51 protein-coding genes, 2 tRNA genes and 1 riboswitch (2 of these 54 cut by a window edge) are annotated in these 57,514 nt (G+C 64.7%); of the genes, 22 read left to right on the forward strand and 31 right to left on the reverse strand.

Annotation, left to right across the window (positions count from 1 at the left end):
* The 5 genes from E1N52_RS07335 to E1N52_RS07355 form a co-directional block, all read left to right on the forward strand.
* Positions 1–433 carry the 3' portion of an ABC transporter permease gene (locus E1N52_RS07335; protein ID WP_133181524.1) on the forward strand. Its footprint begins 392 nt before the window's first position, so only the last 433 of its 825 coding nucleotides appear in the window; its start codon lies beyond the left edge, outside the window; its stop codon occupies positions 431–433.
* A 70-nt stretch (positions 434–503) separates the two neighbouring features.
* Positions 504–1,406: an ABC transporter permease gene (locus E1N52_RS07340; protein ID WP_246088985.1), complete on the forward strand. Its 903-nt coding sequence runs from the start codon at positions 504–506 to the stop codon at positions 1,404–1,406.
* Positions 1,403–2,443, forward strand: coding sequence for an ABC transporter ATP-binding protein (locus E1N52_RS07345; protein ID WP_133181528.1), 1,041 nt, complete (start codon positions 1,403–1,405; stop codon positions 2,441–2,443). The genes E1N52_RS07340 and E1N52_RS07345 overlap by 4 nt, the downstream gene beginning before the upstream one ends.
* Before the next feature lie 22 nt (positions 2,444–2,465).
* Positions 2,466–3,293: a phosphodiesterase gene (locus E1N52_RS07350; RefSeq protein WP_133181529.1), complete on the forward strand. Its 828-nt coding sequence runs from the start codon at positions 2,466–2,468 to the stop codon at positions 3,291–3,293.
* Between the two features lie 113 nt (positions 3,294–3,406).
* Entirely contained in the window at positions 3,407–4,621 is a 1,215-nt protein-coding gene (locus tag E1N52_RS07355) for an MFS transporter (protein WP_133181531.1), read from the forward strand.
* 17 nt (positions 4,622–4,638) lie between these two features.
* Here the strand turns inward: E1N52_RS07355 and E1N52_RS07360 are convergent, their stop codons facing one another.
* Entirely contained in the window at positions 4,639–5,178 is a 540-nt protein-coding gene (locus tag E1N52_RS07360; RefSeq protein ID WP_133181533.1) for a ferritin-like domain-containing protein, read from the reverse strand.
* Between the two features lie 56 nt (positions 5,179–5,234).
* Complete coding sequence (locus tag E1N52_RS07365; RefSeq protein WP_133181534.1) at positions 5,235–5,396, reverse strand: DUF1328 family protein; 162 nt, start codon at positions 5,394–5,396, stop codon at positions 5,235–5,237.
* A gap of 170 nt (positions 5,397–5,566) precedes the next feature.
* Between E1N52_RS07365 and E1N52_RS07370 the strand changes: the two genes are divergently transcribed.
* Positions 5,567–5,704, forward strand: a complete 138-nt coding sequence (locus tag E1N52_RS07370) for an entericidin A/B family lipoprotein (RefSeq protein ID WP_133181536.1) — start codon at positions 5,567–5,569, stop codon at positions 5,702–5,704.
* A 177-nt stretch (positions 5,705–5,881) separates the two neighbouring features.
* Here the strand turns inward: E1N52_RS07370 and E1N52_RS07375 are convergent, their stop codons facing one another.
* Positions 5,882–6,835: an EamA family transporter gene (locus tag E1N52_RS07375; RefSeq protein ID WP_425468025.1), complete on the reverse strand. Its 954-nt coding sequence runs from the start codon at positions 6,833–6,835 to the stop codon at positions 5,882–5,884.
* A gap of 716 nt (positions 6,836–7,551) precedes the next feature.
* Here E1N52_RS07375 and E1N52_RS07380 point away from each other — a divergent pair.
* From E1N52_RS07380 to E1N52_RS07400, 5 genes are all read left to right on the forward strand, one after another.
* Complete coding sequence (locus E1N52_RS07380; protein WP_133181539.1) at positions 7,552–7,959, forward strand: GreA/GreB family elongation factor; 408 nt, start codon at positions 7,552–7,554, stop codon at positions 7,957–7,959.
* Positions 7,960–8,056: 97 nt separating this feature from the next.
* Positions 8,057–8,186: riboswitch (TPP riboswitch) on the forward strand.
* 104 nt (positions 8,187–8,290) lie between these two features.
* Entirely contained in the window at positions 8,291–10,222 is a 1,932-nt protein-coding gene (thiC, locus tag E1N52_RS07385; RefSeq protein WP_133181541.1) for a phosphomethylpyrimidine synthase ThiC, read from the forward strand.
* Positions 10,223–10,434: 212 nt separating this feature from the next.
* Positions 10,435–10,656, forward strand: a complete 222-nt coding sequence (locus E1N52_RS07390) for a glycine zipper 2TM domain-containing protein (protein WP_133181542.1) — start codon at positions 10,435–10,437, stop codon at positions 10,654–10,656.
* Positions 10,657–10,994: 338 nt separating this feature from the next.
* On the forward strand, positions 10,995–11,384 hold the full coding sequence (locus tag E1N52_RS07395) for a hypothetical protein (RefSeq protein ID WP_133181544.1): 390 nt from the start codon (positions 10,995–10,997) through the stop codon (positions 11,382–11,384).
* Positions 11,385–11,615: 231 nt separating this feature from the next.
* The gene (locus E1N52_RS07400) at positions 11,616–13,214 is read left to right on the forward strand and encodes an L-lactate permease (protein ID WP_133181546.1); all 1,599 of its coding nucleotides are present in this window, start codon (positions 11,616–11,618) and stop codon (positions 13,212–13,214) included.
* A 117-nt stretch (positions 13,215–13,331) separates the two neighbouring features.
* Here the strand turns inward: E1N52_RS07400 and bamC are convergent, their stop codons facing one another.
* Entirely contained in the window at positions 13,332–14,570 is a 1,239-nt protein-coding gene (gene bamC, locus E1N52_RS07405; protein WP_133181548.1) for an outer membrane protein assembly factor BamC, read from the reverse strand.
* A gap of 387 nt (positions 14,571–14,957) precedes the next feature.
* Between bamC and E1N52_RS07410 the strand changes: the two genes are divergently transcribed.
* Together E1N52_RS07410 and E1N52_RS07415 are read left to right on the forward strand one after the other, a co-directional pair.
* Positions 14,958–15,431 carry a DUF2844 domain-containing protein gene (locus E1N52_RS07410; RefSeq protein WP_133181550.1) on the forward strand — a complete coding sequence of 158 codons (474 nt, stop codon included), beginning with the start codon at positions 14,958–14,960 and terminating at the stop codon, positions 15,429–15,431.
* On the forward strand, positions 15,428–16,711 hold the full coding sequence (locus E1N52_RS07415; RefSeq protein ID WP_133181552.1) for a DUF3443 domain-containing protein: 1,284 nt from the start codon (positions 15,428–15,430) through the stop codon (positions 16,709–16,711). Before E1N52_RS07410 ends, E1N52_RS07415 begins: the two co-directional genes overlap by 4 nt.
* 116 nt (positions 16,712–16,827) lie before the next feature.
* Here the strand turns inward: E1N52_RS07415 and E1N52_RS44565 are convergent, their stop codons facing one another.
* Positions 16,828–17,403 (reverse strand): hypothetical protein, encoded by a 576-nt coding sequence (locus tag E1N52_RS44565; protein WP_205965590.1) that lies wholly within the window; start codon positions 17,401–17,403, stop codon positions 16,828–16,830.
* A gap of 120 nt (positions 17,404–17,523) precedes the next feature.
* Between E1N52_RS44565 and E1N52_RS07425 the strand changes: the two genes are divergently transcribed.
* Both E1N52_RS07425 and E1N52_RS07430 read left to right on the forward strand, forming a co-directional pair.
* Positions 17,524–19,275, forward strand: a complete 1,752-nt coding sequence (locus E1N52_RS07425; RefSeq protein WP_205965586.1) for a VRR-NUC domain-containing protein — start codon at positions 17,524–17,526, stop codon at positions 19,273–19,275.
* Entirely contained in the window at positions 19,272–21,563 is a 2,292-nt protein-coding gene (locus E1N52_RS07430) for an ATP-dependent DNA helicase (protein ID WP_133181557.1), read from the forward strand. The genes E1N52_RS07425 and E1N52_RS07430 overlap by 4 nt, the downstream gene beginning before the upstream one ends.
* Positions 21,564–21,636: 73 nt before the next feature.
* On the opposite strand, the gene E1N52_RS07435 is transcribed toward E1N52_RS07430, so the two are convergent.
* On the reverse strand, positions 21,637–24,489 hold the full coding sequence (locus E1N52_RS07435; RefSeq protein ID WP_133181559.1) for an ATP-dependent Clp protease ATP-binding subunit: 2,853 nt from the start codon (positions 24,487–24,489) through the stop codon (positions 21,637–21,639).
* Between E1N52_RS07435 and E1N52_RS07440 the strand changes: the two genes are divergently transcribed.
* Entirely contained in the window at positions 24,488–24,685 is a 198-nt protein-coding gene (locus E1N52_RS07440) for a hypothetical protein (protein WP_133181561.1), read from the forward strand. The genes E1N52_RS07435 and E1N52_RS07440 overlap by 2 nt on opposite strands.
* 295 nt (positions 24,686–24,980) lie before the next feature.
* Here the strand turns inward: E1N52_RS07440 and E1N52_RS07445 are convergent, their stop codons facing one another.
* The 5 genes from E1N52_RS07445 to xylA all read right to left on the reverse strand — a co-directional run bounded on the left by E1N52_RS07445 (position 24,981) and on the right by xylA (position 31,951).
* Positions 24,981–26,180 carry a sugar ABC transporter permease gene (locus E1N52_RS07445; RefSeq protein WP_133181563.1) on the reverse strand — a complete coding sequence of 400 codons (1,200 nt, stop codon included), beginning with the start codon at positions 26,178–26,180 and terminating at the stop codon, positions 24,981–24,983.
* Positions 26,177–27,778, reverse strand: a complete 1,602-nt coding sequence (gene xylG / locus E1N52_RS07450; protein ID WP_425468026.1) for a D-xylose ABC transporter ATP-binding protein — start codon at positions 27,776–27,778, stop codon at positions 26,177–26,179. Before xylG ends, E1N52_RS07445 begins: the two co-directional genes overlap by 4 nt.
* Positions 27,779–27,811: 33 nt before the next feature.
* Positions 27,812–28,840, reverse strand: a complete 1,029-nt coding sequence (gene xylF, locus E1N52_RS07455) for a D-xylose ABC transporter substrate-binding protein (protein ID WP_133181567.1) — start codon at positions 28,838–28,840, stop codon at positions 27,812–27,814.
* A gap of 195 nt (positions 28,841–29,035) precedes the next feature.
* Positions 29,036–30,526, reverse strand: a complete 1,491-nt coding sequence (gene xylB / locus E1N52_RS07460; RefSeq protein WP_133181569.1) for a xylulokinase — start codon at positions 30,524–30,526, stop codon at positions 29,036–29,038.
* Between the two features lie 102 nt (positions 30,527–30,628).
* Entirely contained in the window at positions 30,629–31,951 is a 1,323-nt protein-coding gene (xylA, locus tag E1N52_RS07465; RefSeq protein ID WP_133181570.1) for a xylose isomerase, read from the reverse strand.
* 310 nt (positions 31,952–32,261) lie between these two features.
* Here xylA and E1N52_RS07470 point away from each other — a divergent pair, with 310 nt between their 5' ends.
* Positions 32,262–33,473, forward strand: coding sequence for a XylR family transcriptional regulator (locus tag E1N52_RS07470; protein WP_133181572.1), 1,212 nt, complete (start codon positions 32,262–32,264; stop codon positions 33,471–33,473).
* A 58-nt stretch (positions 33,474–33,531) separates the two neighbouring features.
* Complete coding sequence (locus E1N52_RS07475) at positions 33,532–34,632, forward strand: aldose epimerase family protein (protein WP_133181574.1); 1,101 nt, start codon at positions 33,532–33,534, stop codon at positions 34,630–34,632.
* Between the two features lie 9 nt (positions 34,633–34,641).
* Here the strand turns inward: E1N52_RS07475 and E1N52_RS07480 are convergent, their stop codons facing one another.
* Complete coding sequence (locus E1N52_RS07480; RefSeq protein WP_133181576.1) at positions 34,642–35,502, reverse strand: 3-hydroxybutyryl-CoA dehydrogenase; 861 nt, start codon at positions 35,500–35,502, stop codon at positions 34,642–34,644.
* Positions 35,503–35,632: 130 nt separating this feature from the next.
* Here E1N52_RS07480 and E1N52_RS45265 point away from each other — a divergent pair, with 130 nt between their 5' ends.
* Positions 35,633–35,755, forward strand: a complete 123-nt coding sequence (locus tag E1N52_RS45265; protein WP_281282615.1) for a hypothetical protein — start codon at positions 35,633–35,635, stop codon at positions 35,753–35,755.
* Here E1N52_RS45265 and E1N52_RS07485 read toward each other — a convergent pair.
* The gene (locus E1N52_RS07485) at positions 35,752–36,321 is read right to left on the reverse strand and encodes an acyloxyacyl hydrolase (protein WP_133181578.1); all 570 of its coding nucleotides are present in this window, start codon (positions 36,319–36,321) and stop codon (positions 35,752–35,754) included. The two genes, E1N52_RS45265 and E1N52_RS07485, sit on opposite strands and share 4 nt — an antisense overlap.
* A gap of 639 nt (positions 36,322–36,960) precedes the next feature.
* Here E1N52_RS07485 and E1N52_RS07490 point away from each other — a divergent pair.
* A complete protein-coding gene (locus E1N52_RS07490) occupies positions 36,961–38,364 on the forward strand; it encodes an MFS transporter (RefSeq protein WP_133181580.1) in 1,404 nt (467 codons plus the stop codon).
* A gap of 91 nt (positions 38,365–38,455) precedes the next feature.
* Here the strand turns inward: E1N52_RS07490 and E1N52_RS07495 are convergent, their stop codons facing one another.
* From E1N52_RS07495 to E1N52_RS07570, 16 genes are all read right to left on the reverse strand, one after another.
* Complete coding sequence (locus E1N52_RS07495) at positions 38,456–39,394, reverse strand: DMT family transporter (RefSeq protein WP_133181582.1); 939 nt, start codon at positions 39,392–39,394, stop codon at positions 38,456–38,458.
* 261 nt (positions 39,395–39,655) lie between these two features.
* Positions 39,656–39,732: transfer RNA gene (locus E1N52_RS07500), tRNA-Pro, on the reverse strand.
* A gap of 93 nt (positions 39,733–39,825) precedes the next feature.
* Positions 39,826–40,224, reverse strand: a complete 399-nt coding sequence (locus E1N52_RS07505; RefSeq protein ID WP_133181584.1) for a MerR family transcriptional regulator — start codon at positions 40,222–40,224, stop codon at positions 39,826–39,828.
* Positions 40,225–40,379: 155 nt separating this feature from the next.
* Positions 40,380–40,790, reverse strand: coding sequence for an integration host factor subunit alpha (locus tag E1N52_RS07510; protein ID WP_028204248.1), 411 nt, complete (start codon positions 40,788–40,790; stop codon positions 40,380–40,382).
* 91 nt (positions 40,791–40,881) lie between these two features.
* Positions 40,882–43,338: a phenylalanine--tRNA ligase subunit beta gene (pheT, locus tag E1N52_RS07515; protein WP_133181586.1), complete on the reverse strand. Its 2,457-nt coding sequence runs from the start codon at positions 43,336–43,338 to the stop codon at positions 40,882–40,884.
* Between the two features lie 109 nt (positions 43,339–43,447).
* Complete coding sequence (gene pheS, locus E1N52_RS07520; protein WP_165979345.1) at positions 43,448–44,461, reverse strand: phenylalanine--tRNA ligase subunit alpha; 1,014 nt, start codon at positions 44,459–44,461, stop codon at positions 43,448–43,450.
* Between the two features lie 223 nt (positions 44,462–44,684).
* Positions 44,685–45,044 (reverse strand): 50S ribosomal protein L20, encoded by a 360-nt coding sequence (gene rplT / locus E1N52_RS07525; RefSeq protein WP_004192938.1) that lies wholly within the window; start codon positions 45,042–45,044, stop codon positions 44,685–44,687.
* A gap of 30 nt (positions 45,045–45,074) precedes the next feature.
* A complete protein-coding gene (gene rpmI / locus E1N52_RS07530; protein ID WP_004191477.1) occupies positions 45,075–45,272 on the reverse strand; it encodes a 50S ribosomal protein L35 in 198 nt (65 codons plus the stop codon).
* A gap of 292 nt (positions 45,273–45,564) precedes the next feature.
* The gene (gene infC / locus E1N52_RS07535) at positions 45,565–46,086 is read right to left on the reverse strand and encodes a translation initiation factor IF-3 (RefSeq protein WP_133181590.1); all 522 of its coding nucleotides are present in this window, start codon (positions 46,084–46,086) and stop codon (positions 45,565–45,567) included.
* Between the two features lie 50 nt (positions 46,087–46,136).
* Positions 46,137–48,044, reverse strand: coding sequence for a threonine--tRNA ligase (gene thrS, locus E1N52_RS07540; protein WP_133181592.1), 1,908 nt, complete (start codon positions 48,042–48,044; stop codon positions 46,137–46,139).
* Positions 48,045–48,334: 290 nt separating this feature from the next.
* Positions 48,335–48,411: transfer RNA gene (locus E1N52_RS07545), tRNA-Val, on the reverse strand.
* Positions 48,412–48,497: 86 nt separating this feature from the next.
* On the reverse strand, positions 48,498–50,747 hold the full coding sequence (locus E1N52_RS07550) for a RelA/SpoT family protein (protein ID WP_133181593.1): 2,250 nt from the start codon (positions 50,745–50,747) through the stop codon (positions 48,498–48,500).
* 77 nt (positions 50,748–50,824) lie between these two features.
* Positions 50,825–51,178, reverse strand: a complete 354-nt coding sequence (locus tag E1N52_RS07555) for a RidA family protein (RefSeq protein WP_133181595.1) — start codon at positions 51,176–51,178, stop codon at positions 50,825–50,827.
* 96 nt (positions 51,179–51,274) lie between these two features.
* Positions 51,275–52,168 (reverse strand): alpha/beta fold hydrolase, encoded by an 894-nt coding sequence (locus E1N52_RS07560; protein ID WP_133181597.1) that lies wholly within the window; start codon positions 52,166–52,168, stop codon positions 51,275–51,277.
* A gap of 159 nt (positions 52,169–52,327) precedes the next feature.
* The gene (locus E1N52_RS07565) at positions 52,328–52,969 is read right to left on the reverse strand and encodes a CoA transferase subunit B (protein ID WP_042264618.1); all 642 of its coding nucleotides are present in this window, start codon (positions 52,967–52,969) and stop codon (positions 52,328–52,330) included.
* A 15-nt stretch (positions 52,970–52,984) separates the two neighbouring features.
* A complete protein-coding gene (locus E1N52_RS07570; RefSeq protein WP_133181599.1) occupies positions 52,985–53,704 on the reverse strand; it encodes a CoA transferase subunit A in 720 nt (239 codons plus the stop codon).
* 257 nt (positions 53,705–53,961) lie between these two features.
* Here E1N52_RS07570 and E1N52_RS07575 point away from each other — a divergent pair, with 257 nt between their 5' ends.
* Positions 53,962–54,534, forward strand: a complete 573-nt coding sequence (locus E1N52_RS07575) for a LuxR C-terminal-related transcriptional regulator (RefSeq protein WP_133181601.1) — start codon at positions 53,962–53,964, stop codon at positions 54,532–54,534.
* 37 nt (positions 54,535–54,571) lie between these two features.
* Here E1N52_RS07575 and E1N52_RS07580 read toward each other — a convergent pair whose 3' ends face one another.
* Together E1N52_RS07580 and E1N52_RS07585 are read right to left on the reverse strand one after the other, a co-directional pair.
* Positions 54,572–55,012, reverse strand: a complete 441-nt coding sequence (locus tag E1N52_RS07580) for an acyl-CoA thioesterase (RefSeq protein ID WP_028204259.1) — start codon at positions 55,010–55,012, stop codon at positions 54,572–54,574.
* Positions 55,013–55,076: 64 nt separating this feature from the next.
* Positions 55,077–55,856, reverse strand: coding sequence for an SDR family oxidoreductase (locus E1N52_RS07585; RefSeq protein ID WP_133181603.1), 780 nt, complete (start codon positions 55,854–55,856; stop codon positions 55,077–55,079).
* Between the two features lie 176 nt (positions 55,857–56,032).
* Between E1N52_RS07585 and E1N52_RS07590 the strand changes: the two genes are divergently transcribed.
* Positions 56,033–57,514 carry the 5' portion of an electron transfer flavoprotein-ubiquinone oxidoreductase gene (locus E1N52_RS07590; RefSeq protein ID WP_133181604.1) on the forward strand. It continues 192 nt past the right edge of the window, so 1,482 of the gene's 1,674 nt are visible here — the first part of the coding sequence; its start codon is at positions 56,033–56,035; its stop codon lies beyond the right edge, outside the window.

Genomic DNA, 57,514 nt, shown 5'->3' on the forward strand with positions numbered 1-57,514 from the left:
CACCGGCGAGCGCTGGGTGTTCGCGTACTCGATGGCGGGACTCTTCGCGGGCTATCTGTACTTTTCGATCCCGCGCGTGATCGTGACCGTGATGGCCTGCGCAAGCCAGCTCGACGGCTCGCTCGAAGAGGCCGCGCGATCGCTTGGCGCGTCGTCGTGGCGCGTGCTCTGCGACGTGATCCTGCCCGCGCTCGCGCCCGGTCTCGTCGCCGCAGGCGCGATCTGCTTCGCGACCGCGATGGGCGCGTTCGGCACGGCCTTCACGCTCGCCACCGACATCGACGTCCTGCCGATGACGATCTATACCGAGTTCACGCTCAACGCGAACATGGTGACGGCCGCCGGCCTCTCGATCGTGCTCGGTCTCGTTACGTGGGCGGTGCTCACGCTCGCGCGCAGCGTGACGGGCGCGGCCGTCGCGGCCACGGCATGAGCACGCTGTGGTTTTCGAGGACTCCAGAATGAATTCGGTCGTCAATCCCGACGCAACGGCTGCGCAAGACATGCACGACGCGCCCGGCCAGCCGCCAGCCGCGCGGCGGCGCTTCGCCTGGCCCTCGGCGCGCGCATGGATTGCGTGCGCGCAATGGCTCGTCACGCTCGCCACCTGCGCATTTCTCATCGTGCCCGTGGTGATGTCGATCCTCGCGGGGCTTACCGTCAACTATTTTCGCGGCGTGGCGAGCGGCCTCACGCTGCGCTGGCTCGACCAAGTCTGGACGCAGTATCACTCGAGCGTCTTCCTCTCGCTCGAAGTGGCGGCCGCGACGCTCGTCATCACGCTCGCGACCGGCGTGCCCGCGGGTTACGCGCTCGCGCGCAGCCGCACGCGCCTTTCGCGTTTGATCGAGGAATTGCTCGTGCTGCCCGTGGCCCTGCCCGGCCTCGCTTCGGCGCTCGCCCTGCTCGTGGTGTATGGCGGCTTCAGCGCCTTTCGCATGAGCGCGGCGTTCATCGTGGTCGGGCACGTGGTGTTCACGCTGCCGTTCATGGTGCGGCCCGTCGCTGCCGTGTGTGCGTCGGCGGACCTGCGCACGCTCGAAGAAGGCGCGGCGAGTCTCGGCGCGAGCTTCTGGCAGCGCTTCACGACCATCGTGCTGCCCAACGCGCGGCCCGGCATCGTGGCGGGCGCGCTCGCGGTGCTCACGCTTTCGATCGGCGAATTCAACCTCACGTGGATGCTGCACACGCCCGATACCAAAACGCTGCCAGTCGGCCTCGCGGACACCTACGCGTCGCTGCGCATCGAAGTGGGCAGCGCGTACACGATCCTATTCTTCGTCATGACGATGCCGCTGCTCGTGGCGATGCAATGGCTCGGCGTGGACGTGCCCGGCTCCTCAGGCAAGCCAACTGGCAAACAGCGCCTCGCAGGCCAGCAAAAGAACAACCAGGATTCCGAATGAAACTCGAACCGATCCCGATTACGCTCACGCGCTGCGCGAAGACGTTTCGCGGCACACGCGTGCTCGAACCGCTCGACCTCGCGATCGGCGCCGGCGAAACGCTCGTGCTGCTCGGCCCTTCGGGCTGCGGCAAGACCACGACGCTGCGCATGATCGCGGGTCTGGAAACGCCCGACGCCGGCGGCCGTGTGGCCTTTGGCGACGAGGACGTGACCGCGCTGCCCATCGAGCAGCGCAAGGTCGGGATGGTGTTCCAGAACTACGCCCTCTTTCCGAACCTCGACGTGCGCGGCAACATTGGCTATGGCCTGAAGATCCAGCGCGTTCCCGCCGCCGACGCGCGCGCACGCGTAGACGAACTGCTCGCGATGATGCGTCTCGAAGCGCACGCGGCCAAGCCCATCAACCAGCTTTCGGGCGGCCAGCGCCAGCGCGTGGCGCTCGCACGCGCGCTCGCACCGCGCCCGCGCGTCTTGCTACTCGACGAGCCGCTCACCGCGCTCGACGCGCGCCTGCGCGACACCCTGCGTAGCGAGATGAACACGCTGTTGCGCGAGCTGGGCGTGACGACGGTGTACGTCACGCACGATCAGGCCGAGGCGATGGAACTGGGCGACCGCATCGTCGTAATGAGCGCGGGCCGCATCGAGCAGATCGGCACGCCGCGCGAGATCTATTTCCAGCCTGCGAGCCGTGCGGTCGCGCAGTTCGTCGGCACGCTCAACCGGATCGCCGGAGAATGGCAAGGCGGCATGCTGCACACGAGCGGCGGCGCAGTGCCGGCCAGCGCACCCCAGACCATCGGCGCCGCCGAACTGTATTTCCGTCCCGAAGACGCCACGCTCGCCGACCCCGTGGGCGCGCAGCTGCGCGGCGTGATCGAGCAGGCGACCTTTCTCGGCGAGCGCACGCGTCTCACGATCGGCGGCGCAGCGCCGGATGCTCTACTCGTCGACGTGGCGGGCCGCGTCGAGCTGGCACGCGGCACGCCGGTCGGCATTTCGATTGCCCCTGAAGCGCTTATCGCGCTCGCGTAATTCTTACTCAATGAGGACTACCATGCTGCTCGCCCAGATCAGCGACCTGCACATCAAGCCACCGGGCGCGCTCGCCTATCGCCGCGTCGATACGGCCGCGAGCCTCGCACGCACCATCGCGCGGTTGAACGCGCTCACGCCGCGCCCCGACGCGGTGCTCATGACCGGCGACCTCGTCGACCAGGGCTCGGTCGAAGAATACCGGCACCTCAAATCGCTGCTCGACACGCTCGAGATTCCGTACTGGCTCCTGATCGGCAACCACGATGCGCGCGAGCCGCTGCGCGAAGTGTTCGCCGATCGTCCCGAGCTGCGTGAAGGCGGCGAATTCATCCAGTACGCCGTGGATCTCGGAGCGCTGCGCGTGATCGCGCTCGACTCCATGCAGCCGGGGCAAAGCGCGGGTACGCTTTGCGAGAAGCGCCTCGCGTGGCTCGCAAAGCAGCTCGATGCGGCGCGCGGCAAGCCCGTGATCGTCGCGCTCCATCACCCGCCGTTCGATTGCGGCATCGGCCATATGGATGCGATCCGGCTCGACGACAGCGCCGCGCGCGCGCTCGAAGCGCTCGTGGCGCAGCATCCGAACGTCGAGCGCGTGCTGTGCGGTCACGTGCACCGGCCCATGTTCGTGCGCTTCGGCGGCACGATTGCTGCGGCCGTGCCCGCGCCTGCCCACCAGGTCACGCTCGACCTCGCGCCCGATGCGCCCTCCACCTTCACGCTGGAGCCGCCCGCCTTCGCGCTGCATCGCTACGATCCGCAGGGCGGGATCGTCACGCATCATGAATACGTGGACACATTCGACGGCCCGTATCCGTTCTACGAGCCCTCTGGCGAGCTGATTGCCTGAATGCGCGACTGGCGGCACACTCCCGCGCCGCCAGCGCGATTGCGCGCGCTCCGGTATGATCGGCACGCTCGAAGCCTGCCTTCCGTATCACCGGGCGCCGCCCGCATTCGCACATGTCCACACCTGATTCCGCAACCGCTGACGAAAGCCAGTCGCTGCCCGGCCTGTTGCTCCTGCTCGCGACCATCGCGGGCGTCACGGTCGCGAACATCTATTTCAACCAGCCGCTGCTCGACGATTTCCGCAGGAGCTTCCCGGCGGGCGCCGCGTGGATCGGGGCCGTGCCGGCCGGCACCCAGCTCGGCTACGCAGCCGGCATGCTGCTGCTTGCGCCGCTCGGCGACCGCTACGACCGCCGCCGCATCATCCTGCTGCAAACCGCCGGCCTGTGCGTCGCGCTGCTGATCGCGGCCACCGCGCCATCGCTTGCCGTGCTGGTCGGCGCGAGCCTCGCGATCGGCATCCTCTCCACCATCGCGCAACAGGCCGTGCCGTTTTCCGCGGAACTCGCGCCGCCCGAGACGCGTGGCCGCGCGGTGGGCACGGTCATGAGCGGCCTCTTGCTCGGCATCCTGCTCGCGCGTACGGCGGCCGGTTTCGTCGGACAGTACTTCGGCTGGCGCGCAGTGTTCGGAGCGTCGATCGTCGCGCTGCTCGTGCTCGCGCTCGTGATCGTGAAGAAGCTGCCGAAGAGCCAGCCGACCTCGACGCTCGGCTACGGCAAGCTGCTCGGCTCGATGTGGCATCTCGTGCTGGAATTGCCGGGACTGCGTGAAGCATCGGCGACGGGCGCTTGCCTCTTCGCAGCGTTCAGCCTCTTCTGGCCCGTGCTCACGCTGCTGCTCGCGGGCGAGCCGTTCCATCTCGGGCCGCAGGCGGCGGGCCTGTTCGGCATCGTCGGCGCGGCGGGCGCGCTGGCCGCGCCGATGGCGGGCCGCTCCGCCGACAAGCGCGGGCCGCGCGCTGTCATCACGATGTCGATCGTGCTGATGGCGCTCGCGTTCGTCATCTTCGCGTTCTCCGGCACGAGCCTCATCGGCCTCGTGATCGGCGTGATCGTGCTCGATGTGGGCGTGCAGGCCGCGCAGATCTCGAATCAGTCGCGCATCTACGCGCTGCGCCCCGAGGCGCGCAGCCGCGTGAATACGGTGTTCATGGTCTGCTACTTCATTGGCGGCGCAACCGGTTCCGCCGTCGGCGTGACGGCCTGGCACGCATTCGGCTGGATCGGCGTGTGCGCGGCGGGCATCGCGTTCACGGCGCTCGCCGGCTGGATTCACCATGCAACGCGCCCGCGCATGGGCGCGGGCGCGCAGACGTCTTCCTGAGGTATTAACGGCAAGCGCTATTTACGGAACAGCAAGTCCGTCATATCGTCGGCATGCTCTTCCTCCGTCGCGAGGATCTGCTCGAAGATGCGCCGCGTGGTGGTGTCGTCGTGGCCGAGATAGTTGATGATCGCGCGATAGCTCTCGATGGCGATGCGCTCCGCAACCAGATTCTCGCGGATCATGTCCTTCAGGTCGGACCCTTCCTTGTATTCCGAGTGCGAGCGCTCGACCAGCGTCGCCGGCGAGAAGTCGGGCTCGCCGCCTAGCTGCACGATGCGGGCCGCGAGCATGTCGGCGTGCTGCTGTTCCTCGGTCGCGTGCTGGAGAAACTCGGCCGCCACCGACTCGGACTCGATGCCCTTCGCCATGAAATGGTGCCGCTTGTAGCGCAGCACGCACACGAGTTCCGTGGCGAGGGAATCGTTGAGCAGCTTGAGCACGGTCTGGCGATTCGCGGGGTAGTCCGGCGTGACCGGCCCCTGGTCGAGATTGCGGCGCGCCTCATCGCGCACGCGCTTGAGATCGAACTCAAACGAAGCGTGTGTCTTCGACATCTAACTCTCCTTCGAACATGGCATGCATGAGTGGGATGGGCTTTGCATTGCGCGCGTCATCGGTGCATCACGCCTAGCAGCACCGTGACCACGAAGACCACGAGGAAGATGTAGAACAGAATCTTGGCGATTTCGGCCGCGCCGGCAGCGATTCCCGTAAAGCCGAACACGGCGGCGATGATCGCGATGATGAAAAACACAATGGCGTAGTGAAGCATGGCGTAGTCCTCCTTGTGGGCGGATGTGCTGCGCTATGTCGCGCCTGCATCGGCGCTAGCGCAAGCAGCGGACCCGACGCGTGCACACACGCAGGCACATCGCGGCACAAATGACCGGGCACGCGACATGCTGGAGAGTGATCTCCTTTGACACCGTGGAGGACTTCCTCATGAAACGCCTGATTGCCCTCTTTCTCGTTTCCGCTTCGCTGGCAGCGCTCTCGGCCTGCAACACGATGGCGGGTGCCGGCGAGGACGTTTCCGCAGGCGGCCACGCCCTCACGAACTCGGCGGAAAAGGCGAAGTAGTGTCTGGCAGACGGTAAAGGCGCCGGGATGACGGCTAACGCGTGCGTGGATCGTAAGCGGCTGCCGGGCATCACCGGTGAGCGATGAAGTCGCGGCCGCTGCGCGCGTAACATGCGCAGCGGCCGCGCGCGCAACGCGGCGCGACGACGCGAGGCGCGTCGCGAAGTCAGGAAGAACTCAGGAAGTGCGGCGGCGGTCGTCGAACAGGAACGACAAACCCACGCTGCCGAGAATCAGCACGGTCGCGGCAACGGTTGCGCTCGTGACCGGCTCGCCGAGCAGCAATGCGCCGAGCGCGACGGCAACAACGGGATTCACGTACATGCAGCTACTGGCGACGAGCGGGCTGGTATGGCGGATCAGGTAGCCATACGCGACATAGGCCGCCATCGTGCCGATAAAAAGCAGGTAGAGGAATGCCACGAGCGGCAGGAAATGCAGCTCGCCCATGCGTTCGCCGCTGATCCACGCGACCGTCGTCGAAATGGCGCCGCCAAGGCCGATCTGCAGCGCCGTCGCGACGAAGAGATCGGTCGGCAACGTGAGCTTGCCCGCCAGATGCGCGCCGATTGCCCAGAAGAGCGCGCCGCACAGAATCGCGAGGCTGCCGCCCGCCGATCCGGACGCGGCGCCACCATGGCTCAGGATGGCAATGCCGACGAGGCCGAGCGCGACCGCGGCCCATTCGGCCTTCGCCACGCGCCGACCGGTGACCGCCGAAATCACGGTCGCGAAGAGCGGCACCGTGGCGACCATCACCGCCGCCTTGCCGGTGCCCACGGTACGCATGCCGTAGGCGAGCATGCCGCTCGACAGGCCCACGAGCAGCGTGCCCACCACACCCGCGTTGCGCACTTCGAGCAGCGTAGGCATGACGGGCCGCCGGCGCATGGCGAAGATGAACAGGCCGATCCCGGCGAGCAGATTGCGCAAGCCGGAGAGCAGGAGTGGCGGAAACGAATCGAGCGCAACCTTCACGCCGAGATACGTTGAGCCCCAGACGAAGTAGACGACGGCGAGCGAGAGCGCAACGCGTCCGGTGCGCGATTGCGGCAGCCGTACGGCACGCACGAAACGCCATAGCGCGGCTGCGACCTGCTGGGCCCCGGCGAAAAAAGATCGAGTGTTCACGTGGAAAGGCAAACGGGGAGGCATCGTCAATTCACCGCGGCAGGTGAAAGGCAGGACCGCGGGCGCCCCGGCAGCAAGGTGGCGGGACGTGTGAAGCTCGACGGCATGGTGCAGATGCGCAAAAACGCGAAAAAAAGACGGAGTACGAAGGACACCCGGGACGGGCGAAGCGCATTATGCAACAACGCCGGGTGTTGCGGATGCTTTCAGGATGCTTTATGCGCGGCGATTCGTTGCGTGCGCGTCACAGTGCGCGAGACGCAAGCCCGGACGGCCGATCGCGCACCATATCGACGTTCGCCGACCCCGTCGCGCCGCCTGTGTTAGATCGTGCTAGCATGACATAACCTTTCGTTTAACTTTCATCAACTGGGTTTCATACACGCCGCTCGCCATGCCTTCGCTCGTTTCGCGCCCCGAATTCGCCTTGCCGCCACGCCATTCGCGCGGCGCGCCGGCGCGCGCACGCGCAGAGCGCGAGCGAACGGCGGTGTGGCCTCTCGACACCCGAGCGCGCACCCTGCCTCCCCTGTCCGCCCCGCTTTACGCCGCCCGGCGCCCGCACTGAACCCGCCTCCCCCAACCCATCGGAGCCGTTCGGTCGGGCTCCGGGCCGATCCGTTGCGCCCCGCTGGGGCCCGCGCCCCATTGCGCGGTTTCGCCCGCCAGCTCCCGCCGTTACTTCGAATCTTTTCTGGATCGCAAGGAAAACTGCCATGTCGAAGAAAATCCGTTACTTCACCGAACTCGATGTCGCACGCCTCGAAAAATGCGCCGCAGAACCCGGCGCCGCGCCCGCGCGCCAGGCCATGCTCGACGAGCTCCTCGAACACGCCGTGATCGTGGAATCGCGCGACATGGCCGCCAATGTCGTGACGATGAACTCGCAGGTCACGCTCGTGGATGAGCGCGACGGCGCATCCCTCACGTACACGGTCGTCTATCCGCACGAGGCGAACGTCGACGCCGGGCGCCTGAACGTATTCTCGCCCGCGGGTCTCGCGCTCCTCGGCGCGAAGCGCGGCAACGCCGTGCGATTCACGACGCCGGGCGGCGCGGTCGAAACGCTGAAGATTGAACGCATCCTGTTTCAGCCCGAAGCGTCTAAGGATTTCACGCTGTAAGTTCCGCGCATACGAAAGATCGCGCCACCCCGCGACTGCCACATCGCACGCGAGATGGCACTTGCCAGATCGTCGCAGCGCGGTGTATCGTTTGGCCTTGCTTACGCGGGGGTCCTGCGTCATGCGCCGCATCGAACGAAAGTCGTGCAGCGTATTTCGCGGGTGAGAAATACCCTTTGAACCTGATCTGGATAATGCCAGCGCAGGGAAGCGTCCGGACTTCGCAACATCGCTCAGTGCCTCATCTCAACACAGCGAAGTCCGTCCACGTTCCGTCTCGTCTCCTGCTAAGCCGCTGTTCCCACTTTGCTTTGCATGGAGAGAGAGACGCATGAACGCGAATCCGAAGTTCATTTCCGCCAACGCGCACGTCGACGAAGCCGCGATCGCGCCGCTGCCCAATTCCCGCAAGATCTACGTGACCGGTTCGCAGCCCGATATCCGCGTGCCGATGCGCGAAATCACGCAGGCGGATACGCCCACGGGCTTCGGCGGCGAAAAGAATCCGCCGATCTACGTCTACGACACCTCGGGCCCTTACACGGACCCTGAAGCGAAGATCGACATTCGCGAGGGCCTGCCTGCGCTGCGTCAGGGCTGGATCGAAAAGCGCGGCGACACCGAAGCGCTGCCGGGCCTCTCGTCCGAATACGGCCGCGAGCGCGCCGCCGACCCCGCGACGGCCGAACTGCGCTTCCCCGGCCTGCACCGCACGCCGCGCCGCGCGAAGGCCGGCAAGAACGTCACGCAGATGCACTACGCGCGCCAGGGCATCATCACGCCCGAGATGGAATACATCGCGATTCGCGAGAACCAGCGCCGCGCCGAGTATCTGGAAAGTCTCAAGGCGAGCGGCCCGAACGGCGCGAAGCTCGCCGCGATGATGGGCCGCCAGCATCCGGGCCAGGCGTTCGGCGCAGCCGCCTTCGGCGAGAACGCGCTCAAGGAAATCACGCCCGAGTTCGTGCGCGACGAAATCGCGCGCGGCCGCGCGATCATTCCCGCGAACATCAACCACCCGGAAAGCGAGCCGATGATCATCGGCCGCAACTTCCTCGTGAAGATCAACGCGAACATCGGCAATTCGGCGGTCACCTCGTCGATCGGCGAAGAAGTCGACAAGATGACGTGGGCGATCCGCTGGGGCGGCGACACCGTCATGGACCTCTCGACCGGCAAGCACATTCACGAAACGCGCGAGTGGATCATCCGCAACTCGCCGGTGCCGATCGGCACGGTGCCGATCTACCAGGCGCTCGAAAAGGTCAACGGCAAGGCCGAAGACCTCACGTGGGAAATGTTCCGCGACACGCTCATCGAGCAGGCTGAGCAGGGCGTGGATTACTTCACGATTCACGCGGGCGTGCGTCTGCAGTACGTGCCGCTCACCGCGAACCGCATGACGGGCATCGTCTCGCGCGGCGGGTCGATCATGGCCAAGTGGTGTCTCGCGCATCACAAGGAGTCCTTCATTTATGAGCATTTCGAAGAGATCTGCGAAATCATGAAGGCATACGACGTGAGCTTCTCGCTCGGCGACGGCCTGCGTCCCGGCTCGATCTACGACGCCAATGACGAAGCCCAGCTCGGCGAGCTGAAGACGCTTGGCGAACTCACGCAGATCGCGTGGAAGCACGACGTGCAGGTGATGATCGAAGGTCCGGGCCACGTGCCGATGCAGCTCATCAAGGAGAACATGGATCTCCAGCTCGACTGGTGCAAGGAAGCGCCCTTCTACACGCTCGGGCCGCTCACCACCGACATCGCGCCGGGCTACGACCACATCACCTCGGGCATTGGCGCCGCGATGATCGGCTGGTTCGGCACGGCCATGCTCTGCTATGTGACGCCGAAGGAACACCTGGGCCTGCCGAACAAGGACGACGTGAAGGAAGGCATCATCACGTACAAGCTCGCGGCGCATGCGGCCGATCTCGCGAAGGGTCATCCGGGCGCGCAGGTGCGCGACAACGCATTGTCGAAGGCGCGCTTCGAGTTCCGCTGGGAAGACCAGTTCAATCTCGGCCTCGATCCGGACAAGGCACGCGAGTTCCACGACGAAACGCTGCCGAAGGACTCGGCCAAGGTCGCGCACTTCTGCTCGATGTGCGGCCCGCACTTCTGCTCGATGAAGATCACCCAGGACGTGCGCGACTTCGCGGCCAAGCAAGGCGTGAGCGACGACGAGGCCCTGAAGAAGGGCATGGAAGTGAAGGCGGTCGAGTTCATCAAGCAGGGCGCCGAAATCTATCAGCGGCAGTAAGCGCTAACTTCGGGCTCACCCAGGGCTTCCTACGCCCCGGCGGACGCGCGCCGTCCGCCGAAACATTTTCTAACGACTCCCACAGCTCTCTGACAAGCGCACACACCCGGATACGGGTCGCGTGGCTAGGATGAGGGTATCGAAGGCGCGGCGTGCGCCCCAGCGCACGCCGCACCGCACACTCGAACGCATCATGCGTGGGGAGTCGAAAAATGAATACGCTCAAACATGCACGCACGCTGCTCACGGTGACGACACTCGTCGCCGTGCTGGGCAGTCTTGGCGCTTGCGACGACATGTCGAGACGCGACCGCGATACGGTGATAGGCGCGGGCGTGGGTGGCGCGGCCGGCGCGGCAATTGGCGGCAATGCGCTCTCCACGGTGGGCGGCGCGGCGGTGGGTGGTGTGATCGGCAATCAGGTCGGCAAGTAAGCGGCAAATAAGCGTCATATAAGCATTAGCGCCAGTACGAATCGACGATGCGGCAGCACGAAACGCTGCACGATCGAAGCGACGGCACAGAACAGAAACGACGCGACAGGCAACACGCCATTCATGGCGTGCATCAGGGAAGGATGCGCGGCGCAGACCCTCACGGGCTGCGCCGCGTTTGCTTGGGTCGTGCCATCGAAGTGGGAGTACCACGCGAAATATTCGGTTAACGACGCGCAACGCAAAGCGCGTTCGTCCGGCGTAAGCTCAATCGATCAGACGGCCCGGGCCTGAAGGCGATAATCCCGCGCGGCCGTTGGCCACTCGCGGAGCCCGCCATGAAACGTCCGTCTGTGTTTGTGATCGCCGCCGCGAGCGCGCTCCCTGCGCTTTCCGGCTGCTACTACTACGCCCCATACGGCTACCCGCCCTACTACTACGGCACCGTGCCGGTTGCGGCCACCCAGCAGGACACCGCAGTCGTTCAAACAGCGCCGAACCCGGCTCCAGCCGCCGTGCCCGACGCGCAGTATCCGGGACCGCTTTATCCCTCGCCGCCCGTTGCGATCGCCGTACCTGCATGGCCGGCGTATCCTGCCTATCCCGCTTACCCCGCGGCTTACCCGGCGTACTACCCTTACCCCGCTTATGGCTGGGGCTGGGGCGCGCCCGCCGTCTCGTTCGGCTTTGGCTACTGGGGCGGCGGAGGCGGACACTGGCATCACTGACGCTCACGCACCCAGCCGCGCCGCAAAATGCACCGCAAAACGGTGCCGGACCGTACTTTCCCTCCTTGACGCTCCCGTGTCGTTATCTATCCTCCAAGTGGGCTAGCGGGGATTGAAGCACCGCCTTAACTCGGCCACCTGGCCGCGCACTGAACTCCACAGCCGACGACGCGCCCCGGCGCACGCTGCCGCACTGCTGCGCCGATAACGAACCAGCATAAAGGAGACGTGATGTTCCACCAGCTGTTGACCCCCATCGGCAATTCACTGCTGTTTTCGTTTCTAATCGCCGTGCTGCCGATTCTCACCGTGCTCGCCCTGCTCGGCTGGGCGCGGCGGCCCGCATGGCAAGCCTCGCTAGCGGGGCTCGTGGTCGGTCTGATCGTCGCGATCGGCGGCTGGCAGTTTCCGGTCAATCTCGCGATCAGCTCGGTGCTCGCGGGCGTGGTGTTCGCGCTCTGGCCGGTGATGTGGATCGTCGTCACGGCGATCCTGCTCTACAACATCGCGCTGCGCTCAGGCCGCTTCGCGGCCTTTCGCATGTGGCTGCTCGACAATCTGCCCAACGACCGGCGCATCGTGCTGGTCGTAGTCGGCTTCTCGTTCGGCGCCCTGTTCGAAGGGATTTCCGGCTTCGGCACGCCGATCGCCATTACGAGCTCGCTGCTCATCATGCTCGGCTTTCCGACCCTCGAGGCCCTGACCTTCACGCTCATCTTCAACACGGCGCCGGTAGCGTTCGGCGCGCTCGGCGTGCCGATCACCGTGCTCGGCGCCGTTACGCACCTGCCGGCCGATCTGCTCGGCCAGATGGTCGGCCGCCAGTTGCCGTTTTTCGCGTTGCTGCTGCCGTTCTATGTCATCGCAATCTACGCGGGCGTGGGCGGCATGCTGCGCATCTGGCCGGTGCTGCTCGTCTCGGGCGGCAGCTTCGCCCTCACGCAGTTCGTCACGGCCAACTTCATCAACTACAGCCTCACCGACGTGCTCTCGTCGCTCGTCTCGCTGATCCTCACGATCCTGTTCCTGCGCATGTGGAAGCCCGCGGCCGATCCGCGCTTCACCATCAAGGTCGATCGTGCGAAAGAAACGCGCGGCGCTGTGACGGGCGCGCAGGGCTGGTATCCGTGGATCATCGTCGCGGCCGTCGTGATCATCTGGACCGTCGCGAAGGTCTTCACGATCGGCGAGGTGAAAGTGCCGTGGCCGGGCCTCGACAAGGCCGTCTACATCACGCTCTACAACACGCCCTATGGCGCGATCTGGGACTTCCAGCCGCTCGCCACCGGCACGGCGATCCTCGTCGCGGCGATCATCACCGCATTCGTCGTGCGCCTGAAGCCCGCCGATTTCGGCGTCGCGATCGTCGATACCTGGGTGCAGACGCGCATCGCCATCCTCACGGTCGCGACGATCGTCGGGCTCGCGTTCCTCATGAACTACTCGGGGCTCACCTATACGCTGGGTCTCGCGGTGTCGTCGGTCGGCGCGTTCTTCCCGCTCGTTTCGGCCTTCCTCGGCTGGGTCGCGGTGTTCCTCTCGGGCAGCGACACCTCGGGCAATGCGCTGTTCGGCAACCTGCAGGTGGTGGCCGCGAAACAGCTCAACCTCAATCCCATCCTGATGGCGGCGACCAACTCGTCTGGCGGCGTCATGGGCAAGATGATCTCGCCGCAAAACATCGCGACGGGCGTCGCTACGACGGACCTCAAGGGGCAGGAAGGCATTGTGTTCGCGAAGACGTTCAAGCACTCGATCCTGTTGACGGTGTTGCTCGGCATCCTCGTGTGGCTGCAACAGAACGTGCTCACCTGGATGATTCCGCACTGAGTGCGGCCAGCGCGTGCATGAAAAAAACCGCCTGCGCGGCAAAGCGCAGGCGGGTTTTCTTTTGCGGCATTTATTCGGCTAGCTTAACGCCGGCTTAAGCAAAATGCAGCGCGATGCTTAGTGCAGTTCGTCGACCACGAGGCTCATGATCTCCTGCGCCGGGCGCGACGAGTCGATCTGGCCGTTGTCGTCGACGATCGCGACGCGCGTCTGGTTATCGGTCACGGCGCGCACGTTGAGCTTGTACTGCTTCGCAACCTTTTCCTTGCGACCGTGGAAGATCTGGTTCCAGAAGCCCTGCTCGTCCGAGCTCAGGTCCTTCGGATCGACGTAGCGCACGTAGTAGATGCCCTTCGTGCGGTCGCGATCGTCCACGGTGAAGTTGGCGCGGTCGAGCGCGATGCCCACACGCACCCATGCGCGGTCGTACGGCTCGCCTAGCGTGAGTTCCGACGAGGTGTACTGGCCCGACGTGCCCTGCGCGTTCGACGAACCGCTGCCCGACTGCTGGCCCACGGCTGCGACGTTCTGCGCGGCCATGGCGGCCGCAGCGGCGTCCGGAGCGCTCTTCTTCGCGTCGGTGCCCTTGCTGTTGGCCTTGGCGTCGGCTTCAGCCGCGATCTGCGCGTCGGGTACGCCCGGCTTCGCATTCGCGAGCGTCATCATGAGGCGCTTGAGGTACTCGGCTTCGAGCGCGGGGTCGTTAGGCTTCGGGACCCACTTGCTGGTGTCGTTGTTGGTGCCCGAGAGCTGTTCGCTCAGACCCTTCTGGCTGATGAACACATAGGTGCCGCCGTTGGGCGACGTTTCGAGGCGCGTGCGGTACTTGTTGCGCTCGGCGGTCACGTACGAGTTGCCCGTGGCCCACGAGAGCGTGTTGCGGATGAGGCCGTCGCTGATCTTCGGATGGGTTTCGTTCCAGTCCGTTTCCATCACGCCCTTGTCGCGCTGGTCGACCACGAGCAGGAAGCCTTGTTCCTGCCAGAAGCGGCGCACTTGCGCCCAGACCTGGTCGGGCGTGCGGCTGTCGATCACGAGCCAGCTTTCCGTGCCGTCACGCTGGATACGCATGCCCGGCACCTGCGGAACCACCTGGGCCTCATCGGACTGCGGCGCGGCGGCCTGGGTCTGCTTGAGGGAGGAGAGCGAAGTTTCGCCGCCCTGCGGTGCGAGCGAGCGCTGGTCGGACGCTTCGTCGAGCATGTTCGGCGGCACAGCGAGCGAGGACTGCTTCGCCTTGGCGTCACTACGGTAATCGATCTTGCCTGGCGTCGGCGAGCTGCAGCCGGCGACCAGCCCGCCCGCCATCAGAAGCGCAAGCGCGCGTGCGGCAAGACGTTGATGAAAATCACTCATGTTCGGGTAATCCCTTCGGCTACGCCACGGCCAGTTTCCGTGGATCAACCAAACATTTTACCGGTCCAGCGGCCCGCTGTGCAAAAACAAGGGGTGGCAAGCAATCCTGACCCGCTATCGGTCGCGGCGACGCGCGCCGGACCGTCGACGTGACTCGCCAAACCGACCTCGCCGTAACATTCCTCGACATTCGATCCGACACTGCAAGCCTGCTGGATCGCCGCCAATTTCCTTTTGGATCAATGCATTAACTCCGATCCACGCCAACACCACCCATTGCGCTCTACCGCCCTGTCAGCCTGGGACGCTTGCGAGTGCGACCCCGGTGCTAATTTCATTTCGAAATCTCAAAAAAGGGATTCATAAAAAGTAGGACCGGAGAGCGTCATGAAAACTTGCAGCCTTACCCAGGCGGGCCGCGCCGCGGCCTTCGCCTGCGCGCTCAGTTGCCTGGGCTTTTCCGCCGTGCCTGCCCGCGCCGCGCTCGGCGACACCGCAGCGGTGCCGGCCGGCGCATCCTTGCGCGCCGTCGGTGGCGGCGCGGGGCGCGTCGTGAGCTACGTCGACGACGGCGGCACGACCATCAACGAATATGTGGGGAGCGCGAGCGGCACGGTCTTCGCGTACACATGGCAAGGGCCGGCTCAGCCCAACGTGGAGGCGCTGCTGGGCCATTACGCAGCCGACTGGCGCAGTGCCGCCGCGGCGCTTCACGCCACAGGCCACGACGGCCTGCACGCCGCGCGCGTGGAAGGCGCTCAGGTCGTGGTCGAGACGGCAGGCCGCATGCGCGCCTACGTGGGACGCGCGTGGCTGCCGACCGCGCTGCCCGCGGGCGTGAGCGTCGGGGACCTGCAATGAAGGCACGCTCTCAACGCGTCGCCCTCCTCGCGCTTTGCGCCTGGCTTTGCGCCTCACTCGCTGCTTGCGGTGGCGGTGGCAGCGGGACCGCGTCCGCGAGCACAGGCGCCACGGCGCCCGCCAGCGCCCCGGGTGCCGCAAGCCCCTCGAGCGCACCGTCGACCACCGGCACGAGCGGCACGGTGCCGCAATCGACCACACCCAATGTCGTGGCCGTCACGGTCGGCCCGACGCCCACCTCGACGCGCAATATGCTGATGGCGAGCGTCACGGTCTGCGTGCCGGGCACCGCGAACTGCGCGACCGTCGACAACGTACAGGTCGATACCGGCTCGCAAGGCCTGCGTCTGCTGGCTTCTGCACTGCCGTCGGGCTTCGCGCTGCCCGCCGTGCCAGCCGGCGCGGGAGCCGACATCGCCGGAGAATGCGCCGTGTTCGGCACCGGTTACGCTTGGGGCGCAGTGCGCAGCGCTGATGTGAAGCTCGCGGGCGAAATCGCCGCCGCGCTGCCGATCCAGGTGATCGCCGACCCAGCCGTGCCCGCCTCCGCACCGGCCGGGTGCGCTGGCAGCGGCCTCGCGATGAACAGCGCCGCCACGCTGCGCTCGAATGGCATCCTCGGCGTGGGGCCGTTCAGCGCCGATTGCGGCGTGTCCTGCGTCAGGGCGGCAATCACGCCGTGGTACTACGCGTGCCCGGCGAGCGGCTGCACGGCGAGCGCACAACCGCTTGCGCAACAGGTCAGCAACCCGGTGGCGGGCTTTGCCACCGACAACAACGGCGTCGTCATCGATTTGCCGGCCTTGGCCGACAGCGGCGCGTCCGGGGTGAGCGGGTCGATGATCTTCGGCATCGGCTCGCAGGCGAACAACGCGCTCGGCAGCGCAACCGTGCTGCGCGCGAAATCGGGCACCGGCTATGTGAAGACGACGACATCGGACGGCACCGTCTACTCGCTGAGCTACCTCGACACGGGCTCAAACGCGCTGTACTTCAACAGCTCGACGATGACGCGCTGCGGATTCTGGTATTGCCCGAGTTCGCCTGTCAGCCTCGGCGCGACGATTGCCGGCATCGACGGCGTGGGGGCTTCCCTGACCTTCGCGGTCACGAGTTCGACGACGCTTTTCGCGAGCGGCAACTGGGCCTTCAGCAATCTGGCCGGCTACAACGCCAGCGCGTTCGGCTGGGGGCTGCCGTTCTTCTTCGGGCGGCGCGTGTTCACGGCGATCGCCGGGCAAGCCACGCCCGCAGGCAGCGGACCATTCTTCGCGTTCTGAGCGCGCCCGCCCCCGCCAAAGTTTCGTCAGTCACAAACGACGAAGGCCTCTAGCGAGGCCTTCATGCGCGCAGCTTGCGCGAGCGTGGAAACGCAACGGCGAACAGTGAGATCGCCTTAGTCGTTCGCGGCGTTCGGGTCGGGCGTGGTCTTCGCGAGCTTCGGCGGCGCGAGCCAGCGGAACGTTGCGAGGCCCGACTCGCTGAAGGTGCACTCCGCAGCGGCCGGCGTGACCACGGCCTTCTTGATGCCGAGCTTCGCGACCAGCGCCGCGACCGGCGTGGTCGGCTTGCCTTCTGGCGCGCCGCCCTGGTCGACGGGAGCGGTGGGAACCGAAATCGTGCCGGGCAACGCCGCCGCCTGCACCGACGGCGCCGTGACCGTGGGAGCCTCGTTGGCGCTCTGCGCCGTGGCGGTCGCTGCCGAAGCCGCCGAAGCCGCCGAGGCAGACGGCGCCGATGCAGCCGCGGCTGCCGACGCCGCGCCATGCTCGAGTTGCCCTTCGATCACCACGCGCGCGCCACGATACGTCGTCGCGCTATGCGTGACTTTGAGGTCGCCGAGCGTCGTATCGGCAAGGCGCGTACGCATCTCCTCTTCGCAGGTGCTGGTATTGCGGTACTGCGCCGCGCATCCCGCGAGCAGGGTGACGGCGGCCGCGAGGCCGGCGAGGCATGCGTTACGTTTGTTCATCGCTCATCCGATTTTCAGGCTGCGGCAATTGTAGCGTACGGGGCGGGGAATCCCTTACGGCGCTCGCGTCCGCCTGCGACCCTGCTATCATCGCTGCTGTATATCCGTACAGTGCCGCGCGTGCTTCCCGACTCTCCCGATCCGTTCTACTACCTCGCGAACTTCGAGCGTGCGCTAGCGTGGCTCGATGCGCGCTGCGCCGACCTCTTCGACGACGCCGAGCGCCGCTTCGCCGACGATTTCGCCCGGATGCCGCAAGCGGCGCGCGCGCTCTTCGTGCGCATGCTGATGCGCAAGGGACCCCATTTCCGCGCGAGCCGTCTCGCGTACGACGAGATCGGCTGCCCGCGCGCGGCGGCGGCCCCGCTCGTCGCGGCGGGTTGGCTCGACGACGCGCCCGTGCTCGATCTCGAAGCGCTCGCCGCGCTAGTCACGAAAGCCGAACTGCAGGTGCTGGCCGAGCACCTTGGCATCGCGCTCGAACCGCGCGCCACGCGCGCGGCATCGCTCGAGGCGCTGCATGCGCACTATGCCGCCTCGCCCGAGCCGCGCGACTGGCATGCGTGGTTTCCGGCCTCGGCCGACACCGTGCTGCTGTTCGCGAGCGCCCCGCTCTGCGAGCGCCTGCGCCTCATGTTCTTCGGCAACCTGCATCAAGACTGGTCGGAGTTCGTGCTCGCCGACCTCGGTGTCTATCGCTACGAAAGCGTGCCCTTCGATCGTGCTTCGCGCGCGTTCCAGCGACGCGAAGACATCGACGCGTATCTGGCGCTGCGCGATTGCCGCGACGGACTGGAGAGCGCCGCGCAGGCCGAGGACTTCGACGCTGCCGCCGCCATCGCCGGAACCCTCGAAGCACTCGACGCGCTGGCCCCGCGCACGCAAACCAACGCATGGCTGCGCGCCCGCCACGACAAGCTGCGTCACGCTGCGGGGCTCACCGCCGAGCGCGCGGGCGAACCCGAACTTGCGTGGCGCGCTTATCTCGACTGCGGTCATCCTGAATCGCGCTACCGCCGCGTGCGCGTGCTCGAACAACTGAACCGCCGCGAGGAAGCGCTGGCACTCGCGCAGACCATTGCCGATGCGCCCGAAAACGAGGAGGAAGCGCAGCGCGCGGCGCGCACACTCGGGCGTCTCGCACGCGCGCGAGCGAAGTCGAAGACGAGCGCCGAGCCGGGGTTCGCGCAGTTAGAACTCGCGCTGCCGGCGGCACCTGGGGCGCTACGCGTCGAGGAAGCCGCGCGCATCGCGCTCGCCACGCCGCGAGCGCCCGTGTTCTATGTCGAGAACACGCTGATTAACGCGCTCTTCGGCCTGCTGTGCTGGCCCGCACTGTTCGCGCCGCTGCCAGGCGCGTTCTTCCACCCGTTCCAGCGCGGCCCCGCCGACCTGCACGCCGCCGACTTCGTCGCACGCCGTGCTTCGCAGTTCGAAACATGCCTCGCCGAACTCGAGACTCACGCCTACCGCGACTCGATTCTGCGGCGCTATGCGGAAAAATCCGGCACACAGTCGCCGTTCGTCGCGTGGCCCGCTTTGAGCGACGAACTGCTCACGCTCGCCCTCGACTGCTTCCCCGCCGCGCATCTGCGCCTGTGGTTCGAGCGGCTGCTGCGCGAACCCGTTGCCAACCGTTCGGGCCTGCCCGATCTCGTGCGGTTCTGGCCGCACGAGCGGCGCTACGAACTGATCGAGGTGAAAGGCCCCGGCGACCGTTTGCAGGACAACCAGCGCCGTTGGCTCGCCTATTGCGTGCAGCACGGCATGCCGGTTTCCGTGTTGCAGGTGCGTTGGCCCAGCCTGCCCGACACAGCCGAAGAAGCCGACGAAACAGACGACGCCGCCGCTCGCGCGCCGCGCGCGCCATGAGCTACACCGTGGCCGTGCGCACGCTGTGCGAGTTCACCGCGAAGCGCGGCGACCTCGATTTGCGCTTCACGCCCTCGCCCGACGCAAGCGATGGCCGCGCCGGCCACACGGCCATCGCGGCGCGGCGCCCGCCCGGCTACGAGACCGAGATCGCACTCTCCGGCAGGTTCGAATCGCTCACCGTGCGCGGCCGCGCCGACGGCTACGATCCGGCGCGCCGAAGGCTCGAAGAATTCAAGACCTATCGCGGCGACCTCGATGCGATGCGCGAGAATCAGCGCGCGCTGCACTGGGCGCAGTTGCGCGTCTACGGCGCGCTCCTGTGCGACAAACTCGGTCTCGACGCGCTCGAACTCGCTTTGGTGTACTACGACATCGGTTCGGGCCGCGAGACGGCGCTCGTCGAGCATGCGAGCGCATCGGAATTGCGCGCCGCGTTCGAAACGCAATGCCGTCGCTTCGTCGCATGGGCCGAGCAGGAAAGCGCACACCGCGCCGCGCGCGACGCCGCGCTTGCCACACTGCGCCTGCCGCATCCGCAGTTTCGGCACGGCCAGCGCGATCTTGCCGAAGCCGTCTGGCGCGCGGCGACACAGGGGCGCTGTCTGCTCGCGCAGGCCCCCACAGGTATCGGCAAGACCATCGGCACGCTCTTTCCGCAGTTGAAGGCGTGCCCGCGCGCGGCGATCGACAAGGTCGTGTTTCTGAGCGCGAAAAGCTCAGGGCGTCAACTGGCGCTCGATGCGCTGGCTACGCTGACAAGCACACAAGACGAAGCGAGCGCCGATGCGCAACGAGCGAAGGTGCCCGTGCGCGTGCTCGAACTCGTTGCGCGCGAAAAGTCTTGCGAGCATCCCGAAGCGGCCTGTCATGGCGAATCATGCCCGCTCGCGCGCGGCTTCTACGACCGCCTGCCCGCCGCCCGCGCCGCGGCGCTCGAACGCGTGCGCCTCGATCGGGCGGCACTGCGCGAGGTGGCAAGCGAACATGCCGTGTGCCCCTACTACCTTGGTCAGGAACTGGCGCGCTGGTGCGACGTGATCGTCGGCGACTACAACTACTGGTTCGACGCGAGCGCCATGCTGTTCATGCTCGCCGCGCACAACCAGTGGCGCGCGAGCGTGCTCGTGGACGAAGCGCACAACCTCCCTGAGCGCGCCCGCGCGATGTATTCGGCGGAACTCGTGCAAACGCGCATCGACACTGTGCGCCGCGTCGCGAGCGCACCACTGAAGCGTGCGCTCGCGCGCCTGCAGAAGCACTGGAACGCGCAGAACGCCGTGCTGCCCGGCGCCTGGCGCGCGAGCGACACCTTGCCCGAAGGCCTCGTCGCCGCACTTGGCGACGTGATCGGCGCGATCGGCGACCAGCTCGCCGAACCCGCGCTCGTGCGCGACCCCGAACTCGAGCGCTTCTATTTCGACGCCCTGCACTTCACGCGCATTGCCGAACGCTTCGATACGCACTCACTCTTCGACGTCACGCCATTGGCGCATCAGAACGCGCGTCGCCCGCGTTCCACGATCGCCATCCGCAACATCGTGCCGGCGGATGCATTGCGCCCGCGCATCGCCACGGCACACAGCATTACGCTTTTTTCAGCGACGCTCTCGCCCACGCATTACTACAGCGACATGCTCGGCCTGCCCGCCAACACGGTGAACATCGACATCGACACGCCATTTCGCGCCGAGCAGCTCGACGTCCACATCGCCCGCCATATCTCGACACGTTATAAGGACCGCGAACGGTCGCTCGAAGCGCTGGTTGAGCGCGTGGCCGCGCAATTTGCCGAACGCCCCGGCAACTATCTGTGCTTTTTCAGCAGCTACGACTATCTGCAGCAAGCCGCCGATGCGTTTGCGGCGCGCCATCCGGAGGTGGACGTCTGGCTCCAGTCGCGCACCATGGACGAGGCAGGCCAGCAGGCCTTCGTCGCGCGCTTCGTCGAAGGCGGCTGCGGCATTGGTTTCGCGGTGCTGGGCGGCGCGTTCGGCGAAGGTATCGATCTGCCGGGCACGCGGCTCATCGGCACGTTCATCGCGACGCTCGGCATGCCGCAGGTGAACGCCGTGAACGAGACGATGCGCGCACGCATGGATACGCTCTACGGAGATGGCTTCGACTACACGTACCTGATTCCGGGCCTGCGCAAAGTCGTGCAGGCCGCGGGCCGCGTGATCCGCACCGAGCACGATCGCGGCGTCGTGCACCTGCTGGACGACCGCTTCGCGCAGCCCGGCGTGCGCGCACTGCTGCCCACGTGGTGGCGCATCGCCGCCAGTTGATCCGGATGACGAACTATTCATGATGTAAAAAAGCTGGCGCACTTTTGGGTGCGCCAGCCGTTTCTCCACTCGATCAAGCAGGCTTCGCCTTGCCCCCGCTCTTGCTGCTCTTCTTCGGCGGTGGCGGCGGCGGATCGCCTTCCATATCATCGGCGGCCATTTCGTTCGCGACTTCGTCGACAGACGGCGCCGCCGTTTTCTTCGCCTTCTTCGCCGGCTTGTCCTCCTTCACATCGGGCGGCACGGCGACCTTGCTGATCGTGACTTCCTCGTTCGTCTTGTCGTAGCCGATCTCGACGGTATCGCCCGACTGCAGTGCGTCGCCGAGTATCTCTTTGGCAAGACGCGTTTCCACTTCCTGGCGAATCTGCCGCTTGAGTTCGCGCGCGCCGAACTCCGGCTGATAGCCGGCCTCCACGAGATGATCGACGAGCGTCTGGCCCATATAGAGCGTGATGCCCTGCGCGGCCGCCGTGCGCGTGACGCGTTCGAGCTGAATCTGCACGATCGAACGGATGTTGTCGCGCGAAAGCGCATGAAACACGATGATTTCATCGATGCGATTGAGGAACTCGGGCCGGAAATGGCCCTTGAGCACCTTCATGAGTTCGGCACGGATCGTCTTGTCGTCGAGCCGCGACTTCTCGGGGCGCTCGAGGTTGTCCATAATGATCGACGCACCCAGGTTGCTCGTGGCGATCAGAATCGTGTTGCTGAAGTCGACCACGCGACCTTTGCCGTCAGTGAGCCGCCCGTCGTCGAACACTTGCAGCAGGACGTTGTAGACATCGGCGTGCGCCTTCTCGATCTCGTCGAGCAGAATCACGCTGTACGGGCGGCGCCGCACGCGCTCGGTAAGCTGGCCGCCCTCGTCGTAGCCCACGTAGCCCGGCGGCGCGCCGATGAGCCGCGCCACCGCATGACGCTCCATGTACTCGCTCATGTCGATGCGGATGATGGCCTGCTCGTCGCCGAACACGGTTTCCGCAAGCGCCTTCGCGAGTTCGGTCTTGCCTACACCGGTCGGCCCGAGGAACAGAAAGGTCGCGATCGGCCGGTTAGACTGACCGAGACCCGCGCGCGAAAGACGCACGGCGTCGCTCACGGCGACCACGGCATCTTCCTGGCCTACCACGCGCTCACGCAGCGTCTCTTCCATCTTGAGCAGCTTCTGGCGCTCCTCCTGTGTGAGATCCGCGACCGGAATGCCCGTGAGTCGCGACACGACCTCGGCAATCGACGCCACCGTGACTTCGAGTGTTTCCGAGCCTGTCTTGCGCTGCCACGCCTCGGTCAGCTCTTCGAGCTTTTCCTGCTTCTCGTTGATACGCTCCTCGAAACCCTTGGCCTCGTCGAAGCGCTTGCGCGACGCCGCGTAGTCCTGCTCGCGCTTGAGCTGCGCGATTTCCGCTTCGAGTTCCTGCATCTCGGCGGGACGCGAAGTCGAGCCGATACGCACGCGCGCGGCCGCCTGATCGATGAGATCGATCGCCTTGTCCGGCAAAAAGCGCGACGTGATGTAGCGATCCGACAATTCGGCTGCGGCCACGAAGGCGTCGTCGGCGAAGGTCACCTGATGGTGCGCTTCGAGCTTGTCGCGCAGGCCGCGCAGGATCACGATGGTTTGCTCGACCGTGGGCTCCGGCACGAGCACGGGCTGAAAGCGACGTTCGAGCGCCGCGTCTTTCTCGATGTACTTTTGATACTCGTTCAGCGTCGTCGCGCCAATGAGACTCAGCTCACCGCGCGCCAGAGCGGGCTTCAGCACGTTGGCAATATCGAGTCCGCCTTCACCGCCGCCCTGCCCCGCACCGACGATCGTGTGCAATTCGTCGATGAAGAGAATCAACTCGTCGTGTTTCGCGGTCACTTCGTCGATCAGTTGCTTCGCGCGCTCCTCGAACTCACCGCGGTATTTCGCGCCCGCGACCATCGAATTGATGTTCACCTCCACGAGCCGCTTGCCGCGCAGCACCTCCGGCACGTCGCCATTGACGATGCGCTGTGCGAGCCCCTCCACGATAGCGGTCTTGCCGACGCCCGGCTCGCCGATCAGCACCGGGTTGTTCTTCTTGCGCCGCGCGAGCACTTCGATCGTGCTCTCGATTTCCTGCGCGCGACCCAGCACCGGATCGAGCTTGCCTTGCCGCGCCATGGCCGTCAGGTCACGGCCGAACTTGTCGAGCGTGGGCGTACCCGTAGGCGCATCCACGCGGCCGTCTTCCGCGCCCTTGCCCACCACCTTCACGACCTTCTGACGCAGCGCCTCGGGCGTCACGCCGTACTTCTTGAGCAGCGCGCCCGCAATGCTGTCGGGCACCGCGGCGAGACCGATCAGCAGATGCTCTGGGCCAACGTATGAGTGACCGAGATCGCGCGAGGCCTGAAACGCGAACTGAAACGCTTTTTTCAGGCGCGGCGAAATCGTCATCTTGTCGATGGGCGCATCGGGCGAAGCCGTGCCCTTTTGCGCGTGCTGATCGATATAGCCTTTGATGTCCTGCGGCGAGAGCTTCAACTCCTTCAGGAGTGCAGCGCAAACGTCGGTGTCCGCCAGCACGTACAGCAGGTGTTCCGTGTCGAGTTCATTGCGCTGCAATTCATGCGCTTTTTCCGCGGCGCGCTGCAGGATTTCGAGCGTCTGCTCGCTGAACGCATCGGTCGCATCCACGGATTCGCGCGGCACCTCGGCGGCGAGATCGTGCCCCGCGTCGTCATGCTCGTCCTCGCCGCCCTGGCCGCCGAAAAAGCGCGACAGGCCGCTGCCGCCCAGCAGCGAATCGAACGGGTTGAGCATGCTTTGGTGACGCATCAGTTGGCGGTAGTCGTAGTCGCAGATCGACATCGACTTGCGCTGCCCGTTTTGCACGACAGTCACGCGCGCGACTGCAGGCCGGGCATTACAGATTTCGCAAAGAGTGGGCATGGTCGGCTTGTCTCCGGAGGATCGGAATCGCGCCGACGAAGTTGGCAAAACCGCTGGCACAACCTCGCGCGCGATTCAGTGCAACGCGGCAGTTCATGCGGCGGTTGCACCAGCAAAGCGACAAATCGGCGAGCACGCGCTGGAACAGCATTGCGGCGCGGTGCTGTGGCTGACGATGACCTTGCGGACGGAATGAATCGCACGCATCGCGTGCGTATACCGCCCTGCACAGGTGCGAACGATTGTGGCAGGAAACGATCGCCGGCGCGTCGAACCTGCGCCGCGCAATGCGAGGTGCTTGAGCGGCCACAGCAAAGAAAAAGGGCGGGACATGAGTCCCGCCCTGAGAGCGCGCTCGGGGCGCGCGAGGAGAGCAACGGCGCGTGACAGTCATCCGCAAGAAACGCGTCGCGGTGTCACGCGCGATGCAAGAACACGGTCATCTTTTTCACAGCGACAGCAGGTTTGCAATCGTGTCTGCTGCGCGATTATCAACGGCGGTTCGAGCCCGACACCACGTCGATCCACACGGCAAGCACGAGAATGCCGCCCTTCACAATCATCTGCCAATACGCGTCCACGTCTAGCATCGACATGCCGTTGTCGAGGCTCGCCATCACGAGTGCGCCGATCAGCGCGCCATACACGGTGCCGGAACCGCCACGCATCGACGTGCCGCCGATAAAGCAGGCCGCGATCGCATCGAGCTCGCCCATCGTGCCTGCCGAGGGCGAACCCGCCGCGAGACGCGCTGTATTGACGATGCCCGCGAACGCACACATGAGACCCATGAGCGCGAAGATGACGAGCTTCACGCGGTTCGTGTTGACGCCCGAAAGACGCGTGGCTTCGAGGTTCGAGCCCACCGCATAGATACGCCGGCCAAACACGGTTTGCGTGGCGATCCATGTGAAGATACCGAGCAGCGCGAGCAGCAGCAGCACAGGCACCGGAATGCCGCCATAGCTGTCGAGCATCAGCACGAATGCGAGCAGGATCGCGCCCGCGCCGACGATCTTCACGCCGTCTTGCCAGAGCGGCACGACGCTCAGCTGATAGCGCCTGCGGTTCGCACGCTGGCGCACCGTGAGCACGGCGAGCAGCACGAAGAGCGCGAGCGCCAGCACATCGCCCGCTACACGCGGCAAATAGCCCTGGCCGAGAAACACGAAGTGATCCGACACCGGCGCAATGGTCGAGCCGCCCGTGATGCCGAGCAGCACGCCGCGAAACGCGAGCATGCCGCCGAGACCCACGATGAACGACGGCACTCGGCGATACGTCGACCACCAGCCGTTGAAGAGCCCGACGAGCACGCCAAGCACGAGCACCACCGGCACGGTCACGCCGATAGGCCAGCCGCGATTCACGTCGAGAATCGCAGCGACGCCGCCGAGCAGGCCGAGCAGCGAGCCGACCGAAAGATCGATCTCCCCCGCGATGATGACGAACACCATGCCGCATGCGAGCATCCCGGTGATCGACATCTGCCGCAGCAGGTTCGACACGTTGCGCGGCGTGACGAACGCGCCATGCGTGAGCAGCGAAAAGAACAGCCAGATCACCGCCACTGCGAGCAGCAGCGCGAGGATCTTGTAGCGCGCGAAGAGTTGCTGGAAACGCATGGCAAAGCCATTACCGCCTTGCGGTAGTTCTTCGCGTGCGCCTTGGGTCGTGACGTCGGGGGTCATACTGCACTCGCTGTATCGGGTTGGGCGCGCACGCTCTGGATCGCCGCGCCAAGAATGTCTTCCTGCGTGAGGTCTTCGTTGACGAAGTCGCCGCGCAACTCGCCTTCGCCGATCACGAGCACGCGGTCGCTGATGCCCAGCACTTCGGGCAATTCGGACGACACCATCACGATCGCCACGCCGCGTTTGGCCAACTGGAAGATCAGTTTGTAGATCTCGTACTTCGCGCCGACGTCCACGCCACGCGTCGGCTCGTCGAGGATCAGCACCTTCGGGTCGGTGAGCAGCATCTTGGTGAGCACCGCCTTCTGCTGATTGCCGCCCGAGAGGCTCGCAATCGACAGCATGGGGTTCGCCGCGCGCACCGAAAGGCGCTGCATCTCCGTGCGGATCGTATCGAGTTCGGCGGCCGTGTCGATGCGGCCATGCTTCGAAAAGCGTTGCAGTACCGAGAGCGTGATGTTGTGGCCCACGCCCAGTTGCGGCACGATGCCGTGACGCTTGCGGTCCTCGGGTACCATCGCAATGCCCGCGTTGATCGCGTCGAGCGGCGAGCGAATTTTCAGCGGCTTGCCTTCGAGCAGGACCGTTGCCGTGCAGGTGCCCGCATACGCACCGAAGATCGCCTGCATCGTTTCCGTCCGGCCCGCGCCAACGAGTCCGGCCACACCCACGATCTCGCCGCGGCGCACCGAGAACGAGACGTCGTCCACGCGCTTGCGGCGCGGGTTCGTCACGTCGTAGCAGGTCACGTTGCGGGCCTCGAACACGACCTCGCCAATGTCATGCGGCTCGCGCGGAAAGAGGTTGCGGATCTCACGCCCTACCATCTGCGCGATGATGCGGTCGGTCGTGAGCGCCGCCATCGGCTCGGTGGCTACGTGACGGCCATCGCGTATCACGCTAACCGTGTCGCACACGGCTTCGACCTCGTCGAGCTTGTGCGAGATGTAGACGCACGCCACGCCGCGGCGCTTCAGGTCGCGCACGATGTCGAGCAGGATCTTCGTTTCCGCCGCCGTGAGCGAGGACGACGGCTCGTCGAGAATGAGCAGCTTCGCGCGCTTGTTCAACGCCTTCGCGATCTCGATGAGCTGTTGATGGCCGCCGCCATAGTTCATCACCGGCTGCGCCACGTTGATGGCGTCGATGTTCAGCTCGCGCAGCAATTCGTCGGCGCGCTGATACATCGCCGCGTAATTCATGCGTCCGCCCGGGAGCGTGATTTCGTTGCCGAGAAAGATGTTCTCGGCAACCGACAGCTCGGGCACGAGCATCAGCTCCTGGTGGATGATGACGATGCCCGCGCGTTCGGTGTCGCGCACGCTCTGCGCTTCGAGCGGCGCGCCTTCCCAACGGATCTCGCCGCTCCACGTGCCGTGCGGGTACACGCCCGAGAGCACCTTCATGAGCGTGGATTTGCCGGCGCCGTTCTCGCCGCACAGGCCCACGCATTCGCCGGGCCGCACGGTGAGGTCGATGCCGTCGAGCGCTTTCACGCCCGCAAAAGACTTGACGATGCCGCGCATCGTCAGCAAGGGTTCGGTCATACGCTGGTTACTCGCTGCGATGGCCCGCCCGCGCCGCGGTTGCAACACTCGTGGCGCGCACGGGCCGTCAGGCCATAAGCGTTACTGGCTTGCCAGTTGCGCCTGCGTATAGAAGCCGTCCTTCACGACGACGTCCACGTTGCTCTTCGTGAGCAGCGTCGGCTGCAGCAGCACCGTATCGACCTTCTTCTTGCCGTTGTCGTACTGCGCGTTGTACGCGGGCTTCTGGCCCTTCGCGAGATCGACAGCGAGCTTCGCGGCTTCGCTCGCGATGAGCTTGAGCGGCTTGTAGACCGTCATGGTCTGCGTGCCCGCCACCACGCGCTTGACCGCTGCGAGGTCCGCGTCCTGGCCCGACACCGGTACCTTGCCCGCGAGATGCTGCGCAGCGAGCGCCTGGATCGCGCCGCCCGCCGTGCCGTCATTCGAGGCGACGACTGCGTCGATCTTGTTGTTGTTCGCGGTGAGCGCGTCTTCCATGATGCGCAGCGCCGTCGAAGCGCTCCACTCCGGCACCCACTGCTGGCCGACCACCTTGATGTCGCCACGGTCGATGGCAGGCTTGAGGACCTTCAGTTGTCCTTCACGCAGCATCTTCGCGTTGTTGTCGGTCGGCGCGCCGCCCAGCAGGAAGTAGTTACCCTTCGGCTGCGCGTCGTAGACACCCTTCGCCTGAAGCTCGCCCACCTTCTCGTTGTCGAACGAGATGTACGCGTCGATATCGGCGTCGAGGATCAGGCGGTCATACGAAACGACCTTGATGCCGGCCTTCTTCGCTTCGGCTACGACATTGGTGAGCGCCTTCGAGTTGAACGGCACGATCACGATCACATCCACGCCGCGCGAGATGAGGTTTTCGATCTGCGAGACCTGACGCTCTTCGCTCGCGTCCGCCGACTGCACCGACACCTTCGCGCCCATCTTTTCCGCGGCGGCGACGAAATAGTCGCGGTCACGCGACCAGCGCTCGACACGCAGGTCGTCGATACAGAAGCCGATCTCGGGATGATCCTTGCTCGCGTGCGCGAGCGGTGCGGCAAGCGACAGGCTCGCGAGCACGGCCCCGCATACGAGCGAACTCAGAACCGAACGACGTTTGGCGAAATTCATGTCTCCATACTCCTCTTGATGCCGGTGCGCAGGCGCGCGCGAACGCGTCGCCGCCGCGGCGATGGTTTTCAGGGTGTTGCCGATATCATTGCGGAACACACGCGAAACGGCACAGCGTGCGGTATAACCGTAGGACGACTAATTAGCTGCACGACTACACTGGCCATGCAGTTTTTCCTTCGCCGGCGCCGCTAGTCAGGCGCCGGTGGCGAAAACCGGTTCGAGCGCGCGATACAGCGCGCTAAAGGTTGGACGGCGCGCCTCGCGATACCAGGCGTGGCGTGCGGCGTCAGGTTCGCGAACCGCCAGCACGGGCGGCTGCGGGCACACTTCATCGAGCGTCGCGCCCGGCTCGAGCGCGAGATGCGCGAGGCGCGCGGCGCCCAGCGCCGGCCCCACCTCGCCGCCTGCGCGCAACGTGAGCGCGCGGCCGCTGATATCGGCGAGCATCTGCGTCCACCATGCGCTGCGCGAGCCGCCGCCAATTACGGTGATCGTGTCCGGCACGAGCCCCGCTGCGTGCAGCGCATCCATGCCGTCGAGCAGCGCGAAGCCCACGCCTTCCAGCGTTGCATTCGCCAGATCGGCGCGCGAGGTCTGCGGGGTCATGCCGTAGAACACGCCCTTCGCGTTGACGTTGTTGTGCGGCGTGCGCTCGCCGCTCAGATACGGCAGGAACCACGGCCGACGCGCATCGCGCTCGGCGTTCGAGTTTGCCTCGGCGTCGGCGAGCAACGCGGCGACGCTTTCGTAACCCGTCAACTGCGCCGTGAAGTCGAGACAGCTGGCTGCGTTGAGCATCACGGACATCAGGTGCCACGTGTGCGGCAACGCATGGCAGAAGCTGTGCACCGCGGAATCGGGATTGGCGAGAAAGCCGTCCGAGACTGCGAAATAGACGCCCGAAGTGCCGAGCGAAAGCATCGCGTCGCCGGGCCGCACGATGCCCACGCCCACGGCGCCCGCCGCGTTGTCGCCGCCGCCCGCCACAACCGGAATTTCGCGCAGGCCGAATTGCCGCGCGAGTTCGGGCCGCAGCGTGCCGGTCACCTGGTTGCCTTCGAATACGTCCGGCATTTGCGCACGCGTGAGGCCGCACGCTTCCAGCAAGGTCTCGCTATAGTCGCGCTTCGCAATGTCGAGCCACAGCGTGCCGGCGGCGTCGGACGGATCGGTGGCGAACACGCCCGTGAGCAGCCAGCGCAAATAGTCCTTCGGCAACAGCACGTGCGCGATGCGCGCGAAGATCTCCGGTTCGTGCTTGCGCACCCAGAGCAGCTTCGGCGCCGTGAAGCCCGGCATCGCGAGATTGCCCGCAATGGCATGCAACTGCGGGACCGCACGTTCCAGCTCGATACATTCGGCATCCGAACGACCGTCGTTCCACAGAATGGCGGGACGAAGCACCTCGCCCTGCGCGTCGAGCAGCGTCGCGCCGTGCATCTGGCCGGTCAGGCCGAGCGCCTCGATGCGTGCCGGGTCGATGCCGCGCCCGCGCGCCTCGTCGATGAGTGCGCGCAATGCGCTCTGCGTGGCGAGCCACCAGTCTTGCGGCGCCTGCTCGGACCAGCGCGGCTGCGGCCGGCTCACGGTGAGCGGCGCGCTCGCGCTGCCGAGCACATCGCCCGCGCGATCGAGCAGCACGGCCTTCACGCCCGACGTGCCGAGGTCGATACCGATGAACATGTCTCCGTCCTGATTTTTTGCGTCAGTTTGCCTTCAATCGCAAGCGGCGCAATTGCGAATTTGACGGCGCGCGATAACGTTTTTTCGCGCGCCGTGGCACGGCTAGCGCTGGCCGTAGATCGCCTGGTTCACGACATTCTCGAGCCGCTCCTGCTGGCCGCTCGCGTGCTGCGGATTCATGCCGTGCGCGAGTGCGTCAGTGGCGAGCGACGAGAGCGAATAGCCGCCCGCGAGAATCTTGCGACCAAACTCGCTGTCCCAGCCCGCGTAACGCTGACTGCGGAACTGCTCGAGCCGGTCGTTTTCCACGAGCGCAGCACCGCGTTCGAGAGCCAGCGCGAGCACGTCGATTGCGCCCACGTGACCATAGAACATGTCTTCCGGATCGCTGCTCGCGCGGCGCACCTTCGCGTCGAAGTTCATGCCGCCCGTGGTAAACCCGCCGTGGCGCAGGATCTCGTAGAACGCGAGCGTCAGCTCTTCGACGCTGTTCGGGAACTGGTCCGTGTCCCAGCCGTTTTGCGGATCGCCGCGATTCGCGTCGACGCTGCCGAACACGCCCAGCGCGAACGCCGTCGCGATTTCGTGATGGAACGAGTGGCCCGCAAGCGTCGCGTGGTTCGCTTCGATATTCACGCGGATTTCGTTTTGCAGACCGTATTGCGTGAGGAAGCCGTGCACCGTCGCAACGTCGTAGTCGTACTGGTGCTTGGTCGGCTCTTGCGGCTTCGGTTCGATCAGCAGCGTGCCCGTGAAGCCGGTGCGGTGCTTGTGCTCCACCACCATCGAGAGGAAGCGTGCGAACTGCTCGCGCTCGCGCTTGAGGTCGGTATTGAGCAGCGTGTCATAGCCTTCGCGACCGCCCCACAGCACATAGTTCTCGCCACCGAGCTTGCGCGTCGCGTCGAGCGCATGACATACCTGTGTGGCCGCGTACGCGAAGACTTCGGGGTTGGGGTTGGTCGCGGCGCCGCCGGCGTAGCGCGGATTCGAAAACAGGTTGGCGGTGCCCCAGAGCAGCTTCACACCGCTCGCCTGCTGGCGCTCGCCCAGGTAGTCGACCATGCGCTTGAAGTTTTCGGTGTAGTCCTTCAGGTCCTTGCCTTCCGGAGCGACATCGGTGTCATGGAACGTGTAATAAGGGGTGCCTAGCTTCGAGAAGAACTCGAACGCCGCGTCGGCCTTCTGGTGGGCGCGTTCCATGGCGTCGCCGGGCTGCTGCCACGGGCGGTGAAACGCCCCCTGCCCGAAGATATCGTTGCCGGGCCAGACGAACGAATGCCAGTAGCACACGGCGATGCGCAGATGCTCTTCGAGCGTCTTGCCGAGCACCTTCTTGGTACGGTCGTAGTGATGGTACGCAAGCGGATTGTCCGACTGCGGGCCTTCGTATCGAATGGCGGGGATATGTTCGAAATACGACATGATGTCTCCAATGTTGTTGCAGCGCAGCGGCGCAGCGTGCATCCCTCTGTGTGACGCCATACTGCCCGCGACGCGCAAAGCGCGGCAATTGCGAAATTGCGTGAGACCTTTAATGTTTCCTGCCGACGGACACGGCCGGTGCGCCCGCGAACCTGAATGTGGGCCTAAAATAACCGGACGCTTAAAATGACGCGCCGCAGGCGCCAGAGACATCGTAGCGCGGTGCACATTTGCGCGCACCGCGCCCGAACTGGAGACATGGCGGTTTTCCGCAGGCGTTCCGCGCCGGGCGAACAACCACCAATACGACATGACCCGTGCCCCCGCTTCCCAGACGCCCCACCGCATCGCTCTGCTCTTCAACGCGAATAAGGTGTACGACCGCGAGATCATTGCGGGGATTGGCCACTATCTGCGCTCCACGCGCGTTGCGTGGGACCTCTTTCTCGAGGAAGACTTCCGCTGCCGCCTCGCGGGCATCGAGCGCTTCGACGGGGACGGCATCATCGCCGACTTCGACGACCCCGACGTGGCCGACGCCCTGCGCGGCTGCCCGCTGCCGGTGGTCGCCGTGGGCTCGTCGTTCGAAGATGCCGCCCACTACCCGGCCGACGTGCCCTATATCGCAACCGACAACCGCAAACTGGTCTCGCTCGCGTGGACGCATCTGATCGGCGCGGGCCTGCCGAACCTTGCGATGTACAGCCTGCCCGTCGCGCAGGAAAACCGCTGGGCGCAGGAGCGCGAGCTGGCGTTCCAGGCGATCGCTAGCGAGGAAGGCCTGCAGGCGCCGATCTACCGGGGCCAGGCCACCAGCGCCAGCGCGTGGAACCAGGCCATCGAGCAGTTGAGCGTCTGGCTGCACAGCCTGCCCAAGCCCGTGGGCGTGATCGCCGTGACCGACGCCCGCGCGCGGCATTTGCTCCAGGCGTGTCTGATTCACGGCATTGCGGTGCCCGAGCAGGTGGCGATCATCGGCATCGACAACGATCCGCTCACCCGCACGCTCACACGCATTCCGCTCTCGTCGGTCATTCAGGGCACGGAGGAAATGGGTAAGACCGCCGCGCACTTGCTGCACCAGATGCTGCGCGGCGCACGCTTTCCGGGCCAACGCATTCTGGTGCCGCCCGTCGGCATCAACGTGCTCGAATCGACCCGGCACGAACCGCTGTCGAGCCCGCATGTCATGCGCGCACGCCATTTCATCCGCCAGTACGCCTGCCAGGGCATCAAGACCGAGCAGGTGGCCGACTACGTAGGCGTATCGCGCTCGTCGCTGGAAGACTATTTCCGGCGAGAACTGCAGTGCACGGTCCATCAGGAAATCTTGCGCCACAAGCTCGACGCCGCGAAGGCGATGCTTGCGAGCCGCGACGCCTCGAGCGCGGAGGTGGCGATCCGCTGCGGATTCACGTCGCTGCAATACATGTATGCCGTCTTCCGGCGCGAACTGGGATGCACGCCGCGCGAATATCAGGACAGTGTCGCGAACGCTTCTGGCCCACGCGTGTCCACTTGATGAGGCGGCTTCGGCCATCCCGGACATTCACGCTTTCTTCATACGTTCACTTCACCTCATGAACACTCTTGCTGCCCATCTGACTTCCGAACCGTGGGGCGCCCTGCCCGGCGGCGACGCCGTGCGGCTCTATACGCTGCGCAACGCGCAGGGCATGAAGGTGACAGTCAGCGACCTCGGCGCGACGCTCGTCTCATGGTTCGCGCCCGATCGCGCCGGCCGCCTCGCGGACATCATGCTCGGCCACGACACACCGGCGGACTATCTCGCCGCCACCACGTACATGGGCGGCCTGGTCGGGCGCTGGGCCAACCGCATCGCGGGTGCGCATTTCACGCTGGACGGCATCGAGTATCCACTCGATCGCAACGAGAACGGCAACCTGCTGCACGGCGGCGCGAACGGCTTTCATCGGCAGATGTGGCAGGTGGAAGAGGATCGGGGCTCGCTGGTGCTGCGGCTCGACTCGCCCGAAGGCGATGGCGGCTTTCCGGGCAACGTGAGCGTGCAGGTGCGCTACACGCTCGACGATGACGGCACGCTGACACTCGAATACGAGGGCGTGACCGACGCGCCTACGCCGCTGAATCTCACGAGCCACGGCTACTTCAACCTCTCCGGCGAAGCGAGCCCGGACATTCGCGGTCACATCCTGACGATCGACGCGGACGCCTTCCTCGAAGTCGATCCGCAGTTGATTCCCGCGCGCATTGCCGATGTCTCCGGCAGCGCCTTCGACTTCCGCCATGGCGCGCCGCTCGGCGCGCGGCTCGACTGGCCGAACACCCAGCTTGAGCGCGCACGCGGTTTCGACCACTGCTACGTGCTGCGCGCACCAGAGAGCACGGCAGGCACGCTGCACGCCGCGCCGGGGCGATGGCCCGTACGGCCGGTGGCGCGCGTCTACGAGCCGGGCAGCGGACGCGAGCTTGCCGTCTCGACCGACCAGCGCGGCCTGCAGCTCTATACGGGAAATTATCTGGAGGGACAGCCGGGACGCCGGGGCGTGACGTGCGCGCCCTATGCGGGCCTGTGTCTCGAAGCGGGCGGCTTCCCGAACCAGATCAACATGGAAGCGCCCGCCTGCGACGAAGTGGTGCTACACCCTGGCAAAACGTATCAGCAGGTCACGCAATACAGCGTGAGCGTGCTCGCCTGACGCCGGGCCTTAAGACACCTTGTCGTACTGATACACGCCTCGGCCAGTCTTGCGGCCGAGCTGGCCCGCCGCGACCATCTCACGCAGCAGCGGGCACGCACGATACTTCGAGTCGCCGAAGTCCTTCAGGAACACATCCATCACCGAAAGACACACATCGAGGCCGATCAGGTCCGCCAGCGCGAGCGGGCCGATCGGATGATTGGCGCCGAGCTTCATGCCGGCGTCGATTTCCTCGGCGCTCGCAATGCCTTCCGCGAGCACGAAAAACGCTTCGTTGATCATCGGCACGAGAATGCGGTTGACCACGAAGCCCGGCGCGTTCTTCACGGCGATCGGCGTCTTCTCGAGACGCAGCGCCATTTCGCGCACCGACTCGGCCACGTCCGCGCGCGTCTGCAGGCCGCGGATCACCTCGACGAGCGGCATCATCGGCACCGGGTTGAAGAAGTGCATCCCGATGAAGCGCGACGGGTCGGCGAGCGTGGTTGCGAGCGCCGTGATCGAGATCGACGAGGTGTTCGACGCGACGATCGCGTCGGGGCGGGCCGCGGCTTCGATCTGCTTGAGAATGCGCGTCTTGAGCTCGGCGTTCTCGGTCGCCGCCTCGATCACGAGATCGACGCTCGCGAGTCGCTGGTAGTCGGTGGTCGTTTCGATGCGTGCGAGCGCGGCGTCGCGCGCGCCGGCTTCGAGCTTGCCCTTCGAGACGAGCCGCTCGAGGCTATGCGTGAGCGTAGCGACGCCCTTGGCGAGCGCCGCATCGGTGACGTCGATCATCACCGCCTTGAGGCCCGCCACCGCCACCGCCTGGGCGATGCCGTTGCCCATCGTGCCTGCGCCCACGATCCCTACCGTTTCGATTGCCATGCCTGCTCCTCACTCCTTGTCTGCGACGCCGGCGTGTCGCTATGGAAAATGCCGGTCATGCGGCGCAACGCGTGGTGCACCGCACCAATACCCACAGTGTAACGGTTTGCGGGAATCGACCGGAACTCGCGTGACGGGGGCAACTGCGGCAAAGCGCCTGCGCGGCGACGTGCATCTTTCTGTGGGCGTCGAGACCTTCATAGCCTTCCAGCACGCGCTCTCACGCACGCCGGCCTGCCCGCTGCCGCCCTAGAAGTTGTACTGGAAGTAGATCTGACTGAAGTTCATGCCCGGATTCGGCTCCTTGATATCCGCGTTCGACAAATGCTGGAAACGGAACCCGGCCTGATAGTTGCCGTGCTCGCCGAACTGCGCGCCAACGCCGACCATGTCCGCGAACTGGAACGACGTCGACGTCGCGCGGTCGGGCGTCTGCCGGACGTGCGAGAGAAAGTGAAAGCCCACGCCCGCCTCGATGAACGGCCTGAACCAGCCGCTGTCCTTGATGAAGCGAAAAACGGGCATCACGCCATATTCCCAGATATGCGAGTAGACGGCATCGGGCGCGTTCAGCTTCCAGTAGGCGACATTTGCCTCGCCAACCAGCGTGAAGTGATAGCCGCCGATGTGCCACCATTGCAGGCCCGGATCCCACACGAAGCCGAGATCGAGCTTTTTCACGTCGTGGTCCGCAACACCCCCTCCGAGCTGCACGCCGAATGTATTGTCCGCCTGCGCCCTGACCACACCGAAGGCGCATAGCGCGGTGAGCGCCAAACGCACTGCATGCGCGTGCCAGACGAATCTTCTTACTTTCATATATTTCCCCGATTCGATCGATTCAGCATGACGCCATGCATCGGGCACAACCACGATTTGCGCGGATTCGGCATTAGCGAAAATGCCATACAAAATGCGCTACGCACGTGTCATTTGGAGAGAACAAATACCATCGCTCTCCAATGTTCACCAATGACCCGCGCACATATGAGAGCGAAGTTTACCGTCGAAAACCCGAATGCGCTCGTTGGCGCGCCAACAGAACGCGCCTGCTCGCAAGGCCCGCAGCTGAATGAATACTGACCAACGGCTTTCACTTTCGGTTATTACGCCGGACAAATGGTGCCGATCGATTATTTACGGAAGGATTTATGAAGTATGTACTGAGCTTGTTAACGAATCCGTCTCAATTACCGATTTTCGATTTACCGCAAGCCCAAATTGGTGATTATCGATTTTCCAGTTTTCTGGTTGTATCGATATTCCTCTGCGTAAAACCGGTATGAGGGTTGGACGCGGGTATTCCCGAACATGGCGGAATACGCTGTGCAGCTGTACCCAAATTGAGGACAGACGGCGCGCGAGCCCCTCGCATAATCCGCGTGAATTGTGATCCGCGGCAAACAACAACCTCATAACCCTTGCCACGCTCACGTCCCGGTGCTTAGGAGGAGACACATGAGCCCAATCCCGCAAGGGCATGCTTCGCGCGTGCCGCAAACGTCCGCACAAGCGCAGTCGAACTGCGCAGCCGCCACCGAACAAGTCACGCGCAAGGTCTCGCGCCATTTGCTCGGCTTCCTGTTCCTGCTGTTCGTCGTCTCGTTCCTCGACCGTATCAATATCGGCTTCGCGGGCCTGACGATGATGAAGGACCTCGGCCTGTCGAGCACGCAGTTCGGCTTCGCCACCACCCTCTTCTACGTCGCCTATATCGCGTGCGGCATTCCGGGCAATCTGATGCTCGCGCGCGTGGGTGCGCGGCGCTGGATCAGCTTCATCATGATTGCGTGGGGCCTCGCCTCCACCGCGACGATGTTCGCCACCAACGCCACCACGCTCTACTGGCTGCGCATGCTGGTTGGCGTGACCGAGGCAGGCTTTCTGCCCGGCATGCTGCTGTATCTCACCTGCTGGTTTCCGAGCGCGTGGCGCGCCCGCGCGAACGCCCTCTTCATGATCGCGATGCCCGTGACGGCCGCGCTCGGCTCCGCGGTTTCGGGCTTCATCCTCAAGCTCGACGGCCATGCGGGACTCGCCGGCTGGCAATGGCTCTTCGTGCTCGAAGGCATGCCGGCCGCACTGCTCGGCTGCGTGGCGTTCTTCTACCTGGACGACACGCCGCGCGCCGCACGCTGGCTCAGCGCGCAGGAAAAACGCACGCTCGAAGCGGCGCTTGCCGAGCCGGCCGATGCCCTCGACTCGCCGACGGCACAAGCAGCGAGCGAGCGCAGCCTCTGGCAGCAACTGCGCTCACCGGTGGTCCTGCGCTTCGCGGCGGCGTACTTCTGCCTCGTCAATACGCTCGCGATGGTCGCAGTCTGGGCACCGCTGATCGTGAAGGGCTTCAGCGCTGGGGCGAGCAACGTCACCGTGGGTCTGATCGCGACGATTCCGCAGATCGTCACCATCGTCGCGATGATCGTGTGGGGGCGCCGCTCGGATCGCCGACAGGAACGCAAATGGCACCTCGCCGCACCCATGCTGCTCTCCGGGCTCGGCTGCGTGTTGACGGCGCAAGGCGGCGCGCCGCTCGTGCAGCTGCTCGGCGTGTGCCTCGCATCCGCTGGGTCGTACACGGCGATGTCGATCTTCTGGACCACGCCCGATCAGGCATTCACGCCGCAGGCGCGGGCAGTCGGTATTGCCGTGATCAATGCGATCGGCAATATCAGCTCGGCGGCGAATCCGCTCGTGGTGGGCTGGCTCAAGGATGCGACGCACAGCTATGCCGCGGGGCTCATCTATTCCGCGGCGCTGCTCGTGCTGGGAGCGGTGATCGTCGCGACGTTGCCGATCGGGCGCGGGGGTCGCAGCAATCGGGAGAAGGAAGTGAAAGCCGTGCCTCGCGCAGCGGCTTGAGCGAACTTCAGAAAGCAAATCGCGCGACGGTAATCGCCGCGCGATTTCGTTGAACCGGCGCGCAAGGCAGTGCGTTGCGCGCCCTACGCTGCTAGCGTTCCGCGCCTGCCCCGCTGCGACGCGCACTGAATCCCGGCAAGCGCTTCACGAAGCCGGTTGCGAGCGCGGTGCCCACGAGAATCGCCGCGCACGCCTCGACCATGCCCATCGACACGCGCTCGCCGAGAAAGAGCGCGCCCCACAGAATGCCGAAGATCGGGATCACGAACGTCACCGTGATCGCGCGCGCCGGGCCCACCGCTGCGATCAGGCGGAAGAACAACAGATACGCGATACCCGTGCACGCCACGCCAAGGCCCAGCACCGCGCCCCATGCATGCAGCGAGATGGGCGTAGCCGGCCAGGTTGCCACGGCGAACGGCGCGAGCACGAGCGTCGCGCCCGTCATCGTCCCGGCAGCGACCGTGAGCGGATCGACGCCCGTGAGATGGCGCTTGGTGTAGCTTGCGGCAACGCCGTACAACGCCGCTGCGACGAGTGCCGCGAGGGCGGCGAGCGCAGCGGTCGCGGGTGATGCGCCGTCGCCGGCGTGCGTCACGACCTGATCCCACACCAGCGCGAGCACACCCGCGAAGCCGATTGCCAGGCCGACCACGCGCAAGCCGCTCAGACGATCCTTGAGCCAGACGTACGCGACGACTGCGCCCCACAGCGGCGTGGTCGCGTTGATCACGGACGTGACGCCCGCGGAGAGCGTGAGTTCGGCCCACGCAAAGAGACAGAACGGCGCGGCCGAATTGAGGATGCCGACGACGAAGAGCGGCCACGCGCGTTCACGCAGCGTGCCGATCGCCTCGCGCGCGGGGCGCCGGGAAAACAGCACGAGCAAAAGGAACAGCGCGCCGATGCCGACGCGCAGCGCCATCAGAGGCGCGACGCCGAAGTCGGTCACGCCGACGCGGATGAACAGAAACGACCCACCCCATAGGGCGGCGAGGACGACCAGCTGTGCGAGTTCGATCGGGTTCATGTGAAGTGGCGCTGTGTAAGCACGGGGTTGCGCGCGTGCGCGCGATTGTATGAATCACGGGCGCGTAGTACGCGTATCGTAAGGCGAGCGACGCGTGCCGTATAACGAAGGATTCTCACCGATATGTGAGAAAAATTAACAGCCGGTTCTTGCGGTGTCTTTCGTGCGCGCTGGTTGGTTGCTGCTTGCTTCTCAAACGTATTTCGCGGCGCACAATAGACAAAGCCCGCGTAATCTTTCGATTACGCGGGCTCTATTCTTTGGTCGGGGCGAGAGGATTTGAACCTCCGACCACCTGCACCCCATGCAGGTACGCTACCAGGCTGCGCTACGCCCCGAGAGCTAGAAAGTATAACAGAGAGTTTCTCTAATTAGAACCGCTTCACACGTAATTCGTGAACGACTCACATGCATGCGTTCTGAGAGATGCTTCAGCGCCCAAGCAGATCGAGCACATGCAGCAATTCCTTGCGCAACTGATCGACGTCCACGAGCGCGGTCGTGCCTTCGGCAACCGGCGCACCCACGGCTTCGGACTGCCCGGCTTCATCCGCTGCCGCACCATGCGAGTCGAGCCGGTTGCGCGCGCCGTTGATCGTGAACCCCTGCTCGTAGAGCAGTTCGCGAATGCGACGGATCAGCAAGACCTCATGATGCTGGTAATAGCGACGATTGCCGCGTCGCTTCACCGGCTTCAACTGCGTGAACTCCTGCTCCCAATACCGCAGTACGTGAGGCTTCACGCCGCACAGCTCGCTCACCTCGCCAATGGTGAAGTAGCGCTTGGCGGGGATGGGGGGCAAGACGACCTTTTCGCTTGTCGATGTCATCGCCGGGTTGCCGTCGTGGTGGTTGCGCAATGAGGCGTCGCCGCCTGGGTCCTTGAAGTCCGCTATTTCTACTTATTCGTTCACGCCCGCCATATTGCCACCGCCGCGGGCATACCGGCGCGGGCGTACCGGCGCCGGCAAACAACCTCAACGCATCAACGCGGGAAGCTCGCCTCGGCGCCGCTCTCCACGAGCGCCTTCAACTTCTGGCTCGCATGGAACGTCACCACGCGACGCGCCGCGATGGGTATCGCCTCGCCCGTCTTCGGGTTACGGCCGGGTCGTTGCGGCTTGTCGCGCAACTGAAAATTGCCGAAGCCGGACAGCTTCACGCTGTCGCCGCTCTCAAGCGCATCGCGAATCACTTCGAAGAAGGCTTCGACCATGTCTTTCGCTTCGCGCTTGTTGAGACCGACGTTGTCGAACAGCAGCTCAGCGAGTTCGGCTTTCGTCAGCGTGGGCGTGTCGTTCGTGGCGCTTGCCGACGAGGCAGGAATGTCGCGAATCATGGCGCTACGCTGTGCCGCAAGAAGGGCTTCGAAATCACTCGAGTTCATTTCGTTCATCTATCTATGCAATGGCGCGCTGCCGGTTGCGGGGCTGACTTGCAACCTCGCAAACCGGAAGCCGATGTCGGTACGTGAAGAGCCGAGAAGCTTATCCGCGCAACCGGGCGCCATACACTCGAGCCAGGCGATCCACCAGGGACTTGATGGCCGTATCGACCGTTTCGTCCTGAAGGGTTCCGCCAGTATCTTGCAGGGTCACCCGGAAGGCAAGGCTTTTCTCGTCCGCGCCAAGTCCGGAAGTATTTGATTTTGCACGAAATTCATCGAAAAGCGCAACCCTCTGCACAATCCGGCAAGCCTCGTCTTGCATGCCCTTCTGGAACTCGTCGAGCAGCGCTTGCACCTCGATCTTTTGATCGACGACAAGAGCGATATCACGACGGACCGGCGGGAATTTCGAGACTTCGCCAGGCGTCGGCAGCTCGCGCGCCATCAGTGCGTCGGCCTCGACCTCGAAGAGCATCGGTGCGTGCGGCAGGTCGTACTTCTGCATCCAGCGCGGATGCAGCTCGCCAATCCAGCCCACGGCACGGCCATCGACTTCGATGCGCGCGCTACGTCCCGGATGCAGCGCGGGGTGTTCCGCCTTCACGAAACGCGGCGTCTTCGCGGAGCCGAGCGATGCGAACAGCGCTTCGAGATCGCCCTTCACGTCGAAGAAGTCCACGCCGCGCGTTTGCGCGCCCCACTGCTCTTCGAGCGCGGGACCGTAGGCGAGCGCACCGATCATCTTCGGTTGTGCGAAGCCTTCCACCGACATCTCGCTCGCCTTGATCGACGGATCGTGCAGGAACACGCGGCCCGCCTCGAATACGCGCACGCGGTCGGCGCGGCGGTTGAGGTTATGGCGCAGCACGTTGATGAGGCTGCCGAACAGCGTCGTGCGCATGACCGAGAGCTGGCTCGCGATCGGGTTCAGCAGCTTCACGGGATTCGCGTTGCCCGCGAAGTCCTGTTCCCATTCGGCATCGACGAAGCTGAAGTTGATCGTCTCGGCGTAGTCGCGCGCGGCGAGCGCGTGACGAATGGCGTGGATCGAACGGCGCGTTTCGTTGGTCGCACGCATTTCGCTGCGCGCCACCGGCGGCAGCGCCGGAATCTTCTCGACGCCGTAGATGCGCGCGACTTCCTCGATCAGGTCTTCTTCGATCTCGATGTCGAAGCGGTACGGCGGCGGCGTGACGCTGAAGCTCTCGTCGCCCGCATTGTCGACGCTACGCGTGAACGTGAGGCCAAGGCGCGTGAAAATCTGCGCGATTTCGTCGGCGCTGATCTTCACGCCGATAATGCGGTTCGCGCGCGCCACGCGCATCTTCACCGCTTCGCGCTTGGGCACGTTCACGGTTTGATCGTCGATCGGGCCGGCTGCGCCGCCGCAGATATCGAGGATCAGCTGCGTGATGCGCTCGATGTGCTCGACGGTCGTCGACCAGTCCACGCCACGCTCGAAGCGATGACCTGCATCGGTCGAAAAGTTGTAGCGGCGCGAGCGGCCACGAATGCTGTCCGGCCACCAGAACGCGGCTTCGAGATAGATGTTCGTCGTGTCGAGCGTGACGGCCGTGCTGTCGCCGCCCATGATGCCCGCGAGGCTTTCGATCTCGCGGTCGTCGGCGATCACGCCCACGGTTTCATCGACTTCGACGGTATTGCCGTTGAGCAGCTTGAGCGTTTCGCCCTTCTTGCCCCAGCGCACGTCCATCGAGCCGTGAATCTTGTCGAGATCGAACACGTGCGACGGGCGGCCGAGTTCGAGCATCACGTAGTTCGAAATATCGACGAGCGCCGAGATGCTGCGCTGGCCCGAACGCTCGAGGCGCTCGACCATCCACATCGGCGTCTTCGCGTGCGCGTTCACGCCGCGGATCACGCGGCCCGAGAAACGGCCGCACAGGTCCGGCGCCGAGATCTTCACGGGCAGCTTTTCATCGAGCTTCACTTCGACCTTCGGATACACGGGCGCCTGCAGCGGCGCGCCGGTGATCGCAGCGGTTTCGCGCGCGATGCCGTACACCGAAAGGCAATCGGCCTTGTTCGGCGTGAGCTTGATTTCGAAGATGGTGTCGTCGAGATTCAGCGCTTCGCGGATGTCCTGGCCGATCGGCGTGTCTTCCGGCAGGATCATCAGGCCGCTGTGGTCTTCCGAGAGCTTCAGTTCGCGCGCCGAGCACAGCATGCCCTGGCTTTCCACGCCACGCAGCTTCGAGAGCTTGATCGCGAAAGGCTTGCCGCCTTCTTCGGCAGGCGGCAGTTCGGCGCCCACGAGCGCCACCGGCACCTTGATGCCGGGCGCGACATTGGGTGCGCCGCACACGATCTGCAGCGTCGCGCCGGTGCCGGCATCGACCTGCGTGACGTTGAGCTTGTCCGCGTCCGGGTGCTTCACGACTTCGAGCACGCGGCCCACGACGATCTTCGTGGTAGGCGGCGCAGCCGGGCTCAGGCCTTCGACTTCGAGGCCGGCCATGGTGAGCGCATGGGCCAGTTCATCGGTCGTGAGCTTCGGATCGACAAAGCTTCTCAGCCAGGATTCGGGGAATAGCATTTGGTTTTACGTTCCAGACAGATTTTGACCGTCGCGTAGGCGGGTTCCCGCGCACCTTCTTCAGGTGCTGCGTCCGCCTCGCGCACTGCAAGCGAATGCGTCGCTTCGCTTAAGCAAACTGACGCAAGAAGCGCAGATCGCCTTCGAAGAACAGGCGCAGGTCCTGCACGCCATAACGCAGCATCGTCAAGCGTTCGAGGCCGCTGCCGAACGCAAAGCCGATGTAGCGCTCCGGATCGAGGCCCATGTTGCGAATCACGGTCGGGTGCACCTGGCCCGAGCCCGAGATCTCGAGCCACTTGCCGGCGTTCTTGCCGTGCTCGAACATCATGTCGATTTCGGCCGACGGCTCCGTGAACGGGAAGTACGACGGACGGAAGCGCACCTGAATGTCGTCACGTTCGAAGAACTTCTTGAGGAAGTCGGTGTAAGCACCCTTCAGGTCTGCGAAGCTGATGTTCTCTTCGATCCACAGGCCTTCGACCTGGTTGAACATCGGCGAGTGGGTGGCGTCGCTGTCCACGCGATACGTGCGGCCCGGCACGATCACCTTGATGGGCGGCGTGTGCGTGCGCGCGTAGCGCACCTGCATCGGACTCGTGTGCGTGCGCAACAAAAGCTGACGGCCATCGGCGTCCTTGCCGTCCACGTAGAACGTGTCCTGCATGGAGCGCGCCGGATGGTTTTCCGGGCTGTTGAGCGAGGTGAAGTTGTACCAGTCGGTTTCGATCTCGGGACCGTCGGCCACGTCGAAGCCGATCGAGCCGAAAATGCGCTCGACACGTTCCCACGTCTGCATCACCGGATGCAGGCTGCCCGTGCCAGCGCCGCGGCCCGGCAGCGTGACGTCGATCGCCTCGGCGGCGAGACGCTGGTTCAGGAGCGCGTCCGCGAGCGCCTGGCGGCGCGCGTTGAGCGCAGCTTCCACCTGCTGCTTGACGGCGTTGATGCGCGCGCCTTCGGTCTTGCGCGTTTCCGCGTCAAGCTTGCCGAGGCCCTTGAGCAGTTCGGTCAGCGCGCCGGACTTGCCGAGAAAGCGGGCCTTTTCGTTTTCAAGCGTGTTGACGTCGGGGGCGCCAGCGAACGCGCTTTGCGCGTCGGCGACAATCTGGTCCAGATCCATTGATCCCATCTTTTCAGCGTCAGAGTTTGAGACTTGGAGCATCTCCGCGCTCACGGCACGCCATGATGAAGCCTGGCAATGACCGCGCGAAGACGCTGCATGAAGCGGCGCAAGAAGCGTAATTACCAACAAAAACGGGGCTCGGTGAGGAGCCCCGTTTTTGTTGCAGCATCACCGAGACTACCGGAATGTCTGCTGCAACGAACCTGCGCAATACCTGCTATCAGGCAGCGACGGCGGCCTTCACCTGCTTGACGATCGCAGCAAATGCAGCCTTGTCGAACACAGCCATGTCAGCCAGAACCTTGCGGTCGAGTTCGATCGAAGCCTTCTTCAGGCCGTTGATGAACACGCTGTAGGTCATGTCGTGCTGACGCACCGCCGCGTTGATACGCGTGATCCACAGTGCGCGGAACACACGCTTCTTGTTGCGGCGATCGCGGTAGGCGTACTGGCCTGCGCGCATGACCGCCTGCTTGGCGATGCGATAGACGTTATTGCGACGGCCGCGGTAACCCTTGGCCAGGTTGATGATCTTCTTGTGGCGGGCCCGTGCGGTAACCCCACGTTTGACTCGAGGCATGTTTCGCTCCTATGAGTTATCGGTTGAGGATTACGCGAACGGCAGCATTGCGCGCACGGAGTTCAGATCGGAATCATGAACGGCCGTTGCACCACGCAGATGACGCTTGTTCTTGGTGGTCTTCTTGGTCAGGATGTGACGCTTGAAGGCTTGACCGCGCTTGACGGTACCGCCCGGACGAACCACGAAGCGCTTTGCAGCGCTCTTCTTGGTCTTCATCTTCGGCATGACAGACAACTCCATTATTTGATGGACATGGGTGTGCGGTTGGCGCGGTGTTCACACACCATGCCGGGATTCCGCCCTTCGAAACCCACTCCACTTGTATTGGCGACTGGCTGGCTTTTGAAAAACAAGCTCGCCGCCGCTTTCAGGAAAAGCGCCCGTTTGCTGCACTTCATGTGCAGCGCGCGGGCGCCGTTCCGGAACCTGCTTGCCGCCTTCCGCGCACCCAGGCGCCGAAGACGTCATTGAAAACTGCTTTTGACCGCCGCGCAGACTACGCCGCGCGGCACGCCAATTACTTCTTCTTCTTGGGCGAGAGCACCATGATCATCTGGCGCCCTTCCATCTTCGGCATCTGCTCGACCTGGCCAATCTCTTCGAGATCCGTGCGCAGACGCTCGAGCATGCGCATGCCGATTTCCTGGTGAGCCATTTCACGGCCCCGGAAACGCAACGTGATCTTCGTCTTGTCGCCGTCTTCGAGGAAGCGGACAAGATTACGCAGCTTGACGTTGTAATCGCCGTCATCGGTACCCGGGCGGAATTTGACTTCCTTGACCTGGATGACCTTCTGCTTGAGCTTGGCCTCGTGCTGCTTCTTCGCCTCCGAGTACTTGAACTTGCCGTAGTCCATCAAACGGCAGACCGGGGGCACGGCTTGCGGGGCAATTTCAACCAGATCGACGTCCTGTTGTTCCGACAGGCGGAACGCATCGGCGAGCTTTACGATGCCGAGCGGCTCATTGTCGACTCCGACGAGACGCACTTCGGGCGCAGAAATTTCGCCGTTGATGCGATGCGGCTTTTCAGTAGCGATGTTACGTTTCCTCTAAAAATTAAAAAAACGAGCCGCGCTGCCGGAGTGGCTTACTTGAACGTCCTGACGTCTTGCGCCAGACGCTCAGCAAAGGCTTCGACGGGCATGACACCCAGATCGACGCCGCCACGGGCACGCACGGCTACCGTTTGTGCTTCACGCTCCTTGTCGCCGACGACAAGCAGGTACGGGACCTTCTCAAGCGTGTGCTCGCGTATTTTATAGCTAATTTTCTCGTTGCGCAAATCGGCCACCACTCTAACCCCTTGTTTTTGCAACGTTTGGGCCAGATTCGCGGCATATTCAGCCTGACTTTCCGCGATATTCATCACAACGGCCTGCACCGGAGCGAGCCACGGCGGCATCGCGCCGGCATGGTGCTCGATCAGAATACCGAGGAAACGCTCCATCGAACCGAGGATCGCACGGTGCAGCATGATGGGGCGGCGGCGGCTGTTGTCTTCCGCCACGTACTCGGCGCCAAGACGCTCCGGCAGCACCATGTCGAGCTGCAGCGTGCCGCACTGCCACGAGCGGCCCAGTGCGTCCTTGATGTGGTACTCGACCTTCGGACCGTAGAACGCGCCCTCGCCCGGCAGTTCTTCCCACTGCAGGCCGCAGGCCGTGAGCGCCTCGCGCAGGCCCTGCTCGGCGCGATCCCACGTTTCATCCGTCCCCGCGCGCGAATCCGGGCGCAGCGAGAGCTTGATGTCGATGTGATCGAACCCGAAATCCTTGTAGATGCTCATCGCCAGCGTGTTGAAGGCGATCGACTCGCTGATGATCTGATCTTCCGTACAGAAGATGTGCGCATCGTCCTGGACGAAGCCGCGCACGCGCATCAAGCCGTGCAGCGCGCCCGACGCCTCGTTGCGGTGGCACGAGCCGAACTCCGCATATCGCAGGGGCAGATCGCGATACGAGCGCAGGCCGTGGTTGAACACCTGGACGTGGCCCGGGCAGTTCATCGGCTTGATCGCGTAGTCGCGCTTTTCCGACTCCGTCGTGAACATGTTTTCACGATAGTTCTGCCAGTGACCCGACGCTTCCCACAGCGAGCGGTCCATGATCATCGGCGTCTTGATTTCGTCGTAGCCGGCCACGCGCAGGCGGCCGCGCATGTACTGCTCGACCTGCTGCCAGAGCGTCCAGCCCTTCGGGTGCCAGAACACCATGCCCGGCGACTCGTCCTGCATGTGGAACAGGTCGAGCTGCTTGCCGAGCTTGCGGTGGTCGCGCTTTTCGGCCTCTTCGAGCATGTGGAGGTACTGGTCCTGGTCTTCCTTCTTCGTCCAGGCCGTGCCGTAGATGCGCTGAAGCTGCTCGTTCTTCGCGTCGCCGCGCCAGTAGGCGCCCGCGACCTTCATGAGCTTGAAGACCTTCAACTTGCCCGTGGACGGCACGTGCGGGCCGCGGCACAGGTCCGTGAAGCCGCCGTGCGAGTAAAGCTTGATGTCCTGGTCGCCCGGAATCGACTCGATGATCTCGGCCTTGTACTTCTCGCCGATGCTCTTGAAGTAATCGACGGCTTCGCCGCGCGTGACGACGCGGCGCGACACCGGCTCGTCTTTCTTCGAGAGCTCCAGCATGCGCTTTTCGATCTTCTCGAGATCTTCGGGCGTGAAGGGGCGGCTGTAGGCGAAGTCGTAGTAGAAGCCGTTGTCGATGACCGGCCCGATCGTGACCTGCGCTTCCGGATACAACTCCTTCACCGCGTAGGCCAAAAGGTGAGCCGTGGAGTGACGGATGATGTCGAGGCCGTCGGCGTCCTTTTCCGTGACGATGGCGAGCGATGCGTCGTGATCGATCAGCGTCGACGTATCGACCAGTTCGCCGTCGAGCTTGCCGCCGAGCGCCGCCTTCGCGAGACCGGGGCCAATCGAAGCCGCCACTTCGGCGACCGTGACGGGATGATCGTACTGTCGAACCGAACCGTCGGGCAGACGTATCGCAACCATGTTTTTCTCCAGAAGTGCCGCGCAGGCACATCGTATTGTTCGTGGGGAACAGACCGCGGAAAACTTCGCAGCGAAAAAAAATGCGGCCCCGCTTTCGAGGGGCCGCATTCACTTTTCAAACCTGACTGCAGAGGCGAAAGAGGTCCTCGACTAGCGTCGCTCCGAAGTAGTTTCGGTAAACGTTCGCGGTGTCATAACCGTATTCGCCTTATGGCGCTTCCTTTGCAGGCACAGCGCGCTTGTGCATTTACTGCCTTGAACCCCCGGCAAAGCCAAGGGCTCGATTTCGTTGGTAGGCTCGATTGGACTCGAACCAACGACCCCCACCATGTCAAGGTGGTGCTCTAACCAGCTGAGCTACGAGCCTGAAGAAGAAAGATTATATGAAGTACCCGCAGACTTGGCAAGCATTTTTTGCAGCGCGGCAATCTTTGCCTGCCTCGTCTGACCGCCTCAGCCCCTGCGCGACGCCCGCTGCACCCCGCCCACCTCGCCCAGCAGCACGCAGGCGCGCTGGATCTGCGCCGAACTCGACACTTCAACCGTGAACTGCATGTACGCCGCATTGCGGCGAGACTGCGTCTTTACGCCGATCACGTTCATCTTCTCGCGCGCGAACACTTCGGAGATGTCGCGCAGCAAACCCTGGCGGTCGGTGGCCTCGATCGAGATATCGACCGGGTAGACCGACTGGCCGCGCCCGCCCATCACGTCGGCGGACCACGTGGTGTGCAGCACGCGCTCGGGCGCGCGGTTGGCCATGCGCCGGAAGGTCGGGCAGTCGCTGCGATGGATCGACATGCCCTTGCCGCGCGTGACGAAACCGCTGATCGCGTCGGGCGGCGCGGGCCTGCAACAGCGCGCGAGCTGCGTAAGGAGCGCGTCCACCCCGACGACCAGCACGCCTGACGCCCCGCCATGCGTGACGTTCGCGCCGCTCGCGCGCTTGGTGAGCTGCTCGGGCGTCTCCTCTTCGGGCTCGGCCGTGGGCGCATCGTGCAGCGCGTGCTCGACGTTGCGCAGGCTGAACTCTTCCTTGCCGACCACGCTGAAGAGGTCGTCGGGCGACTTGAAGCCCAGTTTGGCCGCGAGCTGGTCGAGACTCACCGACGTGCGGCCCTCGCGCTGCAGCGTCTTTTCCACCATCGCGCGGCCGTTGGCGATGTTCTCCTGCGCCTCGATCGCGTTGAACCATGCACGCACCTTCTGGCGCGCACGCGGGCTATGCAGATAACCGAGCTGCGGATTGAGCCAATCGCGCGACGGACCGCCCTCCTTCACCGAGACGATTTCGACCGTCTGGCCGTTGCGCAGCTGGGTGTTGAGCGGCACCATCGCGCCATCCACGCGCGCGCCGCGGCAGCGATGGCCCAGCTCGCTGTGCAGGTGGTAGGCGAAGTCGAGCGGCGTTGCACCCTGTGGCAAGGCGATCACACGCGCCTGGGGCGTAAGGACGTAGATGTGGTCGTCATCGAGCGTAGCCTGGCGCAACTGCTCCCACGGCTGGCGCCCATCAGATACATCGTCCTTCCAGGCGAGCAGCTGGCGCAGCCACGCGATCTTCTCGTCGTAGCTGCTGCTCGCGCTGAACTGCCCGCCGTAGCCCTTCGCACCGGCTTCCTTGTAGCGCCAGTGCGCGGCCACGCCGTATTCCGCGAACTGATGCATCTCCTGCGTGCGGATCTGCACCTCGAACGCGCGGCCGTCGTCGCCGATCACGACCGTGTGCAGCGAACGATAACCGTTGGGCTTGGGCCGCGAGATGTAGTCGTCGAATTCCCTCGGCACCGGTTGCCAGAGGTTGTGCACGATGCCGAGCACCGTGTAGCAATCCTTGATGTCGGGCACGATCACGCGGAACGCGCGCACGTCGTAGAGCTCGGAGAAGTCGATCTCCTTGCCGCGCATCTTCTTCCAGATGCTGTAGATGTGCTTGGGCCGCCCGCTCACCTCGGCCTGGATATGCGCCGCGGCAAGCTCGCTTTGCAGCCGCGCAATCGCCTCGGACACGTAGCTCTCGCGCTCGACGCGCTTCTCGTCGAGCAGCTTCGCGATGCGCTTGTAGGTGTCGGGCTCCTGGAAGCGGAACGCGAGGTCTTCGAGTTCCCACTTCAATTGCCAGATGCCCAGCCGGTTGGCGAGCGGCGCGTAGATCTCGAGCGTTTCGTGCGCGATCCCGGGCGCAGGCTTGATCTTCGCCGCCGCATAAAAGCGCAGCGACTGCAGGCGCGACGCGAGCCGGATCAGCACGACGCGGATGTCCTGCGCGAACGCCAGCAGCATCTTGCGCAGCGACTCGACCTGCGCGCGCCGCGCCGCCTGGGCGTCGCGACTTTCGCGGCCCGCTTCGGGCACGGCCTGCTGCGCCGCGCGCAGGCTCACGGTGCCAAGCCGCAAGAGCTTGCGCACGTCGAACACGAGCTTCGCGACTTCCGCGCCGAAGCGCGCTTCGAGCGCGCCTTCCGGATCGTCGAGATGCGGCGCGAGATTGAAGAGCGCCGCAGCGAGCACCGCAGGCGGATCGACGTTGAGCCGGCTCATGATGAATGCCGTGCCCTGCGCATGCTCGATGAGCGGCTCGCCCGTGGAAAGACGTGCGTCACCGGCGTGCTCGCGCACGAACGCAAGCGCGTCGTCGAGTGACGGCAGCGCGCCGGTATCGGCGGAAACCGCGGGGGCGGGAGGTACGGTGTCGCTACTCATGAGGCGATGCCCGCCGGCTTGCCGGACGGGCGACAACGAAAAGGATCAAACAGCTGCGCCGACTGAACGACTCGCGCTCAATCGCGCTGCGCAGCCACCACGACGATCTCGACGAGGCATTCCGGATTCGCGAGCTTCGCTTCGACCGTCGCACGCGGCGGCGTTGCGCCTTGCGCGACCCACTTGTCCCACTCGGCGTTCATGCCGGGGAAATCCTTCATGTCGGCGATATAGATCTGCACCGAGAGTAGCAGCGACTTGTCGCTGTTCGCCTCACCCAGCAGGCGGTCGATGTGGCCGAGCACTTCGCGCATCTGGCCGGCGATGTCCTGCCTGGTGTCCTCGGCGATCTGGCCAGCCAGGTAGACGGTGCCATTGTGGATGGCGGTTTCCGAGAGACGCGGGCCAACGTGGTGACGAATGACTGCCATGAAAATTCCTGTTGAGAAGTGAAAAACGGTCGACTTCCGGGCCGGCGACCTCCAGCGCGCTTGAACGCGCGCCGGAATATGCCGGCCAATCTCATATTATGACGCGCGAACGGCCTCGCCGTCGAAGAAACGGCGCGCGATCGCAATCTGGTTGGGCGCGAGGAAGGCCGGCGCGTGTCCTACGCCCTCGATTTCGACGCTCGATACATGGCGCCCGGTCGCGACCATCTTCTCGACGGTTTCGCGCGAAAGCAGGTCCGAAAGTGCGCCGCGCACGACGAGCACAGGACCTTCGAACGCGGCGAGCGAGCGCCAAAGGAACTTCTCGCCCTCCTCGTTCTGCTCGGGCGTGAGCGACTTGAAGGGCTCCGCAATGCGCGGGTCGTACCGGTAGCGCCACGTGCCTTCGACTTCATGCAGCAACGGCGTATTGATCTCGCGCCATTCATCGGCACTCAGCGGACCGAACGAGGCCGCGAGAAGCGCCGCATTGTCGATGCCATCCTGGAGCGTAGCGAAAGTCCCGCCTTGCCCGACGTACTCGCCGATGCGCGTGAGCGACGCGGGTTCGATATGCGGCCCGACGTCGTTGAGCAGCATGCGGCCGATGGGCGCGCCCGGCAGTCCCGCGAGCGCCATGCCGATCAGGCCGCCCATCGACGTGCCGAACCAGTCCACCTTCTCCACGCCGGTACGTGCGATCAACGTGACCATGTCGGCCACGTACTGCGCGACGCCGTAGCCGCGCGGGTCGAGCAGCCACGACGACAGCCCCCGCCCGGCCACGTCCGGGCACACGACGCGATATTGATCGGCCATCGCGGCGGCGAAGCGGTCGAAGTCGCGCCCCGAGCGCGTGAGTCCGTGCACGCATACGAGCACGCGCGGGTTGGCGGGGTCGCCCCACTCGGTGTACGCGATGCGGTGCAGGCCCGCGGGACTGAGACACTGGACGTATTGCTGGCGCGGCACTGCGGTCGATTCGGTCATCGCGGTTTCCTCGCTCGAAGGCGCATCAAGGCTTTCGGCCGATTGTAAACGGCTTTGCCGCGCGGCATCGGCGGCTAAGCCGCATGCAAACCGTACGCAAAAACGAAACGGGCGAGACCGAAGTCTCGCCCGCCGCAAATCATGCTGACGCTACGACGCTCAGCCCACGGCGCTCACATCGAGCGGCGCGCCGGTCTTCGCCTTGATCTCGTCCACCGTCACGCCCGGTGCGAGTTCGGTCACCTTCAGCCCCGCGTCGCTCACTTCCATCACGCCGAGGTCGGTGATGATGAGATCGACCACGCCCACACCCGTCAGCGGCAGCGTGCAGGCTTCGAGAATCTTGTGCTGGTCGCCCTTCGCCACGTGCTCCATCAGCACGACCACGCGGCCAACGCCCGCCACGAGGTCCATCGCGCCGCCCATGCCCTTGATCATCTTGCCGGGGATCATCCAGTTGGCCAGGTCGCCCTTCTCGCTCACCTGCATCGCGCCGAGGATCGCCAGGTTGATGTGGCCGCCGCGAATCATCGCGAACGAGTCTGCGGACGAGAAAATCGACGAACCCGCCAGCGTCGTCACGGTCTGCTTGCCGGCGTTGATCATGTCGGCGTCCACTTCGTCCTCGGTCGGGAACGGGCCGATACCGAGCAGGCCGTTTTCCGACTGCAGCCACACTTCCACGCCAGCCGGCACGTGGTTGGCCACGAGCGTGGGCAGCCCGATGCCGAGGTTCACGTAGAAGCCGTCCTGCAGTTCCTTCGCCGCGCGCGCGGCCATTTCGTCACGATTCCATGCCATGGTCGGTCTCCTTCCTCAGTTGCCCGCGGGTTTGCCAGCTGCGGCGCGCACGGTGCGTTGTTCGATGCGCTTTTCCGGGTGCGCGTTGAGCACGATGCGCTGCACGAAGATGCCCGGCGTATGGATGGCGTCCGGATCGAGTGCGCCGTTCTCGACGATCTCCTCCACTTCCGCCACGGTGATCTTGCCCGCCATCGCGCACATCGGGTTGAAGTTGCGCGCCGTGCGGCGGAAGATCAGGTTGCCCGACTTGTCGGCCTTCCACGCCTTCACGAGCGCGACGTCTGCCGTGAGCGAATGCTCGAGCACATAGTGCTTGTCGCCGAACTGGCGCGTTTCCTTGCCTTCGGCGATCAGCGTGCCGAAGCCGGTATTCGTGAAGAACGCCGGAATGCCGGCGCCGCCCGCGCGCAGCTTTTCAGCCAGCGTGCCTTGCGGCGTGAATTCGAGTTCGAGTTCGCCCGACAGATACTGGCGCTCGAATTCCTTGTTCTCGCCCACGTAGGACGAGATCATTTTCTTGATCTGGCGCGTCTCCAGCAGCAGGCCGAGGCCGAAGCCGTCCACGCCCGCGTTGTTGCTGATGCAGGTGATGCCCTTCACGCCCGTATCGCGCAGTGCGCCGATCAGCGCTTCGGGAATGCCGCACAGCCCAAAGCCGCCAACCGCGAATGTCTGGCCGTCCTTGACGATGCCCTCGAGCGCGGCAGCCGCGCTTTTATAGACCTTGTTCATCAGTGTGTCCCTTCCTCGAATGGAAATCCGCCAATCCGGTTTGTCGCGCGGACGTCGAGCGCGCCCGGATGTTCAATTCTAGTCATGCCCCGGGGGCGTTGCCGTGAAGCCGGCAGCCCTGCCGGGCGGCGCGCACGGGCCCAAACGAGCCGCGCGAGCCTGGAAAACTGCTCCTCCAATGGGTGCAAAGCGTACGCTGGCCCCCTGTTGCGGCACAATACGCAAAACTACATAAAGCAATACCCGCACCGTCCGCCATGGCCGCTCCAACCCAACCCGTCGAACGCTCCGCTCTCGACTACCAGACCGCGTTCCATCTCGCGCCCATCGGCCTCGTGCTTGCGCGCGAGCGCACCATCGTCGATTGCAACGACCAGGTCGCCGCCATCTTCGGCTGCGTACGCGAGGCGCTGATCGGCCAGTCGTTCCAGGTGCTCTACCCTTCCGCGGACGAGTTCGAGCGCATTGGCGCACGCATCCCGCCGATCATGACGGCGTTAGGCAGCTACGCCGACGACCGCATCATGAAGCGCGCCAATGGCGAGCTCTTCTGGTGTCACGTCACGGGGCGCTCGCTCGATCGCGCCGAGCCGCACGCGGCAGGCGTCTGGACGTTTGAAGACCTGAGCGCGACGCGGCGCGTGGCCATCGAACTCACACCGCGCGAACGCGAGATCGCCGCGCAGCTCGTAACCGGCAAGACCAGCAAGCAGATCGGGCGCGTGCTCGATATCAGCCCGCGCACCGTGGATGTCTATCGCGCGCGCCTCATGCGCAAGTACGACACCGGCAACGCCACCGAGCTGCTGCAGCGGCTGCTCGGCCAGTAAGGGCGCACGCCGTCTGGCAGCGCGCGCCACACGACGCTCAGCCTACCCGGTCGGATTTGACCAGTCCCGCATGCTCGATGGTCGCGCGCAGCATGTCGGGAATCGGCACCGATTTGCCGGCCGCGTAGTCGATCCACACGCAGCGCGCGTTCCCGCGTGCGTAGAGCGTGTCAGGCTCGTCGGCGCGGCGCAGTTCGAAACCGGTGTCGAAGCTGCTGCGGCCGGGCTGGCCAACCGTCATCGTGCAGACGATGTCACCGGGGTAATGCAGCTGCTTGAGGAATTCCATCGAAGCATTGACGATCACGGGGCCCTGTCCGTCGCCGCTCTCCGCGGCCACGCCCAGGTGCTCGAACCAGGAAATGCGCACCTGCTCCATGTAGCGGAAATAAACCGTGTTGTTCACATGGCCGAACGCATCCATGTCGCCCCAGCGGATCGGCATGGTCATTTCAAATACGGGGTGGTAGTCACTCATTGCACTTCAACTTCGTGTTGTTGCGAAAAACAGAATGCCGGCAGACGGCCAGACTCGCCTCAGTTCAGGTGAGCCCGAAACCGTCGTCGGCGGTGATGATCGAACCGTTGATGAACGACGACTCGTCCGCGGCCAGCAGCAGCAGCAGGCCGTCCAGGTCTTCGGGTTTGCCGACGCGATGGCGCGGCAGCATCGAAACGAGCTTTTGCCCCTGCTCGGTCGACCAGTGGTGGTGGTTGATCTCCGTGTCGATGTAGCCTGGGCAGATCGCGTTCACGTTGATGCCGTGGCGGCCCCATTCGAGCGCCATCGCCTTCGTCATATGGACGACCGCGGCCTTGCTGATCGCGTACAGGCCGATTTGCGGCAGCACACGCAGACCGGCCACCGACGCGATATTGATGATGCGGTAGGCCGGCTTCGGGCCGCCGCCGTTGCCGCGCATGATCATGCGCCTGGCGACTTCCTGGGCTACGAAAAAGGCGCCGCGCGTGTTGGTGTCGAACACGTATTCGAAGTCGGCGGGCGTGACGTCGGCGAGCTTTTGCGTCGTGGAGACGCCCGAGTTGTTGACAAGGATATCGATGGTCCCCGCCTCGGTTTCCGCGTGCGCGACCGCCGAGCGAATGCTCTGGTAGTCGGTCACGTCGAGCGAAACGACGTGCGCGGCGCCCCCGCTCGCCTCGATTTCGGCGCGCAGCTCCTTGAGCCGCTCCACGCGGCGGCTCGCCAGCACGACCTTTGCACCCGCCTGCGAGAGCACCTGGGCGAAACGCTTGCCGAGCCCGCTGGAGGCCCCCGTGATCATCGCGACCTTGCCTTCCAGATTGATCGAACGGCCCATTTCCGGTTCCTGTTCAGAAGTAAATAAGCGCCAGAACGCGGCGGGGTCGGCCCGCCAAATCTGACGCCATAGAATAGAACGGTCGTGCTAATGTTAGCCTGTTGGGTTGCGGCACGGGGAACGTTACCCGACAATACGAACCCGAAAAAAGCATTCTAATGGCAAGAGGAGCATTGATGACCCCCGCAAGTCTTTTAGAGCAATACGGCCCACGCGAGTCGATGGAATACGACGTGGTGATCGTTGGCGGCGGCCCCGCCGGGCTGTCTGCCGCGATCCGCCTGAAGCAGCTGGCCGCGGAAAAAGGCACTGAAGTCGGCGTCTGCGTGCTGGAGAAAGGCTCGGAAATCGGGGCGCATATCCTCTCGGGCGCGGTCATGGATCCGCGTGCCCTGAACGAGCTGATTCCGGACTGGAAAGAGCAAGGCGCACCGCTGAACGTGCCCGTGACCGAGGACAAGTTCCTTTTTCTTTCCGAAACGGGGGCTAAATCTGTGCCGAACTGGGCACTGCCCGACAACTTCAAGAACCACGGCAACTACGTCATCAGCCTCGCGAACGTCACGCGCTGGCTGGGCCAGCAGGCCGAGGCGCTGGGCGTCGAAATCTTCCCCGGCTTTCCGGCCGCTGAGGTGCTCTACAACGACGACGGATCGGTCAAGGGCGTCGCCACCGGCAACATGGGTGTGGGCAAGGACGGCGAGCCCACCGAGAACTTCCAGCTCGGCATGGAACTGCACGCGAAGTACACGCTGTTCTGCGAAGGCTGTCGCGGGCATCTGGGCCGTCAGCTGAACGAGAAGTTCAAGCTCGGCAAGGATTCGGATCCGCAGGTCTACGGCATCGGTATCAAGGAACTATGGGAGATCGATCCCTCGAAGCACCAGCCGGGCCTCGTGATCCACACCGCCGGCTGGCCTCTCGAATCCGATACGTACGGCGGCTCGTTCCTGTACCACATCGACAACAACCAGGTGATGGTGGGCTTTGTCGTGGGTCTGGCGTACCAGAACCCGTACCTCTCGCCGTTCGAGGAATTCCAGCGCTACAAGACGCACCCGGAAATCCGCAAGTACCTGGAAGGCGGCAAGCGCGTGTCGTATGGCGCGCGCGCGATCACCGCAGGCGGCCTGATGTCGCTGCCGAAACTCGTGTTCCCGGGCGGTGCGCTCGTGGGCGACGACGCGGGCTTCCTGAACGCCTCGCGCATCAAGGGTAGCCACGCGGCGATCAAGACCGGCATGCTGGCCGCGGACGCGGCATTCGAAGCGGTGCAGGCAGGCCGCCAGAGTGATGAACTCGCGGCCTACCCGGAAGCGTTCAAGCAGTCGTGGCTCCACACGGAGCTGTACAAGGCGCGCAACTTCAAGCAGTGGATGAGCAAGGGCCTGTACCTGGGCACGCTGATGGTGGGCATCGAGCAGAAGCTGCTGGGTGGCAACGTGCCGTGGACGCTGCATCACCAGCATCGCGACCACGAGATGCTGAAACCGGCTTCGCAGTGCAAGCCGATCGAATATCCGAAGCCCGATGGCAAGCTCACGTTCGACCGGCTCTCCTCGGTGTTCATCTCGAACACGAATCACGAGGAAAACCAGCCCGCGCACTTGACGCTCAAGGACGCAAGCGTGCCCGTGAACGTGAACCTGCGCACCTAC

Origin of the sequence: Paraburkholderia guartelaensis, assembly GCF_004353905.1 — a bacterium.
GTDB classification, from domain to species: domain Bacteria; phylum Pseudomonadota; class Gammaproteobacteria; order Burkholderiales; family Burkholderiaceae; genus Paraburkholderia; species Paraburkholderia guartelaensis.

Bases quoted from the DNA above. Each gene is read 5' to 3' on its own strand.
- E1N52_RS07510 (WP_028204248.1), bottom strand. From the start codon at position 40,790: ATGAACGAAATGAACTCGAGTGATTTCGAAGCCCTTCTTGCGGCACAG.
- E1N52_RS07570 (WP_133181599.1), bottom strand. From the start codon at position 53,704: ATGAACAAGGTCTATAAAAGCGCGGCTGCCGCGCTCGAGGGCATCGTC.
- E1N52_RS07380 (WP_133181539.1), top strand. From the start codon at position 7,552: ATGTCGAAGAAAATCCGTTACTTCACCGAACTCGATGTCGCACGCCTC.
- rplT (WP_004192938.1), bottom strand. From the start codon at position 45,044: ATGCCTCGAGTCAAACGTGGGGTTACCGCACGGGCCCGCCACAAGAAG.
- E1N52_RS07350 (WP_133181529.1), top strand. From the start codon at position 2,466: ATGCTGCTCGCCCAGATCAGCGACCTGCACATCAAGCCACCGGGCGCG.
- E1N52_RS07555 (WP_133181595.1), bottom strand. From the start codon at position 51,178: ATGGCAGTCATTCGTCACCACGTTGGCCCGCGTCTCTCGGAAACCGCC.
- E1N52_RS07495 (WP_133181582.1), bottom strand. From the start codon at position 39,394: ATGAACCCGATCGAACTCGCACAGCTGGTCGTCCTCGCCGCCCTATGG.
- E1N52_RS07370 (WP_133181536.1), top strand. From the start codon at position 5,567: ATGAAACGCCTGATTGCCCTCTTTCTCGTTTCCGCTTCGCTGGCAGCG.
- E1N52_RS07575 (WP_133181601.1), top strand. From the start codon at position 53,962: ATGGCCGCTCCAACCCAACCCGTCGAACGCTCCGCTCTCGACTACCAG.
- E1N52_RS07360 (WP_133181533.1), bottom strand. From the start codon at position 5,178: ATGTCGAAGACACACGCTTCGTTTGAGTTCGATCTCAAGCGCGTGCGC.
- E1N52_RS07340 (WP_246088985.1), top strand. From the start codon at position 504: ATGCACGACGCGCCCGGCCAGCCGCCAGCCGCGCGGCGGCGCTTCGCC.
- E1N52_RS07430 (WP_133181557.1), top strand. From the start codon at position 19,272: ATGAGCTACACCGTGGCCGTGCGCACGCTGTGCGAGTTCACCGCGAAG.
- E1N52_RS07435 (WP_133181559.1), bottom strand. From the start codon at position 24,489: ATGCCCACTCTTTGCGAAATCTGTAATGCCCGGCCTGCAGTCGCGCGC.
- E1N52_RS07470 (WP_133181572.1), top strand. From the start codon at position 32,262: ATGACCCGTGCCCCCGCTTCCCAGACGCCCCACCGCATCGCTCTGCTC.
- E1N52_RS07580 (WP_028204259.1), bottom strand. From the start codon at position 55,012: ATGAGTGACTACCACCCCGTATTTGAAATGACCATGCCGATCCGCTGG.
- E1N52_RS07505 (WP_133181584.1), bottom strand. From the start codon at position 40,224: ATGACATCGACAAGCGAAAAGGTCGTCTTGCCCCCCATCCCCGCCAAG.
- xylA (WP_133181570.1), bottom strand. From the start codon at position 31,951: ATGTCGTATTTCGAACATATCCCCGCCATTCGATACGAAGGCCCGCAG.
- E1N52_RS07345 (WP_133181528.1), top strand. From the start codon at position 1,403: ATGAAACTCGAACCGATCCCGATTACGCTCACGCGCTGCGCGAAGACG.
- E1N52_RS07415 (WP_133181552.1), top strand. From the start codon at position 15,428: ATGAAGGCACGCTCTCAACGCGTCGCCCTCCTCGCGCTTTGCGCCTGG.
- E1N52_RS07390 (WP_133181542.1), top strand. From the start codon at position 10,435: ATGAATACGCTCAAACATGCACGCACGCTGCTCACGGTGACGACACTC.
- xylB (WP_133181569.1), bottom strand. From the start codon at position 30,526: ATGTTCATCGGTATCGACCTCGGCACGTCGGGCGTGAAGGCCGTGCTG.
- rpmI (WP_004191477.1), bottom strand. From the start codon at position 45,272: ATGCCGAAGATGAAGACCAAGAAGAGCGCTGCAAAGCGCTTCGTGGTT.
- pheT (WP_133181586.1), bottom strand. From the start codon at position 43,338: ATGCTATTCCCCGAATCCTGGCTGAGAAGCTTTGTCGATCCGAAGCTC.
- E1N52_RS07490 (WP_133181580.1), top strand. From the start codon at position 36,961: ATGAGCCCAATCCCGCAAGGGCATGCTTCGCGCGTGCCGCAAACGTCC.
- bamC (WP_133181548.1), bottom strand. From the start codon at position 14,570: ATGAGTGATTTTCATCAACGTCTTGCCGCACGCGCGCTTGCGCTTCTG.
- E1N52_RS44565 (WP_205965590.1), bottom strand. From the start codon at position 17,403: ATGAACAAACGTAACGCATGCCTCGCCGGCCTCGCGGCCGCCGTCACC.
- E1N52_RS07400 (WP_133181546.1), top strand. From the start codon at position 11,616: ATGTTCCACCAGCTGTTGACCCCCATCGGCAATTCACTGCTGTTTTCG.
- thrS (WP_133181592.1), bottom strand. From the start codon at position 48,044: ATGGTTGCGATACGTCTGCCCGACGGTTCGGTTCGACAGTACGATCAT.
- E1N52_RS07445 (WP_133181563.1), bottom strand. From the start codon at position 26,180: ATGACCCCCGACGTCACGACCCAAGGCGCACGCGAAGAACTACCGCAA.
- E1N52_RS07395 (WP_133181544.1), top strand. From the start codon at position 10,995: ATGAAACGTCCGTCTGTGTTTGTGATCGCCGCCGCGAGCGCGCTCCCT.
- pheS (WP_165979345.1), bottom strand. From the start codon at position 44,461: ATGGATCTGGACCAGATTGTCGCCGACGCGCAAAGCGCGTTCGCTGGC.
- E1N52_RS07410 (WP_133181550.1), top strand. From the start codon at position 14,958: ATGAAAACTTGCAGCCTTACCCAGGCGGGCCGCGCCGCGGCCTTCGCC.
- E1N52_RS07565 (WP_042264618.1), bottom strand. From the start codon at position 52,969: ATGGCATGGAATCGTGACGAAATGGCCGCGCGCGCGGCGAAGGAACTG.
- E1N52_RS07475 (WP_133181574.1), top strand. From the start codon at position 33,532: ATGAACACTCTTGCTGCCCATCTGACTTCCGAACCGTGGGGCGCCCTG.
- E1N52_RS07440 (WP_133181561.1), top strand. From the start codon at position 24,488: ATGGTCGGCTTGTCTCCGGAGGATCGGAATCGCGCCGACGAAGTTGGC.
- E1N52_RS07355 (WP_133181531.1), top strand. From the start codon at position 3,407: ATGTCCACACCTGATTCCGCAACCGCTGACGAAAGCCAGTCGCTGCCC.
- E1N52_RS07480 (WP_133181576.1), bottom strand. From the start codon at position 35,502: ATGGCAATCGAAACGGTAGGGATCGTGGGCGCAGGCACGATGGGCAAC.
- E1N52_RS07365 (WP_133181534.1), bottom strand. From the start codon at position 5,396: ATGCTTCACTACGCCATTGTGTTTTTCATCATCGCGATCATCGCCGCC.
- E1N52_RS07550 (WP_133181593.1), bottom strand. From the start codon at position 50,747: ATGAGTAGCGACACCGTACCTCCCGCCCCCGCGGTTTCCGCCGATACC.
- thiC (WP_133181541.1), top strand. From the start codon at position 8,291: ATGAACGCGAATCCGAAGTTCATTTCCGCCAACGCGCACGTCGACGAA.
- E1N52_RS07560 (WP_133181597.1), bottom strand. From the start codon at position 52,168: ATGACCGAATCGACCGCAGTGCCGCGCCAGCAATACGTCCAGTGTCTC.
- xylF (WP_133181567.1), bottom strand. From the start codon at position 28,840: ATGAATTTCGCCAAACGTCGTTCGGTTCTGAGTTCGCTCGTATGCGGG.
- E1N52_RS07585 (WP_133181603.1), bottom strand. From the start codon at position 55,856: ATGGGCCGTTCGATCAATCTGGAAGGCAAGGTCGCGATGATCACGGGG.
- E1N52_RS07485 (WP_133181578.1), bottom strand. From the start codon at position 36,321: ATGAAAGTAAGAAGATTCGTCTGGCACGCGCATGCAGTGCGTTTGGCG.